The organism is Stenotrophomonas lactitubi, from assembly GCF_002803515.1.
GTDB classification, from domain to species: domain Bacteria; phylum Pseudomonadota; class Gammaproteobacteria; order Xanthomonadales; family Xanthomonadaceae; genus Stenotrophomonas; species Stenotrophomonas lactitubi.
Map to the genome: position 1 here is coordinate 2380965 of NZ_PHQX01000001.1, position 57518 is coordinate 2438482.

54 protein-coding genes (2 of these 54 cut by a window edge) are annotated in these 57518 nt (G+C 65.9%); 23 read left to right on the plus strand and 31 right to left on the minus strand.

The window, feature by feature from the left end; all coding sequences use genetic code 11:
* From CR156_RS11230 to CR156_RS11245, 4 genes are all read right to left on the minus strand, one after another.
* A protein-coding gene (locus CR156_RS11230; protein WP_100552920.1) for a hypothetical protein crosses the window boundary here: on the minus strand, window positions 1-458 show its 5' portion. The gene continues 58 nt to the left of window position 1, outside the view; 458 of the gene's 516 nt are visible here — the first part of the coding sequence; the start codon lies at window positions 456-458; the stop codon falls past the left edge of the window.
* A 48-nt stretch (window positions 459-506) separates the two neighbouring features.
* Window positions 507-1256, minus strand: coding sequence for a hypothetical protein (locus CR156_RS11235; protein WP_100552921.1), 750 nt, complete (start codon window positions 1254-1256; stop codon window positions 507-509).
* Window positions 1253-1630: a VOC family protein gene (locus tag CR156_RS11240; RefSeq protein ID WP_100460482.1), complete on the minus strand. Its 378-nt coding sequence runs from the start codon at window positions 1628-1630 to the stop codon at window positions 1253-1255. Before CR156_RS11240 ends, CR156_RS11235 begins: the two co-directional genes overlap by 4 nt.
* Before the next feature lie 187 nt (window positions 1631-1817).
* Window positions 1818-2396, minus strand: a complete 579-nt coding sequence (locus CR156_RS11245; RefSeq protein ID WP_100552922.1) for a TetR/AcrR family transcriptional regulator — start codon at window positions 2394-2396, stop codon at window positions 1818-1820.
* A gap of 69 nt (window positions 2397-2465) precedes the next feature.
* On the opposite strand from CR156_RS11245, the gene CR156_RS11250 reads away from it, so the two are divergent.
* Entirely contained in the window at window positions 2466-3011 is a 546-nt protein-coding gene (locus CR156_RS11250) for a thioesterase family protein (RefSeq protein WP_100552923.1), read from the plus strand.
* Window positions 3012-3050: 39 nt separating this feature from the next.
* Here the strand turns inward: CR156_RS11250 and CR156_RS11255 are convergent, their stop codons facing one another.
* On the minus strand, window positions 3051-3323 hold the full coding sequence (locus tag CR156_RS11255) for a hypothetical protein (RefSeq protein WP_100552924.1): 273 nt from the start codon (window positions 3321-3323) through the stop codon (window positions 3051-3053).
* 222 nt (window positions 3324-3545) lie between these two features.
* On the minus strand, window positions 3546-4673 hold the full coding sequence (locus tag CR156_RS11260) for an agmatine deiminase family protein (RefSeq protein WP_100552925.1): 1128 nt from the start codon (window positions 4671-4673) through the stop codon (window positions 3546-3548).
* A gap of 144 nt (window positions 4674-4817) precedes the next feature.
* On the opposite strand from CR156_RS11260, the gene CR156_RS11265 reads away from it, so the two are divergent.
* On the plus strand, window positions 4818-5678 hold the full coding sequence (locus CR156_RS11265) for a LysR family transcriptional regulator (protein ID WP_100552926.1): 861 nt from the start codon (window positions 4818-4820) through the stop codon (window positions 5676-5678).
* Between the two features lie 72 nt (window positions 5679-5750).
* Here CR156_RS11265 and CR156_RS11270 read toward each other — a convergent pair whose 3' ends face one another.
* Window positions 5751-6497, minus strand: a complete 747-nt coding sequence (locus CR156_RS11270) for an SGNH/GDSL hydrolase family protein (protein WP_243381806.1) — start codon at window positions 6495-6497, stop codon at window positions 5751-5753.
* 94 nt (window positions 6498-6591) lie between these two features.
* Window positions 6592-7560 carry a DUF2268 domain-containing putative Zn-dependent protease gene (locus CR156_RS11275; protein ID WP_100552928.1) on the minus strand — a complete coding sequence of 323 codons (969 nt, stop codon included), beginning with the start codon at window positions 7558-7560 and terminating at the stop codon, window positions 6592-6594.
* Between the two features lie 140 nt (window positions 7561-7700).
* Between CR156_RS11275 and CR156_RS11280 the strand changes: the two genes are divergently transcribed.
* Window positions 7701-8684 (plus strand): hypothetical protein, encoded by a 984-nt coding sequence (locus tag CR156_RS11280; RefSeq protein ID WP_100552929.1) that lies wholly within the window; start codon window positions 7701-7703, stop codon window positions 8682-8684.
* 13 nt (window positions 8685-8697) lie between these two features.
* On the opposite strand, the gene CR156_RS11285 is transcribed toward CR156_RS11280, so the two are convergent.
* The 3 genes from CR156_RS11285 to CR156_RS11295 all read right to left on the minus strand — a co-directional run bounded on the left by CR156_RS11285 (window position 8698) and on the right by CR156_RS11295 (window position 12130).
* Complete coding sequence (locus CR156_RS11285; protein WP_100552930.1) at window positions 8698-9021, minus strand: hypothetical protein; 324 nt, start codon at window positions 9019-9021, stop codon at window positions 8698-8700.
* A 155-nt stretch (window positions 9022-9176) separates the two neighbouring features.
* The gene (locus CR156_RS11290; protein ID WP_100552931.1) at window positions 9177-11639 is read right to left on the minus strand and encodes a S9 family peptidase; all 2463 of its coding nucleotides are present in this window, start codon (window positions 11637-11639) and stop codon (window positions 9177-9179) included.
* 155 nt (window positions 11640-11794) lie between these two features.
* Entirely contained in the window at window positions 11795-12130 is a 336-nt protein-coding gene (locus tag CR156_RS11295) for a hypothetical protein (protein WP_089236083.1), read from the minus strand.
* Between the two features lie 728 nt (window positions 12131-12858).
* Between CR156_RS11295 and CR156_RS11300 the strand changes: the two genes are divergently transcribed.
* The 4 genes from CR156_RS11300 (at window position 12859) to CR156_RS11315 (ending at window position 16020) form a co-directional block, all read left to right on the plus strand.
* Entirely contained in the window at window positions 12859-13365 is a 507-nt protein-coding gene (locus CR156_RS11300; RefSeq protein ID WP_223880114.1) for a hypothetical protein, read from the plus strand.
* A 13-nt stretch (window positions 13366-13378) separates the two neighbouring features.
* Entirely contained in the window at window positions 13379-14809 is a 1431-nt protein-coding gene (locus tag CR156_RS11305) for an XVIPCD domain-containing protein (protein ID WP_100552933.1), read from the plus strand.
* Window positions 14810-14873: 64 nt separating this feature from the next.
* Complete coding sequence (locus CR156_RS11310; RefSeq protein WP_032976287.1) at window positions 14874-15650, plus strand: HipA family kinase; 777 nt, start codon at window positions 14874-14876, stop codon at window positions 15648-15650.
* Entirely contained in the window at window positions 15628-16020 is a 393-nt protein-coding gene (locus CR156_RS11315; protein WP_100552934.1) for a DUF3037 domain-containing protein, read from the plus strand. The genes CR156_RS11310 and CR156_RS11315 overlap by 23 nt, the downstream gene beginning before the upstream one ends.
* A gap of 4 nt (window positions 16021-16024) precedes the next feature.
* On the opposite strand, the gene CR156_RS11320 is transcribed toward CR156_RS11315, so the two are convergent.
* The 3 genes from CR156_RS11320 to CR156_RS11330 all read right to left on the minus strand — a co-directional run bounded on the left by CR156_RS11320 (window position 16025) and on the right by CR156_RS11330 (window position 17789).
* A complete protein-coding gene (locus CR156_RS11320; RefSeq protein WP_133120085.1) occupies window positions 16025-16213 on the minus strand; it encodes a hypothetical protein in 189 nt (62 codons plus the stop codon).
* Window positions 16214-16333: 120 nt separating this feature from the next.
* Window positions 16334-16798 (minus strand): DUF4952 domain-containing protein, encoded by a 465-nt coding sequence (locus tag CR156_RS11325; RefSeq protein WP_243381808.1) that lies wholly within the window; start codon window positions 16796-16798, stop codon window positions 16334-16336.
* An 82-nt stretch (window positions 16799-16880) separates the two neighbouring features.
* Complete coding sequence (locus CR156_RS11330; RefSeq protein WP_100552937.1) at window positions 16881-17789, minus strand: LysR substrate-binding domain-containing protein; 909 nt, start codon at window positions 17787-17789, stop codon at window positions 16881-16883.
* A 123-nt stretch (window positions 17790-17912) separates the two neighbouring features.
* Here CR156_RS11330 and CR156_RS11335 point away from each other — a divergent pair, with 123 nt between their 5' ends.
* Complete coding sequence (locus tag CR156_RS11335) at window positions 17913-18902, plus strand: zinc-dependent alcohol dehydrogenase family protein (RefSeq protein ID WP_100552938.1); 990 nt, start codon at window positions 17913-17915, stop codon at window positions 18900-18902.
* An 87-nt stretch (window positions 18903-18989) separates the two neighbouring features.
* Here the strand turns inward: CR156_RS11335 and CR156_RS11340 are convergent, their stop codons facing one another.
* The 7 genes from CR156_RS11340 to ligA all read right to left on the minus strand — a co-directional run bounded on the left by CR156_RS11340 (window position 18990) and on the right by ligA (window position 30541).
* Window positions 18990-21521, minus strand: a complete 2532-nt coding sequence (locus tag CR156_RS11340) for a membrane-bound PQQ-dependent dehydrogenase, glucose/quinate/shikimate family (RefSeq protein WP_100552939.1) — start codon at window positions 21519-21521, stop codon at window positions 18990-18992.
* Between the two features lie 131 nt (window positions 21522-21652).
* Window positions 21653-24367, minus strand: coding sequence for a DNA gyrase subunit A (gene gyrA, locus CR156_RS11345; RefSeq protein ID WP_100552940.1), 2715 nt, complete (start codon window positions 24365-24367; stop codon window positions 21653-21655).
* A gap of 232 nt (window positions 24368-24599) precedes the next feature.
* Window positions 24600-25664: an S-methyl-5-thioribose-1-phosphate isomerase gene (gene mtnA, locus CR156_RS11350; RefSeq protein WP_100552941.1), complete on the minus strand. Its 1065-nt coding sequence runs from the start codon at window positions 25662-25664 to the stop codon at window positions 24600-24602.
* A gap of 46 nt (window positions 25665-25710) precedes the next feature.
* A complete protein-coding gene (locus CR156_RS11355; protein ID WP_100554151.1) occupies window positions 25711-26442 on the minus strand; it encodes a DUF3011 domain-containing protein in 732 nt (243 codons plus the stop codon).
* 137 nt (window positions 26443-26579) lie between these two features.
* Complete coding sequence (gene epmA, locus CR156_RS11360) at window positions 26580-27536, minus strand: EF-P lysine aminoacylase EpmA (protein ID WP_100552942.1); 957 nt, start codon at window positions 27534-27536, stop codon at window positions 26580-26582.
* The gene (locus CR156_RS11365) at window positions 27533-28018 is read right to left on the minus strand and encodes a GNAT family N-acetyltransferase (RefSeq protein WP_100552943.1); all 486 of its coding nucleotides are present in this window, start codon (window positions 28016-28018) and stop codon (window positions 27533-27535) included. Before CR156_RS11365 ends, epmA begins: the two co-directional genes overlap by 4 nt.
* A 51-nt stretch (window positions 28019-28069) precedes the next feature.
* Window positions 28070-30541, minus strand: coding sequence for an NAD-dependent DNA ligase LigA (gene ligA / locus CR156_RS11370; protein WP_191077887.1), 2472 nt, complete (start codon window positions 30539-30541; stop codon window positions 28070-28072).
* A 182-nt stretch (window positions 30542-30723) separates the two neighbouring features.
* Here ligA and CR156_RS11375 point away from each other — a divergent pair, with 182 nt between their 5' ends.
* Window positions 30724-31848, plus strand: a complete 1125-nt coding sequence (locus CR156_RS11375; protein ID WP_100552945.1) for a pyridoxal phosphate-dependent aminotransferase — start codon at window positions 30724-30726, stop codon at window positions 31846-31848.
* Window positions 31849-31925: 77 nt separating this feature from the next.
* Here CR156_RS11375 and zipA read toward each other — a convergent pair whose 3' ends face one another.
* From zipA to CR156_RS11405, 6 genes are all read right to left on the minus strand, one after another.
* On the minus strand, window positions 31926-32663 hold the full coding sequence (gene zipA / locus CR156_RS11380) for a cell division protein ZipA (RefSeq protein ID WP_100552946.1): 738 nt from the start codon (window positions 32661-32663) through the stop codon (window positions 31926-31928).
* Window positions 32664-32709: 46 nt separating this feature from the next.
* On the minus strand, window positions 32710-36213 hold the full coding sequence (smc, locus tag CR156_RS11385) for a chromosome segregation protein SMC (RefSeq protein WP_100552947.1): 3504 nt from the start codon (window positions 36211-36213) through the stop codon (window positions 32710-32712).
* Between the two features lie 402 nt (window positions 36214-36615).
* Entirely contained in the window at window positions 36616-37068 is a 453-nt protein-coding gene (gene rplI / locus CR156_RS11390; protein WP_099820764.1) for a 50S ribosomal protein L9, read from the minus strand.
* Window positions 37069-37173: 105 nt separating this feature from the next.
* Entirely contained in the window at window positions 37174-37404 is a 231-nt protein-coding gene (gene rpsR / locus CR156_RS11395; RefSeq protein WP_002804494.1) for a 30S ribosomal protein S18, read from the minus strand.
* Between the two features lie 11 nt (window positions 37405-37415).
* Window positions 37416-37853, minus strand: a complete 438-nt coding sequence (gene rpsF / locus CR156_RS11400; RefSeq protein WP_025876882.1) for a 30S ribosomal protein S6 — start codon at window positions 37851-37853, stop codon at window positions 37416-37418.
* A gap of 212 nt (window positions 37854-38065) precedes the next feature.
* Complete coding sequence (locus tag CR156_RS11405) at window positions 38066-38611, minus strand: CbrC family protein (protein WP_100552948.1); 546 nt, start codon at window positions 38609-38611, stop codon at window positions 38066-38068.
* Between the two features lie 29 nt (window positions 38612-38640).
* Here CR156_RS11405 and CR156_RS11410 point away from each other — a divergent pair, with 29 nt between their 5' ends.
* Window positions 38641-38874: a hypothetical protein gene (locus tag CR156_RS11410; RefSeq protein ID WP_100552949.1), complete on the plus strand. Its 234-nt coding sequence runs from the start codon at window positions 38641-38643 to the stop codon at window positions 38872-38874.
* A 61-nt stretch (window positions 38875-38935) separates the two neighbouring features.
* Here the strand turns inward: CR156_RS11410 and CR156_RS11415 are convergent, their stop codons facing one another.
* The gene (locus tag CR156_RS11415) at window positions 38936-39274 is read right to left on the minus strand and encodes a HesB/IscA family protein (protein WP_033831500.1); all 339 of its coding nucleotides are present in this window, start codon (window positions 39272-39274) and stop codon (window positions 38936-38938) included.
* Between the two features lie 130 nt (window positions 39275-39404).
* On the opposite strand from CR156_RS11415, the gene asnS reads away from it, so the two are divergent.
* The 11 genes from asnS (at window position 39405) to CR156_RS11470 (ending at window position 48970) form a co-directional block, all read left to right on the plus strand.
* Entirely contained in the window at window positions 39405-40799 is a 1395-nt protein-coding gene (asnS, locus tag CR156_RS11420; RefSeq protein ID WP_099820767.1) for an asparagine--tRNA ligase, read from the plus strand.
* Between the two features lie 33 nt (window positions 40800-40832).
* Window positions 40833-41132, plus strand: coding sequence for a hypothetical protein (locus tag CR156_RS11425; RefSeq protein WP_006376524.1), 300 nt, complete (start codon window positions 40833-40835; stop codon window positions 41130-41132).
* Window positions 41133-41139: 7 nt separating this feature from the next.
* Window positions 41140-41454: a hypothetical protein gene (locus CR156_RS11430; protein WP_089236105.1), complete on the plus strand. Its 315-nt coding sequence runs from the start codon at window positions 41140-41142 to the stop codon at window positions 41452-41454.
* 9 nt (window positions 41455-41463) lie between these two features.
* Window positions 41464-42102: an FMN-binding negative transcriptional regulator gene (locus CR156_RS11435; protein ID WP_100552950.1), complete on the plus strand. Its 639-nt coding sequence runs from the start codon at window positions 41464-41466 to the stop codon at window positions 42100-42102.
* Window positions 42103-42176: 74 nt separating this feature from the next.
* On the plus strand, window positions 42177-42839 hold the full coding sequence (can, locus tag CR156_RS11440; protein ID WP_089236107.1) for a carbonate dehydratase: 663 nt from the start codon (window positions 42177-42179) through the stop codon (window positions 42837-42839).
* Between the two features lie 23 nt (window positions 42840-42862).
* On the plus strand, window positions 42863-43384 hold the full coding sequence (locus CR156_RS11445) for a 3-hydroxyanthranilate 3,4-dioxygenase (protein ID WP_089236108.1): 522 nt from the start codon (window positions 42863-42865) through the stop codon (window positions 43382-43384).
* A 167-nt stretch (window positions 43385-43551) separates the two neighbouring features.
* Window positions 43552-44826 carry a kynureninase gene (gene kynU / locus CR156_RS11450; protein WP_100552951.1) on the plus strand — a complete coding sequence of 425 codons (1275 nt, stop codon included), beginning with the start codon at window positions 43552-43554 and terminating at the stop codon, window positions 44824-44826.
* Window positions 44827-44855: 29 nt separating this feature from the next.
* On the plus strand, window positions 44856-46223 hold the full coding sequence (locus CR156_RS11455) for an FAD-dependent oxidoreductase (protein WP_100552952.1): 1368 nt from the start codon (window positions 44856-44858) through the stop codon (window positions 46221-46223).
* Window positions 46223-47662: an exodeoxyribonuclease I gene (gene sbcB / locus CR156_RS11460; protein ID WP_100552953.1), complete on the plus strand. Its 1440-nt coding sequence runs from the start codon at window positions 46223-46225 to the stop codon at window positions 47660-47662. The genes CR156_RS11455 and sbcB overlap by 1 nt, the downstream gene beginning before the upstream one ends.
* Window positions 47659-48345, plus strand: coding sequence for a DUF2461 domain-containing protein (locus tag CR156_RS11465; protein ID WP_100552954.1), 687 nt, complete (start codon window positions 47659-47661; stop codon window positions 48343-48345). The genes sbcB and CR156_RS11465 overlap by 4 nt, the downstream gene beginning before the upstream one ends.
* 73 nt (window positions 48346-48418) lie before the next feature.
* Complete coding sequence (locus CR156_RS11470) at window positions 48419-48970, plus strand: DUF2939 domain-containing protein (RefSeq protein ID WP_100552955.1); 552 nt, start codon at window positions 48419-48421, stop codon at window positions 48968-48970.
* A 75-nt stretch (window positions 48971-49045) separates the two neighbouring features.
* Here CR156_RS11470 and CR156_RS11475 read toward each other — a convergent pair whose 3' ends face one another.
* The 3 genes from CR156_RS11475 to CR156_RS11485 all read right to left on the minus strand — a co-directional run bounded on the left by CR156_RS11475 (window position 49046) and on the right by CR156_RS11485 (window position 56080).
* The gene (locus CR156_RS11475) at window positions 49046-49990 is read right to left on the minus strand and encodes a 5'-nucleotidase (protein ID WP_033831508.1); all 945 of its coding nucleotides are present in this window, start codon (window positions 49988-49990) and stop codon (window positions 49046-49048) included.
* Window positions 49991-50036: 46 nt separating this feature from the next.
* Complete coding sequence (locus CR156_RS11480) at window positions 50037-50810, minus strand: NAD kinase (protein WP_089236114.1); 774 nt, start codon at window positions 50808-50810, stop codon at window positions 50037-50039.
* Window positions 50811-51103: 293 nt separating this feature from the next.
* Entirely contained in the window at window positions 51104-56080 is a 4977-nt protein-coding gene (locus CR156_RS11485) for an NAD-glutamate dehydrogenase (RefSeq protein ID WP_100552956.1), read from the minus strand.
* Between the two features lie 250 nt (window positions 56081-56330).
* Between CR156_RS11485 and CR156_RS11490 the strand changes: the two genes are divergently transcribed.
* The gene (locus tag CR156_RS11490) at window positions 56331-56987 is read left to right on the plus strand and encodes a TetR/AcrR family transcriptional regulator (protein WP_025876846.1); all 657 of its coding nucleotides are present in this window, start codon (window positions 56331-56333) and stop codon (window positions 56985-56987) included.
* A protein-coding gene (locus CR156_RS11495) for an efflux RND transporter periplasmic adaptor subunit (protein WP_100552957.1) crosses the window boundary here: on the plus strand, window positions 56987-57518 show its start. The gene runs 734 nt beyond the window's last position; the window shows 532 of its 1266 coding nt (coding positions 1-532); its start codon is at window positions 56987-56989; its stop codon lies beyond the right edge, outside the window. The genes CR156_RS11490 and CR156_RS11495 overlap by 1 nt, the downstream gene beginning before the upstream one ends.

A 57518-nucleotide genomic window follows, 5' to 3' on the forward strand; every position in this document is an offset into this window, starting at 1 on the left:
CCCATCATCAACAGCCCCGCCAGCCACTTCGGCGACGTACTGAGCAGCGTCGACGTCAACGCTGCATCCAGCGGAGCGGCCTCCTCCTGCCAGGGGTTGTAGCCGAGGTAGATGATGCTGCCTGCCCACCACAGCAGAGCCACCCCCAGTCCCACCAGCAGCAGCGCCATCGTGCGGCAGGTCCAGCGCTGCGAGGTCGTGCCCCACTCGCGGGAAATGGCGACCAGCAGGGCAACCACCAGCAACGACACCAAGGCCACCAGGCCGATGTCCACCTTGTGCCCGATGCGTTCATAGGTGCAGGCGCGGCATTGGACTTCTTCTGCGGCCGCCTCCGTTGTGGGCGGGGCCGCTGCGGGCGCGGACTGGGCCAGCACCGCGAACGGCATCAACAGGGCGAGCATCGCCACCATCAACCAACGAACGAACTTCCTGTTACTGCGTGCAGCGACATCCATGCGCTTCTCCTTGGGTGTGATTGAAATTCAACGTGGTGGCAGATCCTGCTAAAACGCCTTGAACACCTGCATCAGACTGACCGCATCCGGTGCCAGCTCCTGCGCAAGCCAGCCCAGCGCGGCGAAGAACACCAGCAGTCCCAGCAGCGGCCAGATCGTATGGGACAGGCACAGCCGCCACCAGCCCTGCGCCTGCATGCCCTGCATGCGCTTGTACAGACCGCCGGCGATGGCCGCATCCACCAGCAGCTCGGCCATCAGCACCGGCGCCGACCACACCACCCAGACACTGGCCAGGAGCACCGTAGCCACCAGCGCGATGATGCCGAGAACGGCCAGCAGCGGCAGGCCTGCCTCGCCGTCGGCTACGTCCAGCAACGACGTGCTGTCGGCACTCGTGCTGGAGGACGCTGCGGATTCACCCCACGAGGCGGACGCGCCACCACCGCCGGAATGTCCGCCGCTGCCGCTCCACGGCGATCCCGGGCTGCCACCGCCTCCGGGCCCGGAACCCAATCCGTCGGCCACCGCATCCCAGCGCCACCGGATCCAGATCCACATCAACAGCAGGAATACGCCGTAGGCCATCAGCACGGCCAGTGGATAGCGCAGCAGCATCGCGTCCATGCCCGCCAGGCGCAGCACGTGCGAGGCGAGGAATCCTGCGGCGCCGGTCAGCACGACGATCAGGGCCATCTGCAGCCGTGGCCAGCCACGATGCTGCAGCTGCCGGCGTGCGTGCATCGCTTCAGTGCTGCGGCTGCTCGGCATGGAAACAGGCGGGCGTCGGTTGCTCATATTGCCGCCTTGGTCACCGCCTCGATGCGATGGCCGTCAGGATCGATCACGAACGCGGCGTAGTAACGGTCGCCGTAATCCGGGCGCAGGCCAGCAGGTCCGTTGTCCTGGCCTCCGGTTGCCAACGCAGCACGATGGAAGGCATCAACAGCCGCGCGCGTGGTTGCCGCCAACGCCAGATGGAAGCCGGGTCCCGGCGCCGCCGCATCGTCGCGCAGCTTCAGGCAGAGCAGGTCTTCATCATCGACCAGGCCATAGCCGATCGCGGTGTCGTCTTCGAAGACGCGGCGATAGCCAAGCGCTGCGAGCACTGCATCATAGAAGCGGCCTGCAGCGTGCAGATCGCGAACCCCGAAAGAAAGATGGTGCAGCATGCGGACATCCTTGCCTGGCACGCGGGTGATGGTTGGCGGATTGTAACCACGAATCGCGGCCGCTGCCTGCCAACTCACATGCGTGCCGGATGCTGCAATGCAGGACGACGATGGAGGCGGCGACATTGCAACCGGCCCATCGTGGCAACCAGCCAGGCCTCGCGATGCGTCTCCCGGCGCGGGTGATTCAAGCGGGTGGTGCAGCCGCCTTCAACAACTGCGCCGCCACCTGGTCGAACGGGGCGATGTCCTGCAGCGCGCGGCTCATCGCAACCGCCCCTTCCACGCTGGCGATCACCAGGCTGGCCAGCCCGTTCGCCGCGGCAGGTTCGTGGCCGTCGGCGATGAAGGTGGCCGCCAGGTGCCCCTGCCAGCGCAGGAACACTTCGGCGGCCGCCGCACGCGGCTGGCTCGGCGTAGCCTCCACCGGCTCCTCGACAGCCGCCGCCAGCACAGGGCAGCCGGCACGAAAACCGGTGCGCAGCAGGCGCTCGCGCCACAGTGCCAGGAACTGCTGCAACCCCTGCACTGCACCGCCCTTCAACAGCTCGATCAGCAGCGCCTCCACCTTGTCGCCGGCCATGGTGGTGGCCCGCGCCAGCAGCTCCTGCTTGCCGCCCGGGAAGTGGTGATAGGTGGACCCCAGCGGCGCTTCGGCCAGCTTGGTCACTTCGCGGATGCTGGTGGCATTGAGGCCCACCCGCGCGAGCATCTGCGCTGCAGCATCGATCACGCGCTGGGGGGCATCGGACGATCGCGGGCTCACGGCAGGCTCCTTGCTAAGACAGTCGTCATAGACTAGCGTATCGACCGTTCTATAACAGTCGTAATAACCATGAATCTCTGGTTCCGCCTGCTCCACCTGCTGCTGTGCAGCCTGTTCCGGCCCAAGCTGGACGCGCCATTCGGGGTCTCGCGCCTTTCGTTCCGGGTGCTACCCAACGACCTGGACAGCAACCTGCACATGACCAACGGCCGCTACTGGAACATCTTCGACCTGGGCCGGCTGGACCTGATCCTGCGCATGGGGCTGGGCAAGGTGGCGCTGCGTGAGAAGTGGGCGCCGATCGTTGGCGCCGGCACCATCCAGTTCCGCCGCGAGCTGAAGCCGTTCCAGCGTTTCACCCTGGAAACGCGGCTGGTCGGCTGGGTCGGCACACGCGGCATCATGGAGCAGCGCGTACTGATCGGCCCGGAACAGAAAACAGCCACGCGTGCGCTGCTGATCACCGGCATCTATGACCGCCGCGCGCGACAGTTCGTCGGCATGCCGCAGATGATGGAATCGATCGGCGTAGTTGCTCCGCCTTCGCCGGCCCTGAGTGCGGCAGCCGAGGCACTGCTGGCTGCCGATGCTGCATTGAAGCGCGACGATGCATGAGCAACACGACCCGTAGCACACGCCGGCACGGTCAAGCGTTCAGCGGAGAACCTGTACCAATCCGACCACGCCAGCAGCCACACCTGCCAACATGATCGAATAGATCAGCCACACCGGGCCGCCCTGCGCGTAACCGTAGGTCACCAGCGCCTCACGGATCGGGCGACGTGACACCCAGGAAACCAGTACCAGCGCCAGCAGCGCAGAACCGCAGCTGATGCCCATACCCAGCAACAACGGACGCGAATCGGTATGGGGGTAGTGGCCCAACGGCCAGATCAGCAGGCTGCCAGCGATCCCAAGCAGGAACAACGCGTTCGCACTCCATACCGCAACACGATGCCTGCGCCGCAGATACGTCAGGCTGCGGCCGCGGTAGTGGCTTGGAAGCCGCTCAGCGGCTCGCCGCGCAATGACTGTGGCGATACTGCCACCGACCATGCCACTCCAGACCGCAGTATCCAGATCCATTTGTCACTAGGCATGCCACTGTTGCCACATCATGGCATGCCGTCGGCAATGCCGGTAAGGACCTTACCCGACCCGCGGCATGTTCTTGGTCACGCAATGGATGCCGCCGCCACCGCCGGCGATCGCATCGATATCCACCTGCTCGATGGTGCGGCCGGGATACAGGTCTTCCAGCAGTTCACGGCAGTAACCATCCGCCTTCGCGTCACCAAACTGCGGCGCGATCACCGCACCGTTGATCGGCAGGTAATTGATGTAGCCCCGGGCCAGATCGTCATTGTCGCGGGTGTGCACATTGTCGCGCCCGCCCAGCGGCGGCGGCAGCGTATGCACCTGCAGCCTGCGACCGTCGGCATCGGTGGCGCCGCGCAGGATGTCCAGATGCTCGCGGGTCAGATCGTAATCGTACGACTCCGGGTCGTTGTCCAGGTTGGCGATCACCACGCCGGGGCGCACGAAGCGTGCGTAGAAATCCACGTGCGCATCGGTGATATCTTCGCCAGCGATGCCGGGCAACCAGATCACCTTGCGCAGGCCCAGGTGGTGCTTCAACTCCGCTTCGATATCCGCGCGTGACCAGCCCGGATTGCGGTTGCGGTTCACCCAGCAGCTTTCGGTCAGGATCGCGGTGCCGTGTCCATCAACCTCGATGCCACCGCCCTCACCCACCAGATAGCTTTCCAGCAGCGTCGCGCCGGTCATCTGCGCCAGCCACGGTGCTACTGCACCGTCGTTGCGTGCACTCTGCTTGCCGCCCCAGCCATTGAAGTTGAAGTCGACCAGGCCCAGCCCGCCCTTGCCATCGGTAACGAAACAGCCGCCGTAGTCGCGCACCCAGATATCGTCCAGCGCCACGTCGAGGAATTCGATGTTGTCGCTGCCGCAGCGCTCCTGCGCCTGCCGGCGCTGCGCAGGACGGCACAGCACGCTGACCGGCTGATGGCGGGCGATGGTGCGCGCCAGCCGGGCGACAGCACTGTTCACTGCATCGGCCTGCGCGCCCCATACCCGCGGCTGTGCAGCGAAGGCCAGGAAGACCCGCTCCTGCGGACCGTGCTCATCGGGCATCTGCCACCCGGCCGGTGCAGCGGCACGGGCGCGGGCGGGCAGTCCGGTCAGACCCAGCGCGGCCAGGCCGCCCAAGCCAGCGGTTGCGGCGAGTTGGGTGATGAAATGGCGTCGGGTAGACATGACAGGCTCCAGAGGCGGACCGTGAAGTCCGGCTGATCGATTCAGGCGCACCGGCTGATGCGCGACAGATCCATGTTGCCCTTGAGGATGGACGAGAACAAACGATAGATTCAGCGGGAATACGATCAGCCAGGCTTATCAATCATGCTCAAGCATTGGCCCCCGTTGAACGCCCTGCGCGGCTTCGAGGCCGCCGCCCGGCTCGGCAGCTTTCATCGTGCGGCCGAAGAACTGCACCTGAGCCAGTCTGCCATCAGCCAGCAGATCCGCGGGCTGGAGGACTCTCTGGAACAACCGTTGTTCTTCCGCCAGGGCCGCAGTGTGACCCTCACCGATGCCGGCATCGACCTGCTGGAAACCACGCAGTCGCTGCTGCGGCAACTGGCCAGTGGCATCCGTCGGCTCGATCAGTATCGCAAGCCGAATCAACTGATCGTCAACACCAGCCCCGCCTTCGCGCGCCACTGGCTGGTACCGCGACTGGGCGACTTCCGCCGCCAGCACCCGCAGGTCGACCTGTGGCTGTTGACCAGCGAAGAAGCTCCGGACATGACCGCACAGACGCTGGACATCAGCATTCGCGATGATCTGCAGGCACAGGCCCATTGCGAGCATCGCGTGCTGCTGCAGGACCGGCTGTATCCGGCCTGCCACCCCAGCGTGCTGGCGCTACCTGTTGCCGAGCGCAGCACCCTGCACGGCGAGCGCGAAATGGACTGGAGCCAGTGGCAGGTGCAGGGCGGCGCGGATGTGGGCCAGCAGCGCGAAGGCCTGAATTTCTCCGAGCCAGGACAACTGCTGGATGCCGCGTGCCAGGGCCTGGGCATCGCACTGGTCAGCGAACTGCTGGCCGCACCGGCGCGCGCGCAGGGCCTGCTGCAGCCACTGGATGAGGTCTACGTACGCGGACCGCGCTGGAGCTGGTTGCTGCACGAGGACAGCACCCGCGATCCGCTGGTGATGCGGTTCTGTGAGTGGCTGCTGGCCGAGCTTCCGATAGCGTAGTGCCGGCCGCTGGCCGGCAATCCGTTCGGCATGCAGATTGAGGTTGCCGGCCAGCGGCCGGCACTACCCATCTCAGCGCTTGGGCGCGTTCGCCTGCGCGCGCTTGATCGCCGCCTCGGCCAGCGGTGCCATCAGCGCATAGCCCTTCGCCGTCGGGTGCACGCCATCGGTTGCCAACTGCGCATCCAATCCACCGGCACGATTGGCCATCGCTGCGTAGTAGTCGAGATAGACCAGACTCCGTGTGTCGGCATGGCGCTTCAGCGCAGCATTCAATGCACGCACCTTGGGAGCAGGCGTGATGCCCGGCATCCACGGGTACTCGCTGACCGGCAACACCGACGCCAGCACCACCGCGATGCCATGCGCCTTCGCCAGATCCAGCATGGCCTGCAGGTTGTCCTCGATCATCGCCTGCGTGGCCGGACCGGTGTTGCCGGCGATGTCATTGGTGCCGGCCAGTATCACCACCACATTCGGGCGCAGCGCCAGCACATCCTGCGAAAAGCGCACCAGCATCTGCGCGGTGGTCTGCCCGCTGATGCCACGATTGATGTATCCCTTGCCGGGGAAGAAGGTACTGCTACCTTCCGCGCCCCAGCCTTCGGTGATCGAATCGCCAAAAAACACCACGCGTGGCTGGCCGGCCAGTGGCGCTGGCAACGCGGCATTGGCCGCGCGGTACTTCTGCAGTTGCGGCCAATCGGACAGGCGCTGCTGCATGAAACGCACCTCGTCCGGTTGCAGCTGTTCGACCGGCCTGGTCAGCAGCGGATTGCTGGCCGCCTGCACCATCGCTGGCGTGGCCAGCGCTGCCATGAGCAGACCAGCCGCTAGCCAAGCCGTTGAAGTCATCCTGTGCATGCGCATCCTCCGCTGTCGACCTGGGCAGTCTAGCGCGGCCTGCGAATGGTCATTTTGCCGATGCAGCCGCCCTTGCCGCCACACCCGTGACCTTGGCCGGCATCCACATTCCCGGCGTCCAGCCACTGGCCTCCAGGATCGCCTTCGGGTTGTCCTGCTGGATCAGCGCGCGCACAGCGTCGCGCTTGTTGCCGGCCTGCAGGTAATACGCCTTGGCGATGCGATAGCCCACCCAGTAGCCCAGGTCGTAGGGCTCCTGCGAACCCGACGTGTGGTTGTACAACCAGGGCTTCAGATCGGTGCTGTCCATATCCAGCGCGAACGCGCTTTCGATATGCACTTCCTTGCCCCGCGTCCAGCCTGCATGCCGGCCGTTGCCGACGTCGCCGGAAATCAGCTCGGCGATGAACTCGGCGATACCTTCGCCCAACGACTCGCGCAGTACCGTCGCGCGCGGATCGCCCGCTTCATACTCGCTCACGCCGGACTGCTGGATATGCACATACTCATGCGCGATCACGTGTACGAAGCGGTCCTGCGCGTTGGCGTTCATGAAGTCGGCCGCACACAGCGCTTCCAGGCCGATCACCACCCCGTCCGGGTACGTCATGCCCACCGGTTTGCCGCGTCCCACCACGATCGCTACCGGCGGGAACTTCACCTGCGGATAGATCGCCTGCAGGCTCGCGAACACCTGCACCAGTCGCTGCCGCACCGCCGGCAACTCCGCCAGACAGGCCCGTCCATTGGCATACATCGCAGGGTCGCGCGCAATCGCGTCGGCCATGCGCTCGGCGGTCACCCGGCGCAGCTTCGCGAACTGGGCCAGGCTCGGCGTGCCCTGTGCCAGGTACTGCTCCAGCTGGGCCGCGCTCGGCTTGCCGCCGGCCGCCTCGTACAACGCGTAGAAACGGGTGGCGTCGGTGGTCAGGATTTCAGGTCCCGGCACCGCCGCCTGGGTGGTGCCGGCCACCCCGCCGAGGGCCAGGGCAAGCAGGCAACGCAACGACACGAACATGGCTCCGTCCTTGGTGGAGTGCACGCGAAGCGCGCAATCTATCACCGTGCCGGCGCATGCGCTGCCGTATCGTGCAACGCCCTCCCCTGCTGTGCCAGACTCGCGGCGAGCGGCCGCCATGGAAGCAAGGGGAAGACAGGATGATGATCGTTCCAGCGTTCTGGGCCGAAGCCCGTCTGCAGGACAGGTACAGGGGCCGGGCAGTGGTGGTTCGCCGATTTGGCTGGTCCGACGAAGACCAGGATGCCGCACAGGCCCACGCCGATGCGCGTGCGCGCGAAGCGCTTGATGACATCCTCAGCGGCCAGGCCGTGCCGCGTCGCGAGCGACGGACCAACTACGGTGTCGAGGGCATTCCGATCCGCGAGCAGATCGTGCAGCGCAGGGATGATGTCATTGTCACCCGCAACAGCTATGGCGCGCTGTGCCTGAACACCCCCGACGTCCTGTTTGCCGACATCGACCACGTGCCCACTCCATCAGGCTGCGCATTGCCGCTGCTCGGCGCACTGGGGCTGCTGGCAGCCGGTGCACTGATCGGCGGGGCCCTGGGCAACTTCAACATCGGCCTGGCGGCCGGCGGCATCGCGATGGTGGTGGTCAACCAGATCCTGTCGGGGCGGCGCAAGCGACGACTGGCCCGGTCCGGCGGCGCCGAAGGCATCGCGCTGCAGCGTGTGCAGGCGTTCGTCGAACACCATTCCGACTGGCACCTGCGTGCCTACCGCACCCCTGCCGGGCTGCGCGTGCTGGCGATGCATGCCACGTTCGAACCACAGGATGCGCAGGTGCATGCCTTCTTCAAGGCATTGGGCACCGACACGTTGTATGCAGGCATGTGCACGCTGCAGCATTGCTTCCGTGCACGGCTGACACCGAAACCGTGGCGGCTTGGCATCATCGCCCGCATCCGTCCGCCGGTGGCCGCCTGGTCGGCCGAGCAGGCCAGCAACCCCGACCGTCTGGCGTGGATCGTCGAATACGAAAGGAAAAGCACCGGCTTCGCTGCATGCGCCTATGTGCGCAGCTTCGGTGACGAGCGTCGTGTGGACGCCAAGGCCGAACGCGTGCGCGACCTGCACGATCGGATGTCGCGTGCATTGGACAACCTGCCGTTGGGATGAGCGCGCGTCGCGCTCAGCGGCCACCCTGCACGAAGGGCTGACCCGCCAGCGTGGTTCCCACCTGCAGAGCGACCTGCTGCCCATCTTTGGCGAAGGTGCTGCTGCAGTTGTTGCCGCCTTTCTGGCAACCCACTTCCGGGAAACCCTCCAGTGCTTCGGGCGCATCGCGTGGCGGGCTCGCCTGCCATCCCGCAGCATCAAGCAGTCGCTTGGCTTTGGTGTAGGGCATGCCGGGGGTGATGCCCAACGCTGCCAGTTCAGCAGGCAGGGGCTGGGCGAATGCAGCGACCGGAACAACGGACATCGACAGCGATACGGCGAGGATGAAGGCCTTCATGGAGCGAACCCGTAGCAGACATCAGATGCGCAGCGTACCGCAGCTTTGTGGCCGCTCCATGCCTGCATCACAGATGGTTACGTAACACCCACAGGGGGATACCTGGACACGACGCCTGAAACAGAAAGGCCGCCCCGGAGGGCGGCCTTGCCGGATTACTTCGCGTTCTTCACGTAAGTGTCGAACCAGTTGAGCATTTCATACACCAGCTGCTCGTTCGACTCCAACGCGGTGTACCAGTGCGGCTCGTTCGGCAGCATCACCAGGCGGGTGGTGCCGCCATTGCCACGGATCGCCTGGTACAGCTTGCGCGACTGGAACGGCTCGGTGCCCGGGTTGGCATCGTCCTCGCCGTGGACCAGCAGCAGCGGCAGCTTGATCTTGTCGGCGTAGAAGAACGGCGAGGCCTTCAGGTACACGTCCTGCGCCTGCCACACCGAGCGGCGCTCGTTCTGGAAGCCGAACGGGGTGAAGGTCTTGTTGTACGAACCACTGGTCGCCACGCCGGCCTTGAACAGGGTGGTGTGGGCGATCAGGTTGGCGGTCATCAGGCCACCATGGCTGTGGCCGGTCACGCCGATCCGGTTGCGGTCGACCACGCCCAGTTCCACGGCCTTGTCCACCGCTGCCTTGGCGTCGGCTTCCAGCTGTTCCAGATAGGTGTCGTAGGCGTTCTTCGGGTCACCCACGATCGGGAACGAGGCGTTGTCGATGATCGCGTAGCCGGCCAGCAGCATCAGGCGGTACGGCTGCAGACGGGTGAAGGTCTGCTGCGAACCGGATACCTGGCCGGCCTGTGCGGCATTGGCGAAGTCGGCCGGGTATGCGTACAGGATCGCCGGTACGCGCTGACCTTCCTTGTAGCCCGGCGGCGTGTACAGGGTGAACGACAGGTCCACGCCATCGGCGCGCTTGTAGGTCACCAGGCGTTTCTGGATCTGCCGCACTTCCGGGGTCGGGTCGACCAGCTTGGTCAACGCGGTGGGCCTGGACTCGAACTGCGCTTCGCCGGCCTTGGCATTGTCGATGCGCTCACCGAGCAGACGCACGAACGCGTTCGGCGGGTCAATCACCGACTGGTGCCAGGTGACCAGATGGCCCGGCGTGGCACTGAAACCGATGACCTGCTCATACGCATCGGCAGCGCTGCGGAACAGGCGTTCGCTCTTCAGCGTACCCAGGTTGAGCGCATCCAGGAACGGACGGTCGCCCTGCGGCGACGCGCCCTGCCCGCGCAGGAACACGGTGTTGCCTTCCTGGCGTACCACCGGCGCACCGCTGGGCAGGCGCTTGAACATCAGGTTGCCCGGGTTGCCGTACAGCTCATCGCTGGACATGTCCCACAGCAGTCGCCCTTCCTTCTTCGGCTGGTCCACATCGACGATGCGGGCCTGCATCCAGTGGCGGTTCTCGTCGTTCTCGAACTGGAACGACACGGCCGGGTCGGCCGACCACGCAAAGCCCTCGAAACGCTGCGCGGTGCGGGCGATTTCCACCGGCTTGCCGGTGAACGGCGCCTTCAGCATCAGCACGCGATCGCGATGCGGCACGCTCACCTTCCAGTCGCCCTTGTCCAGCGCTTCGGCATAGACCAGGGTAGCCGGGTCGGTGGAGCGCCAGTCGTAACCGCGCGGGCCTTCCGGCACGCCGTGTACCGGCACGCGATCGGCCAGCGGCAGGCTGGCCAGCACCGTGTTGCGGCCATTGCCGAGGTCCAGCACCGCTACATCGTTGGCGAAACGCTGGTAGGTCACCGCATGCGAGAACGGTGCCTTCAGGGTTTCGGTCAGCACATGCACGCCATCGGGTGCGGCGTTGACGTCGTTGTACAGCGCCGGCTGGCCAACCGGGCGCACGCTGCCGGCAGCGGCATCGACCACCGCCAGCTGCGAGGCACCGTAATAGGCGAACAGCTTTTCATCGTGCACGCTGGTCAGCGTGTCGCGCGCTTCATAGGTGCTGCTCTCGCCACTGCTGCCCAGCGACTCCTGCGCGTCCGGACCGGTGGGAGTACCGCCGTTGGACGGCGCCGGCCCCTGGTTGGCAGGTACCAGCTTCACCAGCAGGCTCTGGCTGCCACCCAGCCACTGCACGGTGTACCCGAAGATCGGATTCAGCTGCACATTCGGCACCTGCTTCACCTGGCCAGTGGCGGCGTCGCCCACCCACAGCTGCACGCTGGTATCGACCGCATTCTGGAAGGCGAAACGGCTGCCATCGGCCGACCACTGTGCGGCCCCTGCGCAGCCCTGCGGCAGGTTGACCTTGGTGCTCTTGCCGCTGGCGATCTCGACCAGGGTGAAGTCGGCCACACAGGCCGGAATGCCATAGCCGCCGGGGGTGTCGTGGCGGCTGCGGTTCTTCGGTTCCAGGCGCACGCCGGCCAGCTTCAGGTACGGCTGCGCCACGCGAGTAATGGACGGATAGGTCTGCGCGGTGGTCAGCAGCAGGCGCTGGCCGCTGGGGTCGATGTTCGGTGCCGGCGGCGGCGGGGCCTTGAGTACCTTGAGCAGGTGTTCCGGTGGCTTGGCGTAGTCGGCGAAGGCCGGGCCGGCGGCCAGCAGGCCGAATGTGGCAACGGCAACGGCCGCCGCCAGAGAGGTACGACGGATGAGCATCCTTATCCCCTGGGAGTGAGTTGGGTACCCGCACTGCGGGCATGGGCCGAATCTAACACCCCCGGCCCACCGGGAAATGGGCCGGAAGGGCTAGTCGCCCCATCCTGCAAAGCGTGGCCCTGCCTGGCCCGGCTCCCTCCCGGGATGCCCCTCACTTACTGCCGCGCGTGCAGCTCCCAGGTGGACAGATAATCGGGATCGATCACCGTCACCCCACTGGACCGCAACTGGTACTCACCCGGCGCGGCCGGCAGGTACTGGTCCAGCATCGGCGGCAGGTAGCGCTCATGTCCGTCATCGCCATCGGCCAGTACCAGTCCCTCTTCGGCACTGACCCGCAGCACGGTGCCGGCAAACTGTTCCAGCCCCTGTACCTGGCCATCGCCGCCAAAACGGGTAACGCCCACCAGTACCAGCTTGCCAATCATCTGCTCGGCCTTGGCATCATCCAGATCCAGGGGCGGCAGGGCTCCTCTCGATTCGTTGCTCATCGTGCACCTCGGAAGCCTGCGTGGACATCGTGGACGAGATGCGCGCCCAGTGCTGCGAACGAAACAGCGTCGTGGGGCGACTCGCATGCATGTAGTGGCTCTGCGCACTGCGGGATGCAGAGCCAACCATCGGTGCTCAACTCACGGAAGAATTCTGTCTGAGGCTGCATGAACCGCAGCAGCGGTTTCAGCATGTTCGCCGACAACAGCACATTCCACCTGGGCGACAGGCCGGTTGCTGATGCGGTAGGTGTACGCGTGAACAGGACTGTGCATCGCGGGCCTCCTTGCCGGGGGAGTGGCCTCGCAGGACCACATTCAACGCTGCGCAAATGTGCCGGAAACGAGCTGGCGGGTATCGATCGCGGGAAAGCGACAGGGACGCCTGCAACTCAGGGTCACGCCTGCGCTTGATCGTCTACACGGTTGGATGCTGCCACCGCCCAGGGAATGGCGAAGTGAAGAAGTTCCGTAGCGTCCCGTCCCAGGCACCTTCACTTGCGGCCCGTGCCTGAGCCGAACGCGCCCTGCCCCGATTCCAGCAATCGTCATTTCCATTTAACCTGTGATTCACTTGGCCCACTTTAGGGTCAGCGCTCAACATGCAGGGAACGCTTATGTTTGGGTACGCATTCACACGGCCGTGGGCAATCGCCCTATGTGCGGCCTCGCTCTGCGCCTGCACACACGCGACTGACCGTTCGTCGACTTCTCAAGGACCCGTTACCATGGCATCGACTGCCTCCGACGCCGCAACGCCGTCTGCGCTCAGCGCAGACCAACTGCTGTTGCGCCTGCTGGATCTGATCAAGGACACCACCTCCACCCGTGAACTGACCCTTGAACGGGTATCGCAGGCCATGCAGGCTCCCGCGCAGAGTTTCGGCCCGGGGCATTTCGGCTACGGCGGCACGCTGACGCCGGAATGGAGCTACGGCCTGGAGATCAAGAAGGCTGGCGCCGCCGATGCGCGTCTCGATCTCAATTTCATCGACACCACCGCCGACCGCAAAGCCAACGCATCGGCGATCTGCCAGGTCGACTTCAATCAGTTCGCCGCGGGTCTGCAGGCCGCGGGCTTCAAGCGCGACACCATCCGCGGCGAGCACGGCCGGGTCATCCATGACCGTTTCGATCGCCCGGATCTGACCATCAAGGTCGACACGATGGCTGAGGATTCAACCCCGTCTGGCAAGCCGGCGCATGCCTGCGTCCGCCTTGTGACCGTGCAGTAAGGAGCACCGCACCATGCCTACGCTTTCAGCGGATACGGAACGCCTGCTGACCGAATTTGCAGGAAAACCCGATGTAACGACCGATCAGGTCGACAACCTTCGCAAGGCCATTGCCAATTCTCCGGCGCTGGCAACCCAGGTCGACTTGGCCATCACCGCCGGTCATCTGCAGCGCTTCGAGCTGTTGCCCGCCGACAGCAATGTGGCCGGCGAGTACGTCAGCGGCGCAAAGGCCATCCGCCTGCCGGCATCCAGTCTGTCCACGCTGGCAGCCCCGGACAAGCACGATGCTGCAGAGCTGACGTTCGTCCTGGGCCATGAGATCCAGCATGGGCTCAATGATGCAGCGACCGAACGTGCCTACGAGCAGTTTGATTCTGATATTGCAGACATTGCCGCGCGCGATTCGACCCACGACTACACCCAGGCCATTGGCACCCTGCTCGCAGCCAACCGACGCGACGAGGCATCGGCGAACATCGAGGGCTGGAATGCACTGGTCGGCATGGTCAAGACCGCCAACCCGGACGCCACGCTGGAGGATGTATATAACGCAAGTACCCGTGCAAACGAGTTCGTGCGCGTGCAGCCCGGCCCGCCGATGACCTATACCGCGCATCCGGACCTCACACTCAATGCAGACCTGAGCATGACCGCCACTGCCGCCAACATCGAGGGCATGGGCAAGCACTACTACGACGAAGGCGTGTCGTCCGGGCTGGGGCCCAATGGCAATTCTGACTACCAGAATTTCTACGCTGCCTCTGCCATCAGCCGCGCCTGCGAGGAAGAGGCCAAAAACCCGGCACCCGATGGCATCAGCAGGATGTCGGTGAACATGGCACAGCTGGGCCTGCAGGAAAGCCTGCTGGAACAGAACGGCCTGTATCTGGGTAAGGGCACGCCGCCACGACAGCCCTACTTCGATACCAGCACTTCGCCGTCCACGCTGCATTATTTCGACCACACCGAGGGCACCTACGCCCACGTGCCCATCACCGCGCAGGCGACCGCCGCTCCCTCGAACGAGGCGCAGGTTGCGTTGGCGGGCGGCAACGACCGTGCCCTGCACGACCAGATCCGCGGCAAGGTGGCCGAGCTGGATGCCGCCAACGGCCGCAGCTTCGACGCTTCCAGTGAACGCCTGAGCGCAAGCCTGCTGGTGCTGGCCCGCGAGAACGGCCTGGACCGCGTGGATCATGTGGTGCTCAGCCGCCAGGCCGGCGACGTCGCTGCGGCACAGAACGTGTTCGTGGTGAAGGGCGCGCTGGATGATCCTGCGTCGCTGCGTGCGTCGGCAGCTACCGCTGAAGCCGCCCAGCGGCCGGTGCAGGAAAGCCTGGACAGCCTCGCCATCGTCAACCAGCGCCAGGCCGACCACGCCTCGCAGGAGCAGACGCGCCAGCAGGTGCAGGAACAGCAGCGCAGCGCACTGTCGCATTGAGGTCAGGGACGGCGCCGGGCATCGCCCGGCGCAACCCGCGCATGGGCCACGCTAGAATGCGTGCATGCGTACCGTCCATGCCCTTCGCTACATCACCCCCTTGCGGGAAGGTGGCTCACTGCCTGCCGTGGTCGAGACCGACGACGACGGCATGGCCGTACTCAAGTTCCGTGGTGCCGGCCAAGGGCCAAAGGCGCTGATCGCCGAGTTGATCGCGGGCGAGATGGCGCGCGCGGTGGGCCTGCCGATTCCGGAGATCCTGTTCGTCGAGCTGGACAGCGAGTTCGCCCGCACCGAGCCCGACCCGGAGATCCAGGACCTGATCCGCGCCAGCGAAGGCCTGAACCTGGGCCTGGATTACCTGCCCGGCGCGATCAACTACGACCCGGCGGCAATGCCGGTGGACGCTGACCTGGCCTCGCGCATCGTCTGGTTCGATGCGTTCACCAGCAACGTCGACCGCACCACGCGCAATCCGAACCTGATGGTGTGGCACCGCAAGCTGTATCTGATCGACCACGGCGCGGCGATGTACTTCCATCACGACTGGGCCAACGCCGGCGATGCCTGCGAGAAGCCCTTCGTGCTGATCCGCGACCACGTGCTGCTGTCGTTCGCCAGCCGCATCGCCGAGGTCGATGCCGAACTGGCTGCGCGCCTGCCGGATGCGGAAATCGAGCGCATTGTAGGCCTGGTGCCGGACAGCTGGCTGGTCGATGAGCCGGCCTTCGACAGCCCCCAGGCTTATCGGCAGGGCTACATCAATTACCTGAAGCATCGCCTGAAGGTACGTGCGGTGTTCGTGCAGGAGGCCATCCGTGCCCACGCTGCACACGTATGACTATGCCGTCATCCGCGTGGTACCGCGGGTGGAACGCGAGGAGTTCATCAACGTCGGGGTGATCGTGTCCTGCCCCGGCGCACGTCACCTCGAAGCGGCGATCGAGATCGACGCTGCGCGCCTGCAGGCCTTCGCGCCGGCGCTGGATATTGAAGCGCTGCAGCCGTGGCTGGATGCCATCGTGGCGATCTGCCGGGGCGATGCCAACGCCGGCCCGATTGCGCAGCTGCCCGCGCGCGCGCGCTTCCATTTCCTGACCGCCAAGCGCAGCTCGGTGGTGCAGATGTCCAGCACACATGTGGGCCGCACGGCAGACCCGGCCGGCGTGGTCGAACACCTGATGACGAAGATGGTGCGGGTCCCGACCTAGCGCGTTACCTGCCGTTGCTCCAGCGCGCGGTCATTTTGCTGCGGATCGGGGTGCGCTCGGTGTTGCTGTCCGTGGCGGTGAAGCGCATCACCTTGACCGCGTTCAACGCCCAGCCGCTGAGGGCCGTTGACGGATTGGCATCCACCAGCTTTACGTCATACGTCCGGCCGCGCTTGTTGTTCGAATAGGCCACGGTCACCTCCTCTGCGAACTGCACACGCCCGGGATCGGCATATCGCAGTAATGCGGAGCAGCATCGTAGGCATGGTTGTCATTCCCTGTACGCCTGTGATCGGTACCCAAGCGCACGCCATCACGGACTTTTTCGATTCACCGCAACGGTCACCGCGAAGTAGGGAATCGCGCTCCACTGCCCGCGCGGATGATGCAGCGATTCCACGCCCATGCCGATCTGGTAGTTCACGCTGCCGGGCTGCTCGCGCCAGAAATAGGGCGCGCCGTTGCTCCAGCCACAGCAGACGTACGTCAATGACGGCATGCCGAAGGTCTGCTGCAGGTAGGCTTCAATCCTCGCCGCCGAAGCGCCGCTGACGCGATACCGCGCTTCCATCGGCTGGAGATAGGAAGCATCGTCCTGCGTGCAGCCGACGTATTCCAGTTCGGGGGGTTTTCGGCCCATCGCCTGCAGGAAATCCTGGCAGACGGTGTCCGGCCGGGCCAGGCCTTCGACTCGGCCGTGCAATTCCCACTCGGCGATCGCAGCAGCGGGCGTCTGTGCGCTGGCAGTGACGACGCTGCCGATCAGCAAAAGATGCAACAGGGTAATGGCAGATCCTCTGCAGATGGGGCGGGACGTCATCGTAAACTACCGACGCCACCACTCGCTGCGCATGATTCGATCAACGCTCACGTGCCATGCTCTGTTCGGTGAAGCGCGCCACGCAGAAATCCAGGAAGCTGCGCAGCTTCGGCGTGACCTGGCGATCGCGGGGATACAGCAGGTTGATCGAGGTGGACACCGGCACGAATCGAGGCAGCACCTCCACCAGTTCGCCGCGCGCCAGAACAGCGGACATCATCTCGAACGGCTGCAGGATGAGTCCCAGCCCACCTACCGCAGCGGTCAGCAGCGGCTCGGCCTGGTTGACCATGAAGCGACTGGAGACCGGCACGGTCAACACCCCGCCCTGCGGGTCATGGAAGCTCCACCGCGTACGGATCACCGAGTGGGCGAAGCCCAGGCATTCATGCCGGCTCAGGTCCTGCGGGTGAACGATCGGTGGCCGTGCGGCGAGATAGCCGGGAGCAGCGCACAGGGCCAGCGGATATGGCCCCAGCCGCCGCGCGACCAGGCCGCTGTCGGCGAGATCACCGGTGCGGAACACCAGGTCGTAGCCGTCTTCAACCACGTTGACCAGGCTGTTGGACAGGTTCAGATCCACCTGCACGTCGGGATACTGCTGCATGTAGGCCACCACCGCCGGCCCCAGCGCATGCACGCCGAAGGTGACCGGTGCACTGATCCGCAGCCGGCCCATCGGTCGACCGCGCGCGATTTCGGCCAACTGCTCGGCACTCTCCACTTCTTCCAGGATGACCCGGGCACGGACCAGGTACGCCTGCCCGAAGTCGGTCAGGCTCTGCTTGCGTGTGGTGCGGTTGAGCAGGCGCACGCCCAGATGCTGTTCCAGCGTCTGCACATGCTTGCCGACCAGCTGCGGCGACAGGTCCAGTGCGTCGGCAGCGGCGGCGAACGAGCCCACCTCGGCCACCTTGGCGAAGCTGCGCAGGGGTGCGATAAGGTCCATTGCAAACTATTGTTTTCCAATGAAACGCCAGATTACCCCTTCTTTCGTTCGCCGGCCACGCGCACAGTAGCGCTCTGTTCCCCCCTGCCCGGCCACCAGCCGGCGTTCCCTTTGGAGCCCCCCATGACCCAGGTTGTCCGCATCCACGCCTATGGCGACGCCGATGTGCTGCGCGTTGACGATATCGACGTACCCGCTCCTGCCGCCGACGAGATCCAGATCCGGGTCAAGGCCATCGGCCTGAACCGCGCCGAGGTGATGTTCCGCAACGGCGCCTATCTGCAGCAGGCAGAGTTCCCCAGCCGCCTGGGCTATGAAGCGGCGGGCCTTGTTGAAGCCGTAGGCAGCGCGGTGACCGGCTTCGCTGCAGGCGATGCCGTCAGCGTCGTACCGCCGCTGGATATCGCCCGCTGGGGCACCTACGGCGAGCTGGCCAACGTGCCGGCGCGGCTGGTGGTGAAGCATCCGTCGTCGTTGGGCTTCGAGCAGGCCGCTGCGGTGTGGATGCAGTACGTCACCGCCTGGGGTGCGCTGCTGGAGCAGGCCAAGCTGGGTGCCGGCGATTTCGTCATCATCACTGCAGCGTCAAGCAGCGTTGGCCTGGCCGCCATCCAGATCGCCAATGCGGTGGGCGCAACGCCGATTGCGGTAACCCGTGGCCCGGGCAAGCGCCAGGCGCTGCTCGATGCCGGCGCCGCTCATGTCATCGCCACCCAGGAGCAGGACCTGGTGGCCGAAGTTGCTCGCATCACCGCAGGTGCTGGCGCGCGCGTGGTATTCGATCCCATCGGCGGCCCGCAGTTCGTACCGCTCACCGAGGCGATGGCACGCGGCGGCATCCTGCTGGAGTATGGCGCGCTGAGCAGCGAGCCGACGCCGTTCCCGCTGTTCAACGTATTGGGCAAGTCGCTGACGCTGAAGGGCTACCTGTACTCGGAAATCGTGTCCGACGATGCGGCGCTGGCGCGTGCGAAGGCGTTCATCGTCGATGGCCTGGACAAGGGCGTTCTGGCACCGCTGATCGCCAAGGTGTTTACGTTCGCGCAGATCCAGGACGCGCACCGCTACCTGGAATCGAACGAGCAGATCGGCAAGGTGGTGGTTACGGTTTAACCGGTTGCGCGATACCCCTGTGGCGTTCGGAACGTACCCGCCCACAGGGGCGTCGATACTTCTCGCGGTGTTTCCCGCACTGGCGGCTCACCGCGGCAACGCGTACGCCATCACGTAATCCCCGGCTGGCGTCTCCATGAAATGGTGGCCGCCGGCCATGATCACCACGTACTGTCGCCCGCCCTGCTCGTACACCATCGGGTTGGCCTGGCCGCCCGCCGGCAGCCTGGTATGCCACAGCTCCTTGCCGGTCTTCAGGTCGATGGCGCGCAGCAGGTCGTCGGTCGCTGCGGCGATGAAGATCAGGCCACTGGCGGTCACCACCGAGCCGCCATTGTTCGGCGTGCCGATCTCAATGGGCAGGCCGGAGCGGATGCCGAAGGGGCCGTTGCCGCGCGCGCTGCCGAACGGCCGGTCCCACAGCAGCTTGCCGCTGCGCAGATCGATCGCACGGATGCCGCCATAGGGCGGCTGCTTGCACAGCAGGCCGGTGAACGGCAGCCGCCAACCGGCATTGACGTCGATGCCATAGGGCGTGCCCACCTGTGGGTCCCCTGCCCCTTCGGCACCGCCCCTATCAGCGCGGATCTGCTCGCGCGGCAGCCAGCCTTTACGGTCGGCCTCTGCGCGCGGCACCAGCCGGTTGTAGTTGGGCATGTCGTTGTAGTTGGCCACGATCACGCCACGCCGCGTATCGATGGCCACGCTGCCCCAGTCCGAGCCGCCGTTGTAGCCGGGGTACTCGATGGAATGGTGATCGCTGCTGGGCGGTGTGTAGAAACCTTCGTAATGCGCCTTGCGGAACTGGATGCGGCAGACCAGCTGGTCGATGGGAGTGATGCCCCACATGTCGCGCTCGGTCAGCGCATCGTCGCGCCGCAGCGTGTGGTACAGCGAGAACAGCTGGGTGGCGGCACGCTGCTCGGGCTCTACACCGCCCTGCGGCACCTTGCGCTCTTCGGCCGGAGTCAGCAGCTGGCCGTTGCGACGGTCGAGGATGTACATGTCGCCCTGCTTGGTGGGCAGCAGGATTGCCGGCACCTTGCCGGATGCCGTCGGGTAGTCGATCAGGCTGGCCTGTGAACCCAGGTCGTAATCCCAGACGTCCTTGCGCACCGCCTGGAAATGCCAGACCGGCTTGCCGGTGGCCACATCAATGGCGACCAGCGAGGTCGCGTATCTGTTCTGGTTTTCCGTGCGCGAGCCACTCCAGTAGTCGCCCGCGGCATTGCCCATCGGCAGGTACACCAGGCCCAGCGCTTCATCACCGGTCGCGGTGGTCCACATGTTCGGTGTGCCACGCGTATAGGTCTGCTCGCGCGGTGGCAGACCGCTGCGCTCGGGCTGGTCCATGTCCCACGCCCAGCGCAGCTTGCCGCTGACCGCGTCGTAGGCCTGGATGACGCCGGAGGGCGCGTCGCGACGCTGGCCATCCAGCACCTGGTGGCCGGTGACGATGACGCCGCGGACAATCGCGGGCGGCGAGGTGATCGAGACGTAACCCGGTGGCACCTCGCCCATGCCCAGGGTGATGTCGACCTGGCCGTTGTTGCCGAAATTCGCACAGGGGCGACCGCTGTCGGCGTCCACCGCGATCAGGCGGCCGTCCAGCGTGCCTTCGATGATGCGTGCGCTGCACGCTGCGCGGCTGCCGGGCGCCGCGCTCCGGCTGATACGGGTCGGCGGGGGTGCGGGCAGCGCCAGATCGGCGGCCACGTCAGCCAGCGCGGCATCGGCGAGGGTCGGTGCACTGGGCTGTTCGTAGTAGGACACGCCACGGCAGGCGGCCGTGTACGGGATCGAGGCATCCTTCACCTTTGGATCGAACCGCCATAGTTCCTTGCCGTTGCCGGCATCGAGGGCGATCAGCTGATTGCGTGCGGTGCACAGGTACAGCCGATCACCGATCTTCAATGGCGTGGTTTCCGCCCCCCAGCGCTTCTTCGGCAGGTCGCCGGTACGGAACTGCCACGCCAATTGCAGGGTGCCTACGTTTTCAGGGGTGATCTGCTGCAGCGGCGAATAGCGGGTGGCGGCATTGCTGCGCCCCCAGGCCGGCCAGTCTCCCTCCGCCGGCTGGTCGGCCGGCTGCAGACCGGTGGTGTCACGGGTTGGATCGAGCCCGGCGCTGACCGCCGGCTCCGGGAACGGCTGGTGCCCGTCAACCAGGCCATGGGGGGCGAACGCGAGGCCGAAGGCGACCACGAACACCAGCATCAGCACAGCGGCCACGCTGCGCGAAAGGCGCTTGGGTACCGGCGTCTGCAGAGTCGGCGCCAGCAACGCCAGGACGATGCCGAGCCCGGTCACCAGCCCCAGCCGTGGCACCCAGCGCCAGTAATCGCTGCCCGATTCCCACCAGGTCCACAGCAGGCTGCCGAGGAAGATCAGTGCATACAGCAGCGCACCGCTACGGCGATTGCCCCACAACAGGATGCCGCACACCAGCAGGCCGAGGCCGGCGATGGCGTAGTACCAGGAGCCCCCGAGGCTGGCCAGCCAGCCACCGAGCCCGCCGATGATCAGGCCGAGCACGATCAGCAACAAGGCCAGGACGGTGATCAGCGGGTGGCGCGAGGTGGGCGTCGCGGCGGAAGCGGACTGCGGCGTGGCGGACATCGACGCTCTCCGGGGGGCAGCATGCGCCCTTATGCCACCGTCACCGTGAAGTGCGTGCGTATTTTCGACGGCAGACACGACGACGCCGGCACTGGGCCGGCGTCGTCGGGTACCTCAGTGTCGCGGCAGGATCACTCCTGCGCGGCGTCCTCACTGCTGGCAGCAGCCGGTGCGCCGTCGGTCGCGGCCGGGGTGGCGGCGGCCACCTCGTCCTCGTCCTCGTCGATCGAGGCATCCATGCGCTCCACCGCCTGCAGCTTCTCGTCCTTGGACAGGCGGATCAGGGTCACGCCCTGGGTGTTGCGGCCGACGCGGCTGATTTCCGAACCACGCGTACGCACCAGGGTGCCGCCGTCGGAGATCAGCAGGACTTCATCGTCGGTACCCATCAGCACCGCGGCGACCAGCTTGCCATTGCGCTCGGTGGTCTGGATGCCGATGACGCCCTGCGTGCCACGACCCTTGCGCGGGTAGTCCGGCAGCGGGGTGCGCTTGCCGTAGCCGTTTTCGGTGGCGGTGAGGATGTACCGCAGGTTGGCGTCGTCGGCACCTTCGATCACCGCGTCGCCGGTGGCGATGGCTTCCTCGACACCGTTGTCGTCCTCGTTCTCATCCTCGACGCCGCCAGCACTCTCGGCCACGATCAGGCTGACCACTTCCTCGCCGGCCGGCATTTTGATGCCACGCACGCCGGTAGCGGTACGACCCATCGAGCGGACCTTGTCTTCACCGAAGCGCACGGTCTTGCCGTTGGAGGCGAACAGCAGGATGTCACGCTCGCCATCGGTCAGGCCGACGCCGACCAGGGCATCGCCCTCGTCGAGGTTGATCGCGATCTTGCCGCGGGCCAGACGGAAGGCGAACTCGCCCAGCGGGGTCTTCTTGACCGTACCGTTCTTGGTGGCGAAGAACACGAACTGGCCATCGGCGTACTCGCGCACCGGCAGCACGGCCTGCACGCGTTCGCCCGGCTCCAGCGGGATCCAGTTGATGATCGGACGACCGCGGGCGTTGGAACCGGCTTCGGGCAGCTGGTACACCGGCAGCCAGAACACCTTGCCCGAACTGGTGAAGGTCAACAGCGTGTCGTGCGTGTTGACCAGCCACAGCTGTTCGATGAAATCCTCTTCCTTGGTCGACGCCGCGCTGCGGCCACGTCCGCCACGGCGCTGCGCGCGGTACACGCTCACCGGTTGGCGCTTCACGTAGCCGGCGTGGGAGACGGTGACCACCACGTCTTCCGGGGCGATCAGGTCGAGGATGTCCAGATCTTCTTCGCTGTGGCGGATCTCGGTACGGCGCTCGTCACCGAACTCGGCACGCACGTTGATCAGCTCTTCGCGGATCACCTGCAGCAGGCGGTCGGGATCTTCCAGGATGTGGATCAGCCCGGCGATCACTTCCAGCAGCTGCTTGTATTCCTCGGTCAGGCGGTCCTGCTCCAGCCCGGTCAGGCGGTGCAGGCGCATTTCCAGGATCTGGGTCGCCTGGATCTCGGTCAGCTGGTAGCCGCCTTCGATCAGGCCCACACCCTTGGGCAGGTCATCGGGACGCGAGGCTTCGGCACCGGCGGCGCCGAGCATCGAACCGACCAAGCCCGGCTCCCACAGGCGCGCAAGCATGCGCTCGCGTGCTTCACCCGGGTTCGGCGAGGTCTTGATCAGTTCGATCATCTCGTCGATGTTGGCCAACGCAACGGTCAGGCCTTCCAGCACGTGGGCACGGGCGCGCGCCTTGCGCAGCTCGAACACGGTGCGGCGGGTGACCACTTCGCGACGGTGGCGGACGAAGGCCTCCAGCATCTGCTTGAGGTTCATCAACTGCGGGCGGCCATCGACCAGCGCCACCATGTTGATGCCGAACACCGACTCCATCTGGGTCTGCTGGTAGAGGTTGTTGAGCACAACCTCGGCCGACTCGCCGCGCTTGATTTCGATGTAGATGCGCATGCCGTCCTTGTCGGACTCATCGCGCAGCTCGCTGATGCCTTCGATCTTCTTTTCCTTGACCAGCTCGGCGATCTTCTCGATCAGACGCGCCTTGTTCACCTGGTAAGGAATTTCAGTGACGATGATCGATTCGCGGCCGTTGTCGGCAACTTCGACATCGGCCTTGGCACGGATGCGCACGCGGCCACGGCCGGTGCGGTAGCCGGCGATGATGCCGGCGGTGCCGTTGATGATGCCTGCGGTCGGGAAATCCGGGCCCGGGATGAACTCCATCAGGCCGTCGATATCGATTTCCGGATTGTCGATCAGCGCGATGCAGGCATTGATCGATTCGGTGAGGTTGTGCGGCGGAATGTTGGTCGCCATGCCCACCGCGATACCGGCCGAACCATTGACCAGCAGGTTCGGGAACCGGGTCGGCATGACCGTCGGCTCCAGTTCCTTTTCGTCGTAGTTGGGCTGGAAATCGACGGTTTCCTTGTCGATGTCCGCCATCAGCTCATGCGCGAGCCGCGACATGCGCGCCTCGGTGTATCGCATCGCCGCGGCGGAGTCGCCGTCGACCGAACCGAAGTTACCCTGGCCATCGACCAGCATGTAACGCAGCGAGAACGGCTGTGCCAAGCGCACCAGCGTGTCGTATACCGACTGGTCGCCATGCGGGTGGTACTTACCGATGACGTCACCGACGATACGTGCCGACTTGAAGTAGGGCTTGTTGCTGTGCGCGTTGAGTTCATTCATCGCAAACAGCACACGACGATGCACCGGCTTGAGGCCATCGCGCGCATCTGGCAGCGCGCGCCCCACGATCACGCTCATGGCGTAATCGAGGTAGCTCTTGCGCATCTCGTCTTCCAGGTTGACCTGGATGATTTCCTTGGCGGTTTCTGCCATTCGGGTTCCGTTGTCTGGTAGCGGTCCAGTCCGGCGCATCCACCCGGGGGCGGTCGTGCCGGAACCTCGATTCAACCGCTGGATTCTACCACACGGGGCCGTTTTCCGCCTGCTTTTACGGTGATTTTACCGGCACAAATCAGGAACTTAGGGGTTTGCCGACCAGCGGCCGGCACTACCGGACGCCGGGCCGGGGCGCTTTCCCGTGGAAAGGCTCCCGCCCCTGCCCGCGTCAGCCGCCGAAGGCGGCGCGCATGTTCTCCGCGGTCGGGTTCAGGATCACCCCCCGCTCGGTCACGATGGCATCGATCAGCTCGCCCGGGGTGACATCGAACACCGGGTTCCAGGCAGCGATGCCCTCGGCCACGGTGCGGGTGCCGCCCACGCCGTACAGTTCGCCCGGATCGCGCTGTTCGATCTCGATCTGGCTGCCGTCCACGGTATCCATGTCCACCGTCGAGGACGGCGCCACGACCATGAACTTCACCCCGTGGTGGCGGGCCGCGATGGCCAGCTGGTAGGTGCCGATCTTGTTGGCGGTATCACCGTTGGCGCAGATCCGGTCGGCGCCCACGATCACCCACTGCACGGCACCGGTCTTCATCAGGTGCGAAGCGGCCGAGTCGGCGATCAGCGTCGCGTCGATGCCATCCTGCTGCAGCTCCCACACGGTCAGGCGCGCACCCTGCAACCACGGCCGGGTCTCGCCGGCGAACACCCGGGCAATGCGGTCCTGGGCCATGCCGGCGCGGATCACGCCCAGCGCCGTACCGAAGCCGGCGGTGGCCAGCGAACCGGTGTTGCAATGGGTCAACACGCCGCTGCCGGCCTCGATCAGGCCGGCACCGAGGGCGCCCATATGACGGTTGGCGGCCAGGTCTTCTTCAGCGATGGCCTGTGCCTCGGCCTCCAGCAGCGCCTTCCAGTCGGCACCGGCAGCACTCAGGCAACGTCGCATGCGTGCCAGCGCCCAGGCCAGGTTCACCGCGGTCGGGCGCGAGGCGTTCAGCCGCTGCAGTGCCGGTTCCAGCTGCTGCAGGGCATGCGCGCCGTCGGCGGCCTGCACATCACGTGCGGCCAGCACCACACCCCAGGCGGCAGCGATGCCGATGGCCGGCGCGCCGCGCACGGTCAGGGCGTGGATGGCGGCGGCCACCTCATCGCTGTCATGGCAGGCCACATGCTCGACCACGAACGGCAGCTTGCGCTGGTCAAGCAGTTGCAGGGTATCGCCGGTCCACAGGATCGGGCGGATGTGGTCGTAGCGGGCGTAGTCGAGGTCGGTGGCGGTAGTCATGGGCCCATTGTAGGGCCACGCCACGCGCGGATGGACCCGTCGGAACTCAGTTCACCGAGAATTCGGCGCGGCAGCCGCCGTCGACCCAGATGCCGTTGCGGTTCCAGCCCCAGGTATTGCCTTCTTCGCACGGAGTGCTGGAAAGCTGGTTGGAGATGGTGGCGCTGGTGGAGATGCTGGCGCCACAGAAGCGGCGCTTCTTGGACTTGGATTCGCAGGTCAGCCGGCGCGGCATGTCGACGAAACGGCCCTGCTCGTCGGCCACCTCGAAGTCACCCTGGCACCCCCGGGTGGTCCATACCTCATTGCGCTTGTAGCCCCAGCCCTGCCCTTCCCGGCACGGCAGCACCGACAGCTGCCGCAGCAGCCGCACCGGCGCGCCATCCAGGCGTACCGGGCAACTCTGCGGGCGCCCGTTGGACTCACAGCGCACCACCCGTCGCACCAGACGCTTGCGACTCTCGGCCGAGGGCGCAGCACCATTCTCTGCACGGCGCGCGCGGAACTCGGCGCGGCAGCCCAGGGTCACCCACACGCCACTGCGGTCGGTGCCCCACTCGCTGCCACGGATGCAGCTGTTGCTGGACAACTGGCGGATCAGGTCGACGCCGTTGCTGACATCGATATCACAGTGCACCCAGCCCATGTCGCGGGATTCGCAGGTCACCACTTCGCTGTCATAGCCAAGCGCCTGCGCCGATGCGGTCGACGGAAGCAGGCCACCCCATATCGCCACGGAGTACATCGGTGCCGCTACGACCGCAAACCACTTGACCAAAGCCTTCCCCATGAATGGATGAACCACGACGCAAGTGTGCGGTATCGACTGTGATAAGAGCATCATCGTGCTTGCTGAATCAAGCGCGGAAAATCGCGTTTTCGTTCAGCCTGCCAGGTCCATGGGAAATCGTCGGGTCATGCGTGGGCGAAATCGAATGCAAGTACATCTGCAATGCGCGGTGTACGGTGCATCGCCATCAACAGGCGATCGATGCCAACAGCAACGCCAGCACAGTCGGGCATCAAAGGCAGCGCATGCAGCAACGCTTCATCCAATGCGGGCTGTACCTGTCCGCGCGCGTGCCGGCGCTGCATGTCATGCTGGAAACGCGCGCGTTGTTCAGCCGCATCGTTCAGTTCGTGATAACCGTTGGCCAGTTCCACCGCGCCCAGGTACAGCTCGAAACGCTCGGCCAACGGCGGTGTGCCGGCGCGGATACGCGCCAGTGCCGCCTGGCTGGCGGGCCAGTCGTGGACGACGGTCATGACCGCGTCATCGAAATGCGGTTGGATACGGTGGGTCATCAACAGATCCAGCCAGTCATCGCGGGTCAGGCCCACCGGATCGATGTGCACCTCGCCCAGCGCGGCGCGCAGCGCTGCCTCGTCGGCATCGAACGGGTCCACGCCTGCGTGCTGCTGGAACAGTTCGCGATAGCTCAGCACACGCAACGTCGCGCTGCGTCCCACCAGCGCCAGCGCCTGGCCCACCAGTTCTGCGGTTTCCTGCAGCAGCCGATGGTGGTCCCAGCCAACCCGATACCACTCCAGCATGGTGAACTCGGGATTGTGGCGGCCGCCCGCTTCGCCGTTGCGGAACACCCGGCCCAGCTCATAGCAGTCGCCCACGCCGGCAGCGAGCAGTCGCTTGAGCGGGAACTCCGGCGAGGTGCGCAGCCAGCGGCGGCGACCGCCCGCATCGACGTGACCGCTGAAATCGGTGTGGAAGCTGTCGATGTTCGGCTCGGTGTTGCCCGCCACCGACAGGATCGGCGTTTCCACCTCCAGCACGCCACGCTCGGCGAAGAAGCGCCGCACCAGTGCATTGAGGGTGGCGCGCTGTTGCAGGCTGCGCAGCAGCGCCTCGCTCACAGGATGCCCTCCGGGCGCGGATGGTCCAGCGGCAGGGTCAGCAGATCGCGGGTGTCATCGATGTAGCCACTCGCCAGGTAGAGGCGACGCGCCAGTTCGTTGTGATGGTTGACCTCCAACCGCAGCCGGCTCACGCCGCGCCCCCGCGCGCGCTGTTCGCAGATGGCCAGTGCCCGCTTGCCACGGCCACGACCACGCGCGCGATGGCTGAGATAGAGTTCGTCCAGCAGCATGAAGTGGCCGCCCTGCTCCAGGCTGAAGCCCATCGCGATCACCGCATAGCCAACCACAGCTGCGGCCTCGTCCAGCCACAGCAGCACTTCGCCGTTGCGCGGATCAGCCAGCAGCGCATCGACGCCACGGCGCACGCGCACATCTTCGAATTCGATCTTGTCTTCGGCGTAGAAATCGCGCATCAGCGCGATCAGCAGTTCCTCGTCGGCACGGGTGGCCAGGCGGAAATCCAGCGGAGCGGTCTGCATCAGTGTTCCTCTGCGGTTGCGTGCCGGGCGCCTGCACACCCGGCCGGTTCATCATTCGTGTTCGGCGAGGTAGGCCAGCAGGCGCTCTTCATCCCACACCGGAACGCCCAGCGCTTGCGCCTTGTCCAGCTTGGAACCGGCCTCGGTGCCGGCCACCACGAAACTGGTCTTCTTCGACACGCTGCCGGACACCTTGGCGCCCAGCGCCTCCAGGCGCTCTTTGGCGGTATCGCGATTGAGCTGGGCCAGCGTGCCGGTGAGCACGACCGTCTGCCCGTCCAGCGGGCCGGCCACCACTTCGGCCAGGGCCGGTGCATTGGCCAGGATGTGTTTCATCTCCACTTCGGCCGCCAGCAGCATCGCGCCATGGCCCTCGCTGTCCAGCCAGTCGGCGACGCCGCGCGCGGTGTCATCGGGCAGGCCGGCGTTGACGAACTGGCCGTGCTCGGCGTCCAGCACCGATTGTGCGCTGGGCAGTGCGGCGACCAGCTTCTCGGCACGCAGGCGGGTGATGCCGGGAATCTCCGCTTCAACCAGCAGTTGGGCCAGGTCAAGACCTTCGCGCAGCTTTGCGCTCGGCGGGTGCACGTCGCTGATGCGTACCTGCCCCACCTGCAGCAGCGCATCGATGGCCTGCTGGTTGCCTTCCTGTTCGAAGAAGTGGCCCAGCGAGCGCGCCACCTCGCCACCGATATCCGGCACGCGCTTGAACAGCGGCCACGGCAGACGGCGGATCAACGCCAGATCGCCAAACCACTGTGCCAGTGCCTTGGCGGTGCTCTCGCCAACGTGCTCGATGCCCAGCGCGAACAGCAGTCGCTCCAGCGTCGCATCACGGCTGGCGTCGATCGCAGCAATCAGGTTGTCCGCCCACTTGGTGGCGATCTTCTTCGTATTCCATTCGAAGGCGGCCGGCTGCGCCAATGCCTGCGCGCGCCACCCGGCATCGTTGCCATCCAGCTTCAACACGGCGTTGAGCACCGCGCCGCTGCCTTCGGCCGGCAGGTGCAGTTTCAGGCTGGCTGCGAGTGCCGAAGGGTCTTCAGCATCCAGCACCAGCTTCAGGTGCAGCAGCTGGTCACGGGTGAGGCGGTACAGATCGGCCACGCTCTTGACGATGCCGGCGTCCACCAGGGTTTCGATGTACTTGTCGCCAAGGCCGTCGATATCCATCGCCCGTCGCGAGGCGAAGTGGGCGATGGCTTCCTTGCGCTGCGCCGGGCAGGACAGCTCGCCCGAGCAGCGCCACGCGGCGGCCCCCTCCTCGCGCACGATCTCCGAGCCGCACACCGGGCAGCTGGTCGGCATCTGCCAAGGCGTGGTGCCCGCAGGGCGTCGGTCGAGGATGACGCTGACCACTTCCGGGATCACATCGCCGGCACGGCGCACGATCACGCTGTCACCCACGCGCACGTCCAGCCGCGCGATCTGGTCAGCGTTGTGCAGGGTGGCGTTGGAGACGATCACCCCTGCCACCGCTACCGGCGCCAGACGCGCCACCGGTGTGGCAGCACCGGTGCGGCCGATCTGGATTTCGATGGCTTCCAGCGTGGTGCTCTGTTCCTGCGCCGGGAACTTGTGCGCGATGGCCCAGCGTGGTGCGCGCGAAACGAAACCCATGGTCTGCTGACCGGCGCGATCATCGAGCTTGTAGACCACACCATCGATATCGAATGCCAGGCTGTCGCGACGCTCGCCGATGTCCCGGTAATAGGCCAGCAGGCCGTCGCTGCCCTCCACCACCTTGCACAGGTCGCTGACCGGGAAGCCCCATTCGCGCAGCTGTGCCAGCGTGCCCGAATGCGTATCGGGCAGCTCACCGCCCTGCACGTCACCGGTGCCGTAAGTGAAGAAGCTGAGCCTGCGCTGCGCGCTGATCTTCGGGTCGAGCTGCCGCAGCGAACCGGCGGCGGCATTGCGCGGATTGGCCAGCACCTTGCCACCGTGCAGGCGCGCGCGCTCGTTGTAGGCCTCGAAGTCGGCGCGGGCCATGTAGACCTCACCGCGCACTTCCAGCACATCCGGCCAGTCCTTGCCTTTCAGACGCTTGGGGATGTCGCCGATCTCGCGCAGATTGGCAGTCACGTCCTCGCCGGTGCTGCCATCGCCACGGGTGGCGCCCAGCACGAAATGGCCGTCCTCGTAACGCAGGCTGATCGCCAGGCCATCCATCTTCGGCTCGGCGGAAAAACGCAGGGTGCCGCGGCGCAGACGCTCATCGATGCGGCGTACGAAGTCAGCTACTTCATCATCGCTGAAGGCATTGGACAGCGACAGCATCGGCACCGCATGGGTGACTTCGGCGAAGCGTCCCGACGGGCGGGCGCCCACCTGCTGGGTCGGGCTGTCGGCACGGGCAAGATCGGGATGCTCGCGCTCCAGCGCCTCCAGCTCACGCACCAGACGGTCGTAGTCGACGTCGGGGATCTCCGGCGCATCCAGCTCGTGATAGGCACGATTGGCCTGGGCGATCTGCCGGCGCAGGTCTTCGGCACGTTCGGCGGGGCTGGGGCTCATCGGAATCCGCGGGTTCTGGGATGGCCGGGAATTCTACCGCGCCTGCGCGTCAGGCCCTGTCTGTAGCGTCGAGCCAGGCTCAGCGGGCGGCGAACAGCAGTCAAGCGTGGCATCGGCTCCACGCAACCGCTTGCCGGCACTCGCTGCCAGCGCTAGCGTGCGTCGGTCGCCCTTCCGGAACCGCCCCTGTGACCCTGCCCGCCTCCCGTCGCCACTTCCTGCAACTGGCCGGCGCCGGCCTCGCGCTCGCCAGCAGCGGCCTGCCCCGGTCGGCCCAGGCACAGCCAGCGACTGTGGCCGCGCCAAACGCCGATGTCGGCGCGGTGCAGCTGAACTTCAACGAATGCCCGTATGGCCCCTCGCCCGCCGCCCAGCAGGCGGCGCGCGACAGCATCGCCAGCTGCGGGCGTTACCGCTTCGCCTTGGCCGGTGAGGTGCGCGATGCCTTCGTCGCCCTGGCCGGAATTCCCGCCGACCACGTGCGCCTGTATCCGGGCTCCAGCGAACCGCTGAACCGTGCGGCGACGCTGTGGACCGGCCCACAGGCGGGCCTGGTGGTGGCCGACCCGACCTTCGAGACGCTGGGCGAGATGGCAGCCGCGCGCGGCGCCCAGGTGCAGAAGGTGCCACTGCGCAACGATGGTGCGCACGACCTGCGCGCGATGGTTGCAGCCGCGCGCGCGCGACCAACCGGCCTGCTGTACGTGTGCAATCCCAACAATCCCACCGGCTCGATCAGTCCCGCCGACGAACTGGCCTGGCTGCTGGCCAACAAGCCCGCCGGTACCCTCGTGCTGCTGGACGAGGCCTATCTGCAGTACAGCGAACAGCCCAGCCTGATTGCACAGGTGGCCCGGCGCGATGACCTGATCGTGCTACGCACGTTCTCCAAGCTGTACGGCATGGCCGGCCTGCGCCTTGGCGTGGCGGCGGCACATCCCGAGCGCCTGCGCGAGCTGGCCAGCCTGGGCGAGAACCCGCTGCCCGTGCCCGCACTTGCAGCGGCACTGGCCAGCCTGCGTGACCCGCAACTGATCCCGCAGCGACGCCTGCAGAATGCCAAGGCCCGGCAGAGCACCATCGCCTGGCTGGGCAAGCGTGGCTTCGACTGCCTGCCGACGGAAGCGAACTGCTTCGTGGTGGATGTGCAGCGTGACGGCGCTGCCTTCGCCAAGGCCATGGCGGACAACGGCGTGGTGATCGGCCGCAGCTGGCCGATCTGGCCCCAGCGCGTGCGCGTGACCGTGGGCACCGAGGAAGAGATGGCGCGCTTCCGCAGCGCGTTCGCGAAGGTGGCGGGCCTGCCGGCGTAGACCCCATCCACGCATGGCGTGGATCTACTGGTCTGGTGGGTGCCGACCGTTGGTCGGCACGCCAGGACCTGCTGCGCTTACCAGCGCGGGGTCTTTGTCAGCGGCGGGGCCTGGTGCTGGCGGTCATAGGCGCGCAGCTCATCACGGATATGGGCGATGCGCTGGCGACCGAGCGCGTTGCGGCCGTCATCCAGTACTACACCATCCAGCAGCTCGGCCATGCGCTGCACGGTCGGCAGCATCTTCTCCCAGGCATCCAGCGCGGTCAGCGGCGCCGGCAGGGTCAGGAAGAAGGCGATGGCCGGGGTTTCCATGGCGCGGATGTTGCCCATGTCGAAGCTGCCCGGCTTCATGATGCTGGCCATCGAGAAGATCGGGCCGCGCTCGGGATGACCCTCGACCAGTCGGTGGAAGACATTCATATGGCCAAATACCAGGCCGGTCTTCTCCGCTGCCACGACGATGTCTTCGCCACGCAACTGTTCGCCGGCGCGGGCGGCCACGAACAGCGAAACGATCTTGTCGAAATCCTGGGTCGCGCGCTTGCCCAGGTCGCTGGCCGCGCCATCGACGTCGGGCAGTCCCAGTTCGGCCTGCTCGACCGCATCGCCCATGCCAGGCTCGACGCGGGCATCGGCCACAGGCACGCCATCCTCGCCCAGCACCGGCTCGCGGCGCTCGCCGCTTGCCGGCTCGGCGCTGTCCAGACGACGGCCCTGGGGCTTCTTCTTGGGACGGCCAAACAGGAAGATCGCAGCGACCAACAGCAGGCCGGCGGCCAGGATGCCGATGCGCAACAGTGCCGTGTCGGACATTCGTTAGGTTCTCCGGCTAGTTCATTCAGGTAACTAGGATGGCACGTCAGGCCGCGCCCGCCAATCGCGCGGCTTCTTCCAGGTCCACGCTGACCAGGCGGCTGACGCCCGGTTCGCGCATCGTCACGCCCGACAACTGGTGCGCCGCTTCCATCGTGGCCTTGTTGTGGCTGACGAACAGGAACTGCACCTTCTCGCTCATTTCCTTGACCATATTGGCCAGGCGGCCGACGTTGGCTTCATCCAGCGGCGCGTCCACCTCGTCCAGCAGGCAGAACGGCGCCGGGTTGAGCTGGAAGATCGCAAACACCAGCGCCACGGCGGTCATCGCCTTTTCGCCACCGGACAGCAGCGAGATGCTCGACACCCGCTTGCCCGGGGGGCGCGCCATGATGGTCACACCGGTGTCGAGAAGGTCTTCACCGGTCAGTTCCAGGTAGGCGTGGCCACCACCGAACAGGCGCGGATACAGCGCCTGCACACCGGCGTTGACCCGATCGAAGGTGTCCTTGAAACGGCCGCGGGTCTCGCGGTCGATCTTGCGGATCGCATCTTCCAGGGTCTCCAGCGCCGTGGTCAGATCCATGTGCTGGGCATCCAGATATTCCGAGCGCTGCGATGCTTCGCCATATTCGTGGATCGCGGCGAGGTTGACCGGCTCCAGCCGGCGCATGCGGCCATCGATCTGGTGCACGGCTTGTTCCCAGTCGCCCAGGCGCGCCTCTTCGGGCAGCGTGTTGATCACATCCTGCAGCACGAAACCGGCCTTCTCCACTGCGCCCTGCAGGGTTTCGGCACTGAGCACCAATGCCTGCTGGTCCAGCTTGCGCTGCGAAATACGCTCGCGCTGGGACAACGCCTGCTCGTCGCGCTGGTGGCGGGTCTGCTCGTAATTGCGCAGCTCGGCGTCGATGCCATCCAGCAGCGTGCGCGCCTCGGTCAGCACGCGATCGGCACGCACACGCTCTTCCAACGCGTTCTGGTGCTCTGCCTGCAGCGACTCGACCGGTGTATCGCCTTCGTCCAGCTGCGAATGCAGTTCGCCCAGGCGCGAATCAAGCTGGCCACGCTGGGTGCTCATGCGTTCCAGTGCCTGGCTCAACGAGGCCACCTGGGCACGCTGCGATTCCAGGGTCAGCGCCAACGCATGCGAACGCTCGCGTACCGCACGGGCGGCGTCGCGGGCCAGATCGCGCGCCTCGGTCAACTGACGGCGTTCGCCCTCCAGACCCTGCCGGTTCGACTCCAGGTCGCCCATGCTGTTGACCGCATTCTCCAGCCGCGAACGCGCTTCACGCGCCTGCTCGCGATTGATGTCCAGGGTCTCCAGCAACTGGCTGAGCTCGCCTTCGATGCGGTCGATGCGTGTGCGTGCGGCCTCGACCTTGCCCTGCTGGCCCTGCAGCTGGCCCGCCAGTTCGGATACCGCGCGGTGCGCCAGGTACAGCGCCCGCTGCGCATCCTCGCGCTGCTGTTCGGCGGCCAACAGATGCTCACGGAAACCGGCCAGCTGTTCTTCCAGTTCGGCTTCGCGCGACTGCAGCTGCTCGATCTGCTCGCGCAGTTCATTGATTTCGCGTTCGCGCAGCAGCGCACCCTGCTTGGCGGCGCCGGAGCGCGATACGCGCACCCAGCCCTCGCCCAGACGTTCACCGCCCTGGGTGATGATGGAATCGCCCTCAGGCAGGTTGGCCTGCAGCGCATTGGCTTCGGCCAGGTCGCGCGCGCCGTGCAGGCGCGCAAGCAGGCGACGGATCGGTGCCGGGCCACGCACGCGCGCAGCCAGCGACGTCGGCGCGACCTTCAGGTCCGCGCCGTCATTGGCGACCAGTGCGATGCGGCCTTCGCCCAGCTCGCCCAATGCATCGACCAGGCTGGCGGGGTCATCGACCAGAACGCCTTCGATCAATTGGCCGAGGGCGCTTTCCACCGCGTTTTCCCAACCCGCATCGACATCCAGACGCTCGCCCACGCGCGCGGCCGAATCCAGGCCACGCGACTTCAGCCAGGCCACCGCCGCGCCCTGCTCCTGGCCGAGTGCGGCCTGCTGCAGGGTTTCCAGCGAGGACAGGCGACCGCGCAGACCATTGACCTGCTTGCGCAGTTCGGCCAGTTCGTTCTGGCCGCTGCGCTGCTGCTCCTGCACCGCGGCAACACCGTGCTTGCGCTCCTCGACCTGTTCGGTCAGTTCATCCAGCGCGGTCTTCTGCGTGTCGTGCTGCAGATGCAGTTGTTCGAAGACTTCATCCAACGCATCCACGTCCAGGCCTGCGCGCTCGGCTGCCAGCGCTTCGCGGCGACGGTCGGCGTCAAGGATCTGCTTGTCCAGGTAGTCCACGCGGGTGCGCTCGACCTCGCCGGCACGCGAGGCTTCCGAACTCTGCGAAGTGTGCTGCTCCCAACGTTGCTGCCAATCGGACAGCCGCGTTTCGGCCTCACGCAGGCCTTCCTGCTTGATCTCGTTCTCTTCCTGCAGTTCTTCCAGCTGCGGGGTGGCCGCATCAACTGCCTCGCGCAGCACCATCAGCTTGGCTTCGTCACCACTGATGTGCTGGCCCAGTTCGGCCAGCGCCTGGCGGGTTTCATCGCGCGCCTTGTGCAGGCGCTGCGACAGTTCGCGCTGGTGCTGGATCTGCTGTTCGAGACGGGCCAGCGTGCTGCCCACCTGGTAGACCTCGGCCTGCGCGGCATTGAGCGAATCGGCGGCCTCCTCGCGACGCACGCGCGAGGTCTCGATCCGCGCCTCGGCGTCACGCTGATCGGCGATCAGTTGCTGCAGCTTGGTTTCTTCCTGCGACAACCCTTCGCGCAGCTTGGACAGGCGACCGTCCAGTCCGCGGTACTCCAACGCCTTCCACTCCGCATCCTTGACCCGGCGCTCTTCCTGCAGCGCCTGGTACTGCTCGGCCTGTTTGGCCTGCCGCTTGAGGTGTTCGAGTTGCTTGGTGATTTCCTCGCGCAGATCGCCAAGGCGGTCCAGGTTCTCGCGGGTGTGGCGGATGCGGGTTTCGGTTTCCTTGCGGCGCTCCTTGTACTTGGAGATGCCGGCGGCCTCTTCCAGGTACACGCGCAGGTCTTCCGGGCGCGCCTCGATGATCTGGCTGATCATGCCCTGCTCGATGATCGAGTAGCTGCGCGGGCCCAGGCCGGTACCGAGGAACAGGTCGGTGATGTCGCGGCGGCGGCACTTGGTGCCGTTGAGGTAGTAGTTGCTGCTGCCGTCACGGCTGACGGTGCGCTTGACCGAGATCTCGTTGAACGAGGCGTACTCGCCGGAAATCGTGTGATCCGAGTTGTCGAAGATCAGCTCGACGGTGGCCTGCGAAACCGGCTTGCGGGCATTGGAACCGGAGAAGATCACGTCGGTAAGCGAGTCACCACGCAGGCGGCTGGCCGAACTTTCGCCCATGACCCAGCGCACCGCGTCGATGATGTTCGACTTGCCGCAGCCATTGGGGCCCACCACGCCGGTCATGTTGGTCGGCAGGTGCAGCGTGGTCGGATCGACGAAGGACTTGAAGCCGGACAGCTTGATCGTGGAAAGACGCATGGCGTGATTGGGTTCCGGGCAAGGGCCTTACGGCCGCCACCATAGTGGATGTCAGGTCAGCCAGCACCTCAAGCCATTGATTTCAAAAGAATTCAACAAGGCCAAGGGTGACGCAATGGGATGAGTATAGCGGGGCGAATGTTCCACGGGCGGGATGACCGGGGGAGGAAGCTCCGCGCTCACGCCCGCTCCTGCTCTCCGGCGTCGCCGCAGGCCGCCCGGGACACCTACCCGTGTCCGGAAAATGAGAGCAACGTGTTGATATTCATGGATTCATCCTGAATCCGCCGGCACATGCGTCACCCGCCAAGCACCGGCCCGGCCGGGTCGCCTTCGCCCAAAACAAAAACGGGCACCCTTGCGGGCGCCCGTTCTGGTGATACCAGGCCTTGCGGCGTGGGATCAGGCCTTTTCGGCTTCAACCACGACCTTGACGGTGGTCTCGACGTCCGCGTGCAGGTGCACCAGGACTTCGTACTCGCCAATGTTGCGGAAGGCGCCTTCGCCCAAGATGACTTCGCTCTTGCTCAGCGGCAGGCCGGCAGCGGTGAAGGCATCGGCGATTTCGCGGGCGCCGACCGAGCCGTACAGCTTGCCTTCGGTCGAAGCGTTGGCGGCGACGGTCACGCTCGCGCCTTCCAGCTTGGCCTTGCGGGCTTCAGCGTCGGCGTGGATGGACTGGGCCTTGGCTTCGTATTCGGCGCGCTTGGCTTCGAACTCGGCCTTGTTGCTCTCGGTGGCCGGAACGGCCTTGCCCTGCGGCACGAGGAAGTTACGGCCGTAGCCCGGCTTCACGTCGACCAGGTCGCCGAGGTTGCCGAGGTTGGTGACTTTCTGCAGGAGGATCAGCTGCATGGTATTGCTCCAGATAAGTTATTCGTTAGCGAGGCGCGGGCCCCGCAACAAAGGCTGTCCGAATAGCTGGCACAGCGGGGGCAGCGCGAAGCTGCCCCGCCGGCATCAGACGTCGTGGTTGTCGGTGTACGGAATCAGGGCCAGGAAGCGAGCGCGCTTGACCGCGGTCGCCAGCTGACGCTGGTACTTCGACTTGGTACCGGTGACGCGGCTCGGCACGATCTTGCCGTTCTCGGTCAGGTACTGGCGCAGGGTGTTGAGATCCTTGTAATCGATCTCCTTGACACCTTCGGCCGTGAACTTGCAGAACTTGCGGCGACGGAAGAACTTGGACATGTCAGTGCTCCTTAGGCGGCCGAAGCGGCGTCGTCGCCGGCATCGTTGTCAGCGGCGGGGGTGGTTTCGCCTTCTTCGTCATCACGACGACGACGCTCACCACGCTCGGGCTTGTCGCCCTTCTCGTCCTTGCTCTTCATGATCAGCGACTGCTCGGTGTCAGCCTCGTCACGCTTGATGACCAGGTTGCGCAGCACGGCGTCGTTGAAGCGGAAGCTCTCGGTCAGTTCGGTCAGAACGGCCTGGTCGACTTCGATGTTCAGCAGCACGTAGTGCGCCTTCACCAGGTTCTGGATCGGGTACGCCAGCTGGCGACGGCCCCAGTCTTCCAGACGGTGGATGGTGCCGTTGCCGTTCTCGACCAGCGACTTGTAGCGCTCGATCATGGCCGGGACCTGCTCGCTCTGGTCCGGGTGGACCATGAACACGATTTCGTAATGACGACTCATGTTTTTCTACCTTTCGGATGTGGCCTTGCGGCCGGACAGCCCCCCGCCGTTGATACCGCGGTGGGGCAAGGGATCCTGCCAGGGAGGCAGGAAGCTGCGCATTATGGCGCAGATGGGGGGCGTGAACAAGGCACGGACCTTCAGGGGCCAATGTGGGGCCGCAGGCAGCGCCCCGAAATCCAACCAATTTCCTTGAAATTCAACAACCTGAACTACGCCAGATCAACATGAAGCCGGTGCTGGCCACACTCCAGGCACTGGAACAGGCAACCGACCATCTGCCCCTCGCGTGTCAGGTGCTGCAGCACCCAGCCGGCATCACGCGGGTTGACCGCCGCCACGTCGGGCCGGACCTCCTCCAGGATCGGCGTCAGGTCATCGCTGCCGGCATAGCCCAAGAACGCACAAGGAGTATTGCAGTGGGTCAGCCAGACCGGCTGCTGCCAGGAGAAGTAACCCGGGGTACGCTCGCAGATCTCCAGCAACTGCTCGCGGGGAATGGTCGGTGGCGGATCGGCCGGGTCCGGCGACACGCCCTCGATGTCGCTCCAGCCGATGAAATCGCCCTGGAAACGTTCAACCGCCCGGCCGTTGGCGATGCACCAGGGACACAGATAGCCCGGCGCATCGCCGGCACAATAGAACGTGCACAGGTAGCGCAGCGCCCGCGGCTCGCCACAGCAATCGCAGACACCCGCTACCTCCTCGAAGGAGATCGCGTAGGCGTTGGGAGAATAAGCAAAAACCGGTCGTTCCATCCGTGGATCCTCTGCGCTAACGTCCAGCCATGGACCGCCTCACACGAATCCGACACTGGATCAACCGCGACAATGGCCGCCTGTTCCGTGTGGGCAACGGCCCGATCAGCGGCGCTACGGCCTTGGGCTTTCTGAGCTTGGTGGCGGCACTGCTGATGCATCTTCTGCACGACGCCACAGGGCTGCCAAGCGCCTATGCAGCGGCCTGCCTGATGACAGGCGGCGCGTTGTTGGCCTGGGATACCTGGCGCAACCGCCGCTGACCAAGGCATGGGGCGCCCCAACGTCCGTGCCGACCAAGGTCGGCATCTACCCAATCGGGGCTCAGGCCTTGTCGGCGTCGGTGGTGAAGCTCTCGCCGCAGCCGCACTCGGCGGTGGCATTCGGGTTGCTGAACGTGAAGGTCTCGCTCAGGCCGTGCTTGCCGAAGTCGATCACGGTGCCGTCCACCAAGGCCAGGCTCTTGGCGTCGACGTAGATCTTCACCCCGTCCTGGTCGAACACGGTGTCGTCCGCGCGCTCGTCGCGGGCCAGGTCGGTGATGTGGCCCCAGCCCGAGCAGCCGGTCTTGGTCACGCCAAAACGCAGGCCCAGCGCGCCGGGGGTCTGGGCGACGAAGCGCTGCACGCGCTCGAAGGCAATAGGGGTCAGGCTGACAGCCATGGTGGATCACTCCAGAGGTACCGGGACATTATAGGGAGCCGATGACCGCAGAAATGCCTCGCAAGCAGAACGCTGCAACCGGTAAACTCCCGTGTTCAGAGATCGAGTCGATCAGCAGAGGATTCAAGTCATGACGGTGGTCAGCGTTGAACATGCGCTTGCCGGGAAGATCCCGGAAGGTGGCGAAGTCACGGTACGCGGTTGGGTGCGCACGGTGCGCGGTTCAGCAAATCTGGCTTTCGTGAATGTGACCGACGGCTCCTGCTTCGCCCCGATCCAGGTCGTGGCCGGCGACGCGCTGGCCAACTTCGACGAAATCAAGCGCCTGACCACCGGCTGCTCGCTGGTGGCCACCGGCACCCTGGTGAAGTCGCAGGGCAAGGGCCAGTCGTTTGAGATCCAGGCCAGCGCGGTCGAGGTGGTCGGCTGGGTCGAAGACCCGCTCACTTATCCGATCCAGCCCAAGCCGATGACGCCGGAGTTCCTGCGTGAAGTGGCGCACCTGCGCCCGCGCACCAACCTGTTCGGCGCGGTCACCCGCATCCGCAACTGCCTGGCCCAGGCCGTGCACCGCTTCTTCCACGAGAACGGCTTCAACTGGATCAGCACCCCGATCATCACCACCTCCGATGCCGAAGGCGCCGGCCAGATGTTCCGCGTGTCCACCCTGGACATGGTGAACCTGCCGCGTGATGCCCAGGGCGGGATCGACTTCAGCCGCGACTTCTTCGGCAAGGAGACCTTCCTGACCGTGTCCGGCCAGCTGAACGTCGAGGCTTACTGCCTGGCGCTGAGCAAGGTGTACACCTTCGGCCCGACCTTCCGCGCCGAGAACAGCCACACCACTCGCCATCTGGCGGAGTTCTGGATGATCGAGCCGGAAATCGCCTTCGCCGACCTGGCTGAAGACGCACGCCTGGCCGAAGAATTCCTGAAGTACCTGTTCCGCGCGGTGCTCAACGAGCGCGGCGACGACCTGGCCTTCATCGCTGAGCGCGTGGACAAGAACGCGATCACCAAGCTGGAAGACTTCATCAACGCGCCGTTCGAGCGCATCGACTACACCGATGCGGTCGCCCTGCTGCAGAAGTCCGGCAAGAAGTTCGACTTCCCGGTCGAATGGGGCCTGGACCTGCAGACCGAGCACGAGCGCTGGCTGACCGAGGAACACGTCGGCCGCCCGGTGGTGGTGACCAACTACCCCGAGCACATCAAGGCCTTCTACATGCGCCTGAACGATGACGGCAGGACCGTCGCCGCGATGGACGTGCTGGCCCCGGGCATCGGCGAGATCATCGGCGGCAGCCAGCGCGAAGAGCGTCTGGATGTGCTGGATGCACGCATGGCGCAGTTCGGCCTGGATCGCGAGCATTACAGCTGGTACCGCGATTTCCGCCGCTACGGCTCGGTACCGCACGCCGGTTTCGGCCTGGGCTTCGAGCGCCTGGTGGTCTACGTCTGCGGCCTGTCCAACATCCGCGATGCGATCCCCTACCCGCGCGCCCCGGGCAGCGCGGACTTCTAAGCCCACACGCACGACCACGGAGGTACTGCCCCCATGACCCTGTTCTTCGCCCTGTGTTTCGTCGGCGTTGCAGTGGCCGGGTTCAGTGCCTTCGTGATTTTCTGGCCGCTGACCCTGGTGCATGTGCGCGATCGCCATCCGGCGCTGGCGCAGCGCTTCGGTAGTGGCGCCTTCCTCAAGCCCGACGCGCTGGGCTGGCTGCTGCGGCGCGAATACCGCACCCAGCCGGACCGGTCGCTGTCCGGGCTGGCGACGCCCGCCTGGGTATCGCTGCTGACCCTGCTGGCTGGACTGGGCATGGCTGCCCTGCTCTGGCTGGCCTCGCTCTGGTAATACACACATGAACGACCTTTCCCACGTCCGTGACAGCTGGTGGCTGGCCAGCCTCGGCAACACCCTGATCTGGGCACGCCTGCGCATCCGCGAGGCCGGCACCGCCGAAGTGCTCGACAGCGATGGCAATACGCTGAGCTACGACAGCGAGGACACCGCCCGCTCGCAGCTGTTCGACGCCGAGTTCGTCGAGTACGAAGGCCTGGACGAAGAAGATGCGCTGGTGCGCGGATTCTCGCTGCATGAAGTGCAGCCACCGCAGGCGGGCAGCGACGAAGGCCTGCGCGGGCGCATGGTGCAGTCACTCGGCAGCCGCGCCTGAGGCCAACCGATGTTCACCCCGCGCGCTTTCGCACAGACCGACCTGCAGTGGCTGGATCGCCTGTTGGCGCGTGATCCATTCGTCACCGTGCTCACCGCCGGTGGCGACGGCTTGCCGGAGCTGACCCGATTGCCGGTGCTGTACCAGCGCGACGGCGACCACATCGAGCTGCGCGGCCACTGGGCTCGTGCCAACCCGCAGGCACGCCACAGTGGTGCGGCCAAGGTACTGGTGGACGGGCCGCATGGCTATGTATCGGCCAGCTGGTACCCGGACAAGGAGCCTGCCGCGCGGGTGCCTACCTGGAACTACGCCGCTGCCGAGCTGCGCGGCCAGTTGCAGCCGTTCGACGATACCGACGCCCTGGCCCAGCTGGTCAGCGATACCGGCGACCGCTTCGAAGCCAGCGTCGGCCAGGACTGGCGGTTCGAACCCGAGCGTGACGACCACCGCCGCCAGCTGCGCGGCATCGTCGGCTTCCGCTTCACCGTCGAACAGGTGCAGCTGACGCTGAAGCTGAGCCAGAACCACCCCGAGGCCAACCAGCAGGCAGTGATGGCCGAACTGGAACGCCTGGACAATCCACATTCCACCGAACTGGCGCAGTGGATGCGCCGGTATCGCGACGAAGCCGCCGCAGGCAGCTGAGCGCCCTGTTTCCGGCGACGACGCGACCAGAACGGCCGCGCCTTGCCCCCCACCCGACGTCAGGGACCCCGAACATGAAAGACATCCACAAGCTGCTGCAGAACAACCGCGAATGGGCAGACCGGATCGAGAAGGAAGATCCCGACTTCTTCCATCAGCTGGCCAAGCAGCAGCACCCGGAATACCTGTGGATTGGCTGCTCCGACTCGCGCGTGCCGGCCAACCAGATCATCGGCATGGCCCCGGGTGAGGTGTTCGTGCATCGCAACGTGGCCAACGTGGTGGTGCACACCGACCTGAACTGCCTCAGCGTGATCCAGTACGCCGTGGACCAGCTGAAGGTGAAGCACATCCTGATCGTCGGTCACTACGGCTGCGGCGGCGTGCACGCCAGCTTGAACAACACGCGGGTGGGCCTGGCCGACAACTGGCTGCGCCATGTCGGTGACGTCGCACAGAAGCATGCCGCGATCATGGATGCGATCGAGGAGCCGGAGCTGAAGCATGCACGCCTGTGCGAACTGAACGTGATCGAGCAGGTGGTCAACGCCTGCCGCTCGACAATCGTGCAGGACGCCTGGGCACGCGGCCAGAAGCTGATGGTGCACGGCTGGGTGTACAGCCTGAAGGATGGCCGCGTGCGCGAAATGGGTATCGACGTGGGCGCACCGGAAGACCTGCAGCCTGCATATGAGAAGGCCCTGTCCTACGTTCCGCGCCGCGGCCGCCGCGACTGACCCTCCCTCCCACGGACACTCCCATGCTTGCCTCCCCCATCAACCTGCTGGGCTGGATCGAGGAAAACCGGCATCTGTTGAAGCCGCCGGTCGGCAACAAGATGATCGACAACGGCGATTTCATCGTGATGGTGGTCGGCGGGCCGAACAGCCGCACCGATTTCCACTACGACGAAGGCCCGGAGTGGTTCTATCAGCTGGAAGGCGAAATGGTGCTGAAGGTGCAGGAGGATGGCGCGGTGCGCGATATTCCGATCCGCGCTGGCGAAATCTTCCTGCTGCCGGGCAAGGTGCCGCACTCACCGCGGCGCCCACCCGGCGGCGTCGGCCTGGTGGTGGAACGCAAGCGCCTGCCGCATGAGCGCGACGGCGTGATCTGGCATTGCGAGCGCTGCAACCACAAGCTGTACGAAGAGTACTTCACGCTGCAGAACATCGAGACCGACCTGCCGAAGGTATTCGCGCGCTACCAGGCCAGCCTGGAACTCCGTACCTGCAGCGAGTGTGGCCACGTGGATCCGTTGCCGGCACCAGCGACGGCCTGACAGCGCCACCGCGCTGGTAGATGCCCACCTTGGTGGGCACTCGGTCGCACGTGCGCCAACCAAGGTTGGCGACTACCGCATCATGCGGTGCTGGTGTTGGGTTGGCAGGCACCGGGTCATGCCCCAGGCGCTACACTGGCAGTCCCGTTGCAGCCTGTTGCCCGACCATGTCCGACCTGCTCAGCCGCACCCACGCCATTGCCCTTGATGCCGCCGATCCGCTGCGGCCGCTGCGGCAGGAATTCCTGATTCCGCGCCACGGTGGTGGTGAGCAGACCTACTTCGTCGGCAACTCGCTGGGCCTGCAACCGCGCGGCGCGCAGGCGGCGGTGCAGGAAGTGATGAAGCAGTGGGGCGAACTGGCGGTGGAAGGCCACTTCACCGGGCCGACCCAATGGCTGTCGTACCACCGTCTGGTCAGCGCGCAGCTGGCACGCGTCGTCGGCGCACTGCCCAGCGAAGTGGTGGCGATGAACACGCTGAGCGTGAACCTGCACCTGATGATGGTCAGCTTCTACCGGCCCACGGCCGAACGCCCGGTGATCCTGATGGAAGCCGGCGCGTTCCCGACCGACCGCCATGCGGTGGAAGCACAGATCCGCTTCCATGGCTTCGACCCGGCCGACTGTCTGGTGGAAGTGCAGCCGGATGAAGCCAACGGCACGATCTCGATGGCCGCGATCGAACGCGCGATCGCCGCGCACGGTCCGCGCCTGGCGCTGGTGTTGTGGCCTGGCGTGCAGTACCGCAGCGGCCAGGCCTTCGACCTGGATGCGATCACCCGCGCGGCACGCCTGCAGGGCGCGCGCATCGGCTTCGACCTGGCGCACTCGGTCGGCAACCTTCCGCTGCACCTGCATGACGTCGCCCCGGACTTCGCCGTGTGGTGCCACTACAAATACCTCAACAGCGGCCCGGGCGCCGTGGCCGGTGCCTTTGTGCACGAACGCCATCATCGCGACACCACGTTGCCGCGCTTTGCCGGCTGGTGGGGCCATGACGAAGCCACCCGCTTCCAGATGGCGCCGCAGTTCCAGCCCGCAGTCGGCGCCGAGGGCTGGCAGCTGAGCAATCCGCCGATCCTCGGCCTGGCGCCGCTGCGTGCGTCGCTGGACCTGTTCGAACGTGCCGGCATGGACTCGCTGCGCAGCAAGTCGCTGGCACTGACCGGCATGCTCGACGCACTGGTGCGCGCGCGCCTGCCGCAGGTACTCGAAATCGTCACCCCGGCCGAACCCGAGCGCCGCGGCTGCCAGCTGTCGCTGCGGGTGATCGGCGGCCGCGAGCGCGGACGCGCCCTGTTCGAGCATCTACGCGCCATCGGCGTGCTGGGTGACTGGCGCGAGCCGGACGTGATCCGCATCTCGCCCACCCCGCTCTACAACCGTTACCTGGACGTGCACCACTTCGTCGAGGAAGTGGAAGCCTGGGCCGGCCTGTAAGCCGCCCTCCCCTACTGCTGGACAGTTCGTTGATCGCACATGCATCCCGCTCGCTGAGCATTGTCGGCGCCGGCCTGGCCGGATCCCTGCTGGCCATCCTGCTGTCACGGCAGGGCTGGCGCATCACCCTGTACGAACGCCGTGGCGATCCGCGCATCGCCGATTACGAAAGCGGTCGCTCGATCAACCTGGCCTTGGCCGAGCGCGGACGCAACGCGTTGCGCCAGGCCGGTGTGGAAGTCGAAGTGATGGCGCGTGCGGTGATGATGCGCGGGCGCATGGTGCATCCGCGCGAAGGCGAGCCGCAGTTGCAGCGCTACGGTCGCGACGACAGCGAAGTGATCTGGTCGATCCATCGCAGCGACCTCAACACCACACTGCTGGAACTGGCCGAGCAGGCCGGTGCCACCGTGCATTTCCACCGCCGCCTGCATACGGTCGATTTCGATGCCGGCTACGCGCGCTTCATCGATGATCGCGACGACAGTCCGCACGATATCCGCTTCGATACGCTGGTGGGTGCCGACGGCGCAGGCTCGGCGCTGCGTGCGGCGATGAACCGTCGCGACCCGCTGGGCGAGGACATTGCCTTCCTCGACCATTCCTACAAGGAACTGGAGATCCCGCCCACCGACGATGGCGGCTTCCGCATCGAGCGCAATGCGCTGCACATCTGGCCACGCGGCCACTACATGTGCATCGCCCTGCCCAACCACGAGGGCACGTTCACCGTGACCCTGTTCCTGCCCAACCAGGGCGATCCGAGTTTCGCTACGGTCAACACTGGCGTCCAGGCGGAAGCACTGTTCGCGCGCGAGTTCGCCGATACCCTGCCGCTGATTCCCAACCTGCGCGCGGACTGGGAGCAGCATCCGCCGGGCCTGCTCGGCACGCTCACCCTGGAACGTTGGCACCAGCGGGACCGCGCCGTGCTGATCGGTGATGCCGCGCACGCGATGGTGCCGTTCCACGGCCAGGGCATGAACTGTGCGTTCGAGGACTGCGTGGCACTGGCCCGCCATCTGATGGAGGCGGACGACCTGCAGAGCGCCTTCGCCGCGTTCGAAGCCGAGCGCAAACCGAACGCGCGTGCGATCCAGCAGATGGCGCTGGAGAACTATCTGGAGATGCGCGACCGGGTGGCCGATCCGGCCTTCCTGCTGCAGCGCGAGCTGGAACAGGAACTGCAGCGGCGCTGGCCGACGCGTTTCGTCCCGCACTACACGATGGTGACCTTCCTGCACACGCCCTATGCCGAGGCACTGCGCCGCACCGACATCCAGCGCGAGATGCTGATCACCGCCACAGCGGGCCACGACACGCTGGACAACATCGACTGGAACGCACTGGAGGCGCAGATCCATGCGCGGCTGCCGGTGCTGGAGGGCGCGCACTGATGGCCGACAGCTTCCTGTTCTACGACCTGGAAACCTTCGGCCAGGATCCGCGTCGCACCCGCATCGCCCAGTACGCGGCGATCCGCACCGACAGCGATCTCAACGAGATCGACACGCCGGTCAGCTTCTTCGTTCGCCCTGCCGACGATCTGCTGCCCTCGCCGATGGCCACGATGGTCACCGGCATCACCCCGCAGCAGGCGCTGGCCGAAGGCATCAGCGAAGCTGAAGCATTCGATCGCATCAACGAGCAGCTGTCGCGCCCCGGCACCTGCGCGCTGGGCTACAACACCCTGCGCTTCGATGACGAGTTCATCCGCTACGGTCTGTTCCGCAACTTCCACGACCCGTACGAACGCGAGTGGCGCAATGGCAATTCGCGCTGGGACCTGCTGGACATGCTGCGGCTGATGCATGCCATCCGTCCGGAGGGCATCCATTGGCCCAAGCGCGAAGACGGCGCCACGTCGTTCAAGCTCGAACACCTGGCCGAGGCCAACGGCGTGCGCGAGGGCGATGCCCACGAAGCACTGTCGGACGTGCGCGCGACGATCGGCATGGCGCGCCTGTTCAAGCAGTCGCAGCCGCGCCTGTGGGACTACGCGTTGAAGCTGCGCGACAAGCGTTTCGTCGGCAGCCTGCTCGACATCACCGCGCTGAAGCCGGTGCTGCATATCTCGATGCGTTACCCGGCCAGCCGCCTGTGCGCGGCGCCGGTGTTGCCGCTGGCGGTACATCCGACCATCAACAACCGGGTGATCGTGTTCGACCTCGACGGCGATATCGACGACCTGCTGGAGCTGCCTGCCGAGGTGATCGCCCAGCGCCTGTACCTGCGTGCCAGCGAACTGCCCGAAGGCGTAGCCCGGGTGCCGTTGAAGGAAGTGCACCTGAACAAGGTGCCGGCGCTGGTGGCCTGGAACCACCTGCGCGCCGATGACCACGCACGACTCGGGCTGGACGTGGCAGCGATCGAAGCCAAGGCCGAACGACTGCGCGCGTTCGCACCACAGTTGGCCGAGAAGGCGCGCCAGGTCTACAACCAGCCGCGCGCGGCGAGCGTCTCCGACGTGGACGCTTCGCTGTACGACGGCTTCCTCGGTGCCGGCGACAAGCCGCTGCTGGCACTGGCACGGACCACGCCACCGGAACAGTTGGCTGCACTGGAAGGCCGCTTCCGCGACCCGCGGCTGCCCGAGCTGTTGTTCCGCTACCGCGCCCGCAATCATCCCGGCAGCCTCGCACCGGAAGAACGCGAGCGCTGGAATGCCTATCGCCGCCAGCGCCTGTCCGGCGAGGAAGGCCTGGGCGAACTCAACCTGGCCCAATACCAACAGCAGCTTGATGCGCTGGCGGCCGAAGCGCCCGACGACGTTCGCCGCGCCACGCTGCTGCAGTCGCTGCGTGACTGGGGCCAGCACCTGCAGGAGGACCTGTGAGCACCTATTTCTCCGATGCCAGTTTCAAGTTCCTGCGCAGCCTGGCGCTGCACAACGACAAGACCTGGTTCAACGACCATCGCCAGCAGTACGAAGACCATGTGCGGCAGCCGTTCCTGCGCCTGCTGGGCGACCTGCAGCCGGCGCTGACCGAGGTGAGCGGACACTTCCGCGCAGACACCCGTGGCGTGGGCGGCTCGTTGTTCCGCATCCACCGCGATGCGCGCTTCTCCCATGACAAGTCGCCGTACAAAATCTGGCAGGGCGCGCGCCTGTTCCATGAGCGCCGCCGCGAAGTGGCCGCGCCCTCGTTCTACGTGCACCTGCAACCGGGCGAGAGCTTCGTCGGCGCCGGGCTGTGGCATCCCGAACCGGAAACCCAGCGCCGCGTCCGCCACTTCATCCTCGACAACCCCGGTAGCTGGAAGGCAGCCGCGCATGCACCGGCGCTGCGCAAGCGTTTCGACTTCGAGGAAACCGAGAAGCTGGTGCGTCCACCGCGCGGCTTCCCCGCCGACTTCGAGTTCATCGATGACCTCAAGCATCGCAACTGGGTGATGTGGCGTTCGCTGGACGATGCCACGATGACCGGCCCGCGCCTGTTGTCCACGCTTGGCAAGGATCTGGCAGGATTGGGCCCGTTCGTAGACTACCTCTGCGCCGCGCTGGATCTGGAGTTCTGAACGGCGCCGGGGCCATCACTGGCATCACCCGTCGTTCACCACCGGCACCCCCACTTGCGGCAGGCTGTGCACCATGAAGAAGCTCATTGGCATCCTCGTTCTGCTGATCGTCGTGGTGGCGGGCTGGTGGTTCGGCGGCCCCTACGTGACCGTGCATGGCCTGTCCAAGGCCATCGAACAACGCGACACCGCGCGCTTGGAGCGCTACGTGGATTTCCCACGCGTGCGCACCAGTCTGCGTGCCCAGCTCAATGATTACCTGGTGCGCCAGGCCGGCCCCGAGGTGGCTTCCAGCCCCTTCGGCGCGCTGCTGTACGGGTTGGGCGACCAGTTGGGCGGTGCCGCGGTGGAAACGATGGTCACCCCCACCGGCATCGGCGCGATGCTGCAGGGCCACGTGCTGTGGAAGCGCGGCCGCAATGAACTACAGGGTGGTGATGCCTTCGGCACGACCGAACCGGCGCGACCGCTGAAGAACGCCGAACACCACTTCGAAGCGCTGGACCGCTTCGTGGTCGACGTCGATCGCGGTCCCGGCCAGCCACCGTTGAAGGTAGTGCTGGAACCGCAGGGCCTGCGTTGGAAGGTGGTGGACCTGCAGCTGGGGATGTCAGCCACGCCTTGATCGGTAGACGCCCACCTTGGTGGGCGCCGATGCATGGCAGTGCCAACCAACGGTTGGCACCCACCGGCCATGGTCTCAGCCCTCGTTGGCGACGCCGTGCGGGACGTGCCCGGCCGCCACGTGTTCACGCGCACTGTCGATGTTGTGCTGCGAATCATCAAAGAAGATATCCGCGCCGAACGCCTGCAGGAACGGGCCCTTGTGCCGCCCACCGAGGAACAGCGCCTCGTCCAGGCGCACGCCCCATTCGCGCAGGGTGCGGATCACGCGCTCGTGCGCCGGTGCAGAACGCGCGGTCACCAGCGCCGTGCGGATGGGCGCGCTGTCGCCAGCCGGGAATACTTCCTGCAACGTGTGCAGCGCAGAGAGGAAACCACGGAACGGACCGCCACTGAGTGGCTCGCGTGCACGCTCGCGTTCGTGCCGGCCGAAGGCTTCCACGCCCTGCTCGCGCGAGATGCGCTCGCTCTCATCGCCGAAGATCACCGCATCACCATCGAAGGCGATGCGCAGCTGCCCGGCCGGGCGGGTAATGTCGATCTGGTCGGCGGCAGCGGCGGCAGTCTCGCCCGGTGGCTTGGGCAGGATGGTTGCAGCGGCGATGCCATGGCGCAGCGCGCTGCGCACCGATTCCGGATTGGCCGACAGGAACAGGTCGGTGCCGAACGGCTTCACGTATGGCCAGGTTGGCTCACCGGCGGTGAACGTCGCGCGGATGATGCCCAGCCCGTAGTGCTGGATGGAATTGAAGATGCGCAGGCCGGTATCGGCTGAGTTGCGCGACAGCAGGATCACTTCCACGCGCGGGTTCTCGGGGCTGGCGCCCTGGTTCAGCGCCAGCAGCTTGCGCACCACCGGGAAGGCCACGCCCGGCCCGAGGATGTCGTCCTCGTGCTGGCGCTGGTACTCGGCATAGGCGGCCACGCCATCGCTCTCGAACAGTGCATGGCTTTCTTCCAGGTCGAACAGCGCACGCGAGGTCACCGCGACGGTCAGCAAACGGGGGGAATTGTCGCCCATCGGTGGGGTCCTTCAAGCGGTCGGCAGTGCCGGCCGCCTATTGTCGTCAAAAAACGAACTGTTCGCTCAGGATCCTGTCTTCCAGGTTGTGCTCCGGGTCGAACAGCAGGGTCACCCGGTGCTCGCGCGACTCGCGGATCGTCACTTCGACCACATCACGGGTCTCGTGCGAATCGGCGGTGACGCTGACCGGACGCTTGTAGGGATCGAGCACGCGGAAGCGCACTTCGGTGTCGGCCTTGAGGATGGCACCGCGCCAGCGCCGCGGGCGATACGGGGCCAGCGGCGTCAGGGCAATGGTGTGCGAGCCCAGCGGCAGCACCGGTCCATGCGCCGAGTAGTTGTAGGCGGTGCTTCCAGCCGGGGTGGCCACCAGCACGCCATCACCGATCAGTTCGCCCACCCGCTCCTGGCCATTGAGGTCGATGCCGATATGCGCCGCCTGCCGGGTCTGCCGCAGCAGCGAGACATCGTTGTAGGCCAGCGACCCGGTGGTGGTGCCCGATTCTGTCAGCGCCACCATTTCCAGCGGGCGCAGGTGGGCCGGCTCGGCACGGGCGATACGCGCATGCACGTCGTCGTCGCCGCGGTACTGGTTCATCAGGAACCCCACCGTGCCCAGCTTCATCCCGAATACCGGCTTGCCCAGGTGTCCGTGACGATGCAGGGTCTGCAGCATGAAGCCATCGCCACCGAGCGGACACAGCACGTCGGCCTGGTCGGGCGCGTGGTCGCCATAGCGCGAGACCATCGCTGCGCGGGCCATCTGCGCAGGTTCGGTGGTACTGGCCAGGAAAGCGATGCGGGGGGTGTCGCTCATCGGTGGATCCGGGGAGGTTTGATGGAGAGCATAACCGAGCGCCGGGAGTTGGACCCCGTGGGGCGGATGACCGGCATATCCGCCGGGACACGCCGTAAACCCGTCCCTGGGGGCTCGATCGCGCCATCCATGGCGCTCACGGTCCCGGCGGATATGCCGGTCATCCACCTGGCAGGTTAACGGCCGGCGTCGGGTCAGGTGGTCGCAAAGGTCAAGGGCAGAACCAGAACGGCCCCGCTTTCGCGGGGCCGTTCCGGTTCACGCATGCCAGGCATGGCCTGGCACTACATCACTTACGCGCCGTGGGCAGCGAGCTGACCCAGACGCTGGACTGCGACCGAAACGGTCGGGTAGTCCAGGGTCTTCTGCTCGGCCAGTTCAGCCAGCATCGCCAGGGTGAAGCGCAGGCTGCTGTCGTCACGACCGATCCACGCGGCCACCTTGGCTTCAGCGGTGCTGCCCTTGGTGGCCAGCACCTGGCCAGCCAGGCTGCGGTGGTGCGCGGCCAGTTCGTCGCGCAGCACGCCACGTGCCACCGCGTGCCAACGGCCGTTGACCTCCAGCGCGTCGATCTGCTCGAACAGCCACGGCAGCTGCAGGGCGTCGCCCAGGCGGAAGTGGATCTTGGAGACATCCACCGGCTTCAGCTTGCGGGTACGGGCCAGTTCGATGATGTCGAACGCCGGCTCCAGGAAGTGCAGTTCGGCCAGCTGCTGTGCCAATGCCGACGGCAGGCCCTTTTCCTTCCACTCGGCCACCAGGGCCTCGTAGGTCGGACGCTGCGAATCCGGCAGCACACCCGAAGCAACGCGGATGTCGTTGAACGGACCCTGGTAGCGGTTGACCGCCTCGGTGATGCCCGGCATCGGGCCCGGGCGCGACAGCAGCCAGCGTACGAACGAACGCTGCAACTTCCAGATCACTTCCAGCGCATCGATCTGCACCGACTCCGGCAGGGTGCCGTCGAGGGCGTCGATCTGCGCCCACAGCGCGCGGGCATCCAGCGTTTCGCGGCTGATGGTGTAGGCCTTGGCGACCTCGGCAATGGAACGGCCGGTGTCTTCCTGCATGCGCATCAGGAAGGTGGCGCCCATGCGGTTGATGGTCTGGTTGGTCACGGCCGTGGCGATGATTTCGCGCTTCAGGCGGTGACGCTCCATCGCGTCGGCGTACTTCTTCTGCAGCGGCGTCGGGAAGTAGCGCTGCAGTTCCTTGGACAGGTACGGATCTTCCGGAATGTCCGAATCCAGCAGCTGGGCAAACGCCACCAGCTTGGAATAGGACAGCAGCACCGACAGCTCCGGACGGGTCAGGCCCTGGCCGCGCGCCTTGCGCTGGGACAGCTCGGCATCGGACGGCAGGAACTCGATCTGGCGATCCAGCAGGCCCTGCTGTTCCAGCGTACGGATGAAGTGCTGCTTGGAACCCAGGCGCTTGACCGCCATCCGCTCCATCAGGCTCAGGGCCTGGTTCTGGCGGTAGTTGTCGTTGAGCACCAGCGCAGCGACTTCGTCGGTCATCGACGCCAGCAGCTTGTTGCGCTGCTCGACGGTCAGCTTCTTGGCCCGCACCACATCGTTGAGCAGGATCTTGATGTTGACTTCATGGTCGGAGGTATCCACACCGGCCGAGTTGTCGATGAAGTCGGTGTTGAGCAGCACGCCAGCCTGGGCGGCTTCGATGCGGCCCAGCTGGGTCATGCCCAGGTTGCCGCCCTCGCCCACCACCTTGCAGCGCAGCTCGCCACCGTTCACGCGCAGGGCGTTGTTGGCGCGGTCGCCGACATCGCTGTGCTGCTCGCTGGCGGCCTTGACGTAGGTACCGATGCCGCCGTTCCACAGCAGGTCGACCGGCGCCTTCAGGATCGCGCTCATCAGGTCATTCGGCGACAGCGCCTTGACGCTCTCGTCCAGGCCCAGCACCTCACGCACCTGCGGGGTGATCTCGATCGACTTCAGGCTGCGCGGATACACGCCGCCGCCCTTGCTGATCAGCTTGGCGTCGTAGTCCGCCCAGCTCGAACGCGGCACGGTGAACAGACGCTCACGTTCGACGAACGTGGTCGCTGCATCCGGGTTCGGGTCCAGGAAGATGTGACGGTGATCGAACGCGGCCAGCAGGCGGATGTGGCGCGACAGCAGCATGCCGTTGCCGAACACGTCGCCGGACATGTCGCCGACGCCGACCGCGGTGAAGTCCTGGGTCTGGCTGTCACGGCCCAGTGCACGGAAGTGGCGCTTGACCGACTCCCACGCGCCGCGCGCGGTGATGCCCATACCCTTGTGGTCGTAACCGACCGAACCGCCGGAGGCGAACGCATCGCCCATCCAGAAGCCGTGCGCGATGGCCAGGCCGTTGGCGATGTCGGAGAAGGTCGCGGTGCCCTTGTCAGCGGCCACCACCAGGTACGGATCGTCCATGTCATGGCGCACGACATCCACCGGCGGCACGATCTTGTTGTTGACGATGTTGTCGGTGATGTCCAGCAGGCCCTGGATGAACAGCTTGTAGCAGGCCACGCCGTTGGCGAAGATCGCATCGCGATCACCATTCACCGGCGGCATCTTGGCGAAGAAGCCGCCCTTCGCGCCGACCGGCACGATGACGGTGTTCTTGACCATCTGCGCCTTGACCAGGCCCAGCACTTCGGTACGGAAGTCTTCGCGACGATCCGACCAGCGCAGGCCGCCACGGGCGACGGCACCGAAGCGCAGGTGGGTACCTTCCACGCGCGGGCCGTACACGAAGATTTCGCGGTACGGACGCGGCTTCGGCAGGTCCGGCACCAGGGCCGAATCGAACTTGAAGCTGATGACATGGCCGTGCTGGCCGTTGGCATCGGTCTGGTAGTAGCTGGTGCGCAGGGTCGCATCGATCACGCCCATGAAGGAACGCAGGATGCGGTCCTCGTCCAGGCTCGACACGCGGTCCATCAGCTTCAGCAGCGCTTCGCGCGCGGCCTGCATCTGCGCATCGCGGTCACCCTTGCGGGCGTCGACCACGGTCTTGAGCACCTTCAGGGTGGCCTCGTCGCCGGCAGCCAGCACGTCGAGGTGGGCCTTCAGCTGCGCCTGACCAGTGGCGATGTCTTCCTTGCTTTCATGACCGGTGGCCGGATCGAAGCGGGCTTCGAACAGCTCGACCAGCAGGCGTGCCAGCAGCGGGTAGCGGGTGAAGGTACCTTCGACGTAAGCCTGCGAGAACGGCACGCCGGTCTGCAGCAGGTACTTGCAGTAGCCGCGCAGCATGGCGACCTGGCGCCAGTGCAGGCCGGCAGCCAGCACCAGACGGTTGAAGGCATCGTTCTCGGCATCGCCGTGCCAGACGCGGGCAAAGGTCTCACCGAAGGCTTCATCGACGCTGGCGGCATCGATCGCACCGGCGGTCGATTCGACCTCGAAGTCCTGCACGTACACCGGCGCGTTGTCCACCGACAGGCGGTACGGACGCTCGGCGATCACGCGCAGGCCCATGTTTTCCATCATCGGCAACGCGTCCGACAGCGGGATGTCATCCAGCTGGCGATACAGCTTCAGGCGCAGGCCATCGCCGGATTCGCGCGGCACGGCCTGCAGGCTCAGGCGCAGGTCGTCCGGGCCGGTCAGCGCGTCGAGCTGGCTGACATCGTTGGCGGCAACGGCGGTGCTGTTGTCTTCGATGTAACCGGCCGGCAGAGCCTTGCCGATACGCGCAGCGATGCGCAGGCCTTCAGCTTCGCCGTGGCGGGTGACCAGCGCTTCGCGCAGGTCGTCCTGCCAGTTGCGCAGCACCTGGGCCAGCTTCTGCTCCAGTTCGGCGGTATCGACGTCGAGCATTTCGCCCGGCTTCGGACGCACGATCAGGTGCACCTGCGCCAACGGCGATTCACCCAGAACCACCGAGCTGTCCACGTACTCACCGTGCAGTGCTTCCTTCAGCATCGCTTCGATGCGCAGACGCACGTCGGTGTTGAAACGCTCGCGCGGCAGGTAGACCAGCGCGGAAATGAAACGGCTGTACTTGTCGCGACGCAGGAACAGGCGGCTGCGCACACGCTCCTGCAGGCCCAGCACGCCCATCGCGGTGCGGAACAGTTCGTCCTCGCTGGACTGGAACAGTTCTTCGCGCGGCAGGGTTTCCAGGATGTGGCGCAGGGCCTTGCCGCTATGGCTGGAGCCAGCCAGGCCGGACTGCTTCATCACGTGCTCGTAGCGCTGACGCACCAGCGGGATTTCCCACGGGCGGCGGTTGTAGGCGCTGGAGGTGAACAGGCCAAGGAAGCGCTGTTCGCCGATGATCTTGCCCTTGGCGTCGAATTCCAGCACGCCGATGTAGTCCATGTAGCCGGCACGGTGCACGCGCGAACGGGCATTGGTCTTGGTCAGGATCAACGCGTCCTTCAGCCCGGACGTGGTGTTCAGGCCCTGGGCGGCCAGGGTCTTGACCGGACGTGCGGCCGACTTGTCCTTGCCGCGCATCAGGCCCAGGCCGGTATCGTTCAGCGGCGCCAGCACGTCTTCCTTGCCCTGCTTCTCGACGCGGTACTCGCGGTAGCCGAAGAAGGTGAAGTGGTTGTCGGCGGCCCAGCGCAGGAATTCCTGTGCTTCCTTGCGCGAGGCAGCGTCGACCGGCAGCTGGCGGCTGCCGAGGTCGTCGGCCAGCGCCAGCGCCTTGTCCTGCATCGGCTGCCAGTCGCGCACGATGGCGCGCACTTCATCAAGCGCCTTGTTGATGGCCTGCTCGATGTCTGCCATGGCTTCGGCCGGCTGGCGGTCGATCTCCAGCAGCATCACCGATTCCAGCTGGCCCTCGCCGACCTTGGTCAGCTTGCCGGCCTTGTCACGGGTGAAATGCAGCACCGGGTGGCCCAGCACATGCACGCCAACGCCATGCTCGGCCAGCGACATGGTCACGGTGTCGACCAGGAACGGCATGTCGTCGTTGATGATCTGCAGCACGGTGTGCGGCGATTCCCAACCATTGGCCTTCGCGGTCGGATTGAACACACGGACATTGGCCTTGCCGGCCTTGCGGGCACGGGCGAATTCCAGCGTTTCGGCTGCGAGCGCGGCCCACTCCTCAGCGCTGTGGTGGGGGAACTCGTCCGCCTCCATGCGCTTGTAGAAATCGGCTGCGAATGCCACTGCCTCGGCCTGAGCGGCCGCGGGGTAACGCTTGCGCAAGGCCGTGTACACCGGCTCCAGGGAGAAACCAGCGGTCACTGCGACCTCCGACTCAACTGGTTTGCTTTTGTTTTTCACGGTCTTGGCTGCGGTTTTTTGCGGTTTCATGGCAGAGCGGCGCGCTTGCTCAGTTGGGAAAATGAAATTGTAGCCCTACCGCACGAAAAGGCCTTGCTGCAGGACGGAATAACCAGATTCGGGTTTGCTGCGGTTTAGACGCCCTATTCAGTTCGCACCGGTATGGGCATCGCCGTCGCACAGCGTTGCCGACAGGATCGGCAAAACGTGTTACCGGAAGACACATGCGGCAACATCGGCGCGATTCCACAATCCTGAACTGGACGGTATAGTCCACCGCGTGAATCCGGCCTACCTTCCTGTCGCCCTCGACGCGCGTGATGAGCGCGTGTTCGATGCCGTGCGCGAACTGCTTGCCCAACAGGGCATGCAGATGAGCATGGATGCGGTCGCCCAGCATGCTGGCTGCTCGAAGCAGACGCTGTACTCGCGCTACGGCAACAAGCAGGCCCTGCTGCGGCGGGTGATGCAGCGCCACGTCGGTCACGCGACCGGGGCCATGCTGCGTGCACTCCGCGGTGACGACCTGCGTGGCAGCCTGCTGCAGTTCGCCACCGACTTCCTGGAGCACTTCAACCAGCCCCACGTCGGCCAGGCCTGCCGCCTGATCGCCGCCGATGCAGCACAGTTTCCCGAAGAGGCGCGTACGCTGTACCGGCATGGCGCCGGCGCGTTGACGCTTCATCTTGCTGAATGGATTGAAACCGTTTGCAGTCGCGGGCTGCTGCGGCATGACGACCCGCACTTCATGGCCGAACTGCTGCTGAGCATGATCGCCGGTCAGGATTTCGACAAACAGCGCTTCCATACCCCCCATCGTGATGACGCAGCGTTGCGTCGGCGCTGGGCAGAGTTCTCCGTCGATGGCTTCCTGCGCGCGTTCGCGCCGCAGCCCTCGCCGGCCCCGTCTTCAAACCAACCCCGGAGTTCCTCCTGATGACCGCCCCACTCCGCACCCTTGCCTTGACGTGCGCCGTTGCTGTCGCCGTAGCTGCCTGCAAGAAGCCGGAACAGCCGACGCCTCCACCGCCGGAGGTGGGCGTGATCGATGCCAAGCCGCAGACCCTGCCGCTGCAGCGCGAGCTGGTCGGTCGCCTGTCGCCGTTCCGCAGCGCCGATGTGCGCGCCCGCGTACCCGGCGTGCTGCTCAAGCGCGTCTATCAGGAAGGCAGCGAGGTCAAGCAGGGCCAGACCCTGTTCCTGATCGATCCGGCACCGCTGCGCGCCTCGCTCAGCGCCTCCGAAGCCCAGCTGGCTTCGGCACGCGCGACCTACGCCAACGCCAAGGTCGCCGCTGACCGCGCCCGTTCGCTGGCACCGCAGAAGTTCGTGTCCAAGGCCGACCTGGACAACGCCGAGTCGGCCGAGCGCACCGCGCTGGCCGCGGTCAAGCAGGCCGAAGCCTCGGTGACCAGCAGCCGCATCAGCCTGGGCTATACCAACGTCACTGCCCCGATCAGCGGCGTGG

Bases quoted from the DNA above. Each gene is read 5' to 3' on its own strand.
- CR156_RS11480 (WP_089236114.1), bottom strand. From the start codon at position 50,810: ATGAGCGACACCCCCCGCATCGCTTTCCTGGCCAGTACCACCGAACCT.
- CR156_RS11435 (WP_100552950.1), top strand. From the start codon at position 41,464: ATGTTCACCCCGCGCGCTTTCGCACAGACCGACCTGCAGTGGCTGGAT.
- CR156_RS11340 (WP_100552939.1), bottom strand. From the start codon at position 21,521: ATGTCCGCCACGCCGCAGTCCGCTTCCGCCGCGACGCCCACCTCGCGC.
- CR156_RS11285 (WP_100552930.1), bottom strand. From the start codon at position 9,021: ATGAAGGCCTTCATCCTCGCCGTATCGCTGTCGATGTCCGTTGTTCCG.
- CR156_RS11485 (WP_100552956.1), bottom strand. From the start codon at position 56,080: ATGAAACCGCAAAAAACCGCAGCCAAGACCGTGAAAAACAAAAGCAAA.
- CR156_RS11250 (WP_100552923.1), top strand. From the start codon at position 2,466: ATGAATCTCTGGTTCCGCCTGCTCCACCTGCTGCTGTGCAGCCTGTTC.
- gyrA (WP_100552940.1), bottom strand. From the start codon at position 24,367: ATGGCAGAAACCGCCAAGGAAATCATCCAGGTCAACCTGGAAGACGAG.
- asnS (WP_099820767.1), top strand. From the start codon at position 39,405: ATGACGGTGGTCAGCGTTGAACATGCGCTTGCCGGGAAGATCCCGGAA.
- CR156_RS11330 (WP_100552937.1), bottom strand. From the start codon at position 17,789: ATGGACCTTATCGCACCCCTGCGCAGCTTCGCCAAGGTGGCCGAGGTG.
- CR156_RS11295 (WP_089236083.1), bottom strand. From the start codon at position 12,130: ATGAGCAACGAATCGAGAGGAGCCCTGCCGCCCCTGGATCTGGATGAT.
- CR156_RS11275 (WP_100552928.1), bottom strand. From the start codon at position 7,560: ATGTTCGTGTCGTTGCGTTGCCTGCTTGCCCTGGCCCTCGGCGGGGTG.
- kynU (WP_100552951.1), top strand. From the start codon at position 43,552: ATGTCCGACCTGCTCAGCCGCACCCACGCCATTGCCCTTGATGCCGCC.
- zipA (WP_100552946.1), bottom strand. From the start codon at position 32,663: ATGTCCGACACGGCACTGTTGCGCATCGGCATCCTGGCCGCCGGCCTG.
- CR156_RS11415 (WP_033831500.1), bottom strand. From the start codon at position 39,274: ATGGCTGTCAGCCTGACCCCTATTGCCTTCGAGCGCGTGCAGCGCTTC.
- CR156_RS11475 (WP_033831508.1), bottom strand. From the start codon at position 49,990: ATGGGCGACAATTCCCCCCGTTTGCTGACCGTCGCGGTGACCTCGCGT.
- CR156_RS11305 (WP_100552933.1), top strand. From the start codon at position 13,379: ATGCCTACGCTTTCAGCGGATACGGAACGCCTGCTGACCGAATTTGCA.
- rpsF (WP_025876882.1), bottom strand. From the start codon at position 37,853: ATGAGTCGTCATTACGAAATCGTGTTCATGGTCCACCCGGACCAGAGC.
- smc (WP_100552947.1), bottom strand. From the start codon at position 36,213: ATGCGTCTTTCCACGATCAAGCTGTCCGGCTTCAAGTCCTTCGTCGAT.
- CR156_RS11235 (WP_100552921.1), bottom strand. From the start codon at position 1,256: ATGAGCAACCGACGCCCGCCTGTTTCCATGCCGAGCAGCCGCAGCACT.
- CR156_RS11410 (WP_100552949.1), top strand. From the start codon at position 38,641: ATGGACCGCCTCACACGAATCCGACACTGGATCAACCGCGACAATGGC.
- rplI (WP_099820764.1), bottom strand. From the start codon at position 37,068: ATGCAGCTGATCCTCCTGCAGAAAGTCACCAACCTCGGCAACCTCGGC.
- CR156_RS11445 (WP_089236108.1), top strand. From the start codon at position 42,863: ATGCTTGCCTCCCCCATCAACCTGCTGGGCTGGATCGAGGAAAACCGG.
- CR156_RS11310 (WP_032976287.1), top strand. From the start codon at position 14,874: ATGCGTACCGTCCATGCCCTTCGCTACATCACCCCCTTGCGGGAAGGT.
- CR156_RS11240 (WP_100460482.1), bottom strand. From the start codon at position 1,630: ATGCTGCACCATCTTTCTTTCGGGGTTCGCGATCTGCACGCTGCAGGC.
- sbcB (WP_100552953.1), top strand. From the start codon at position 46,223: ATGGCCGACAGCTTCCTGTTCTACGACCTGGAAACCTTCGGCCAGGAT.
- CR156_RS11290 (WP_100552931.1), bottom strand. From the start codon at position 11,639: ATGCTCATCCGTCGTACCTCTCTGGCGGCGGCCGTTGCCGTTGCCACA.
- CR156_RS11335 (WP_100552938.1), top strand. From the start codon at position 17,913: ATGACCCAGGTTGTCCGCATCCACGCCTATGGCGACGCCGATGTGCTG.
- CR156_RS11430 (WP_089236105.1), top strand. From the start codon at position 41,140: ATGAACGACCTTTCCCACGTCCGTGACAGCTGGTGGCTGGCCAGCCTC.
- CR156_RS11280 (WP_100552929.1), top strand. From the start codon at position 7,701: ATGATGATCGTTCCAGCGTTCTGGGCCGAAGCCCGTCTGCAGGACAGG.
- CR156_RS11365 (WP_100552943.1), bottom strand. From the start codon at position 28,018: ATGCAGACCGCTCCGCTGGATTTCCGCCTGGCCACCCGTGCCGACGAG.
- CR156_RS11300 (WP_223880114.1), top strand. From the start codon at position 12,859: ATGGCATCGACTGCCTCCGACGCCGCAACGCCGTCTGCGCTCAGCGCA.
- mtnA (WP_100552941.1), bottom strand. From the start codon at position 25,664: ATGACTACCGCCACCGACCTCGACTACGCCCGCTACGACCACATCCGC.
- rpsR (WP_002804494.1), bottom strand. From the start codon at position 37,404: ATGTCCAAGTTCTTCCGTCGCCGCAAGTTCTGCAAGTTCACGGCCGAA.
- CR156_RS11260 (WP_100552925.1), bottom strand. From the start codon at position 4,673: ATGTCTACCCGACGCCATTTCATCACCCAACTCGCCGCAACCGCTGGC.
- CR156_RS11405 (WP_100552948.1), bottom strand. From the start codon at position 38,611: ATGGAACGACCGGTTTTTGCTTATTCTCCCAACGCCTACGCGATCTCC.
- CR156_RS11470 (WP_100552955.1), top strand. From the start codon at position 48,419: ATGAAGAAGCTCATTGGCATCCTCGTTCTGCTGATCGTCGTGGTGGCG.
- CR156_RS11425 (WP_006376524.1), top strand. From the start codon at position 40,833: ATGACCCTGTTCTTCGCCCTGTGTTTCGTCGGCGTTGCAGTGGCCGGG.
- CR156_RS11265 (WP_100552926.1), top strand. From the start codon at position 4,818: ATGCTCAAGCATTGGCCCCCGTTGAACGCCCTGCGCGGCTTCGAGGCC.
- CR156_RS11270 (WP_243381806.1), bottom strand. From the start codon at position 6,497: ATGGCAGCGCTGGCCACGCCAGCGATGGTGCAGGCGGCCAGCAATCCG.
- can (WP_089236107.1), top strand. From the start codon at position 42,177: ATGAAAGACATCCACAAGCTGCTGCAGAACAACCGCGAATGGGCAGAC.